57 protein-coding genes (1 of these 57 running past the window's edge) are annotated in these 57671 nt (G+C 39.3%); 13 read left to right on the top strand and 44 right to left on the bottom strand.

Annotation, left to right across the window (positions count from 1 at the left end; all coding sequences use genetic code 11):
* The 4 genes from amyS to IEW76_RS11190 all read right to left on the bottom strand — a co-directional run.
* A protein-coding gene (amyS, locus tag IEW76_RS11205; RefSeq protein ID WP_188653858.1) for an alpha-amylase crosses the window boundary here: on the bottom strand, positions 1 to 505 show its start. Its footprint begins 1031 nt before the window's first position; the window shows 505 of its 1536 coding nt (coding positions 1–505); the start codon lies at positions 503 to 505; its stop codon lies beyond the left edge, outside the window.
* Positions 506 to 670: 165 nt separating this feature from the next.
* Positions 671 to 1480, bottom strand: a complete 810-nt coding sequence (locus tag IEW76_RS11200) for a DUF2785 domain-containing protein (RefSeq protein WP_188653856.1) — start codon at positions 1478 to 1480, stop codon at positions 671 to 673.
* Between the two features lie 89 nt (positions 1481 to 1569).
* The gene (locus tag IEW76_RS11195) at positions 1570 to 2070 is read right to left on the bottom strand and encodes a P-loop nucleotide/nucleoside kinase family protein (protein ID WP_188653854.1); all 501 of its coding nucleotides are present in this window, start codon (positions 2068 to 2070) and stop codon (positions 1570 to 1572) included.
* An 88-nt stretch (positions 2071 to 2158) separates the two neighbouring features.
* Positions 2159 to 2815 carry a hypothetical protein gene (locus IEW76_RS11190; protein ID WP_188653852.1) on the bottom strand — a complete coding sequence of 219 codons (657 nt, stop codon included), beginning with the start codon at positions 2813 to 2815 and terminating at the stop codon, positions 2159 to 2161.
* A 314-nt stretch (positions 2816 to 3129) separates the two neighbouring features.
* Here IEW76_RS11190 and IEW76_RS11185 point away from each other — a divergent pair, with 314 nt between their 5' ends.
* Positions 3130 to 3843 carry a DUF4386 domain-containing protein gene (locus IEW76_RS11185; protein ID WP_188653850.1) on the top strand — a complete coding sequence of 238 codons (714 nt, stop codon included), beginning with the start codon at positions 3130 to 3132 and terminating at the stop codon, positions 3841 to 3843.
* Here the strand turns inward: IEW76_RS11185 and IEW76_RS11180 are convergent.
* Positions 3840 to 4433 (bottom strand): Crp/Fnr family transcriptional regulator, encoded by a 594-nt coding sequence (locus IEW76_RS11180; RefSeq protein ID WP_188653849.1) that lies wholly within the window; start codon positions 4431 to 4433, stop codon positions 3840 to 3842. The two genes, IEW76_RS11185 and IEW76_RS11180, sit on opposite strands and share 4 nt — an antisense overlap.
* A gap of 360 nt (positions 4434 to 4793) precedes the next feature.
* On the opposite strand from IEW76_RS11180, the gene IEW76_RS11175 reads away from it, so the two are divergent.
* A complete protein-coding gene (locus IEW76_RS11175; protein WP_188653848.1) occupies positions 4794 to 5384 on the top strand; it encodes a DUF6241 domain-containing protein in 591 nt (196 codons plus the stop codon).
* Positions 5385 to 5509: 125 nt separating this feature from the next.
* Here the strand turns inward: IEW76_RS11175 and IEW76_RS11170 are convergent, their stop codons facing one another.
* Together IEW76_RS11170 and IEW76_RS11165 are read right to left on the bottom strand one after the other, a co-directional pair.
* Positions 5510 to 7462, bottom strand: coding sequence for a beta-galactosidase (locus tag IEW76_RS11170; RefSeq protein ID WP_188653847.1), 1953 nt, complete (start codon positions 7460 to 7462; stop codon positions 5510 to 5512).
* Between the two features lie 41 nt (positions 7463 to 7503).
* A complete protein-coding gene (locus IEW76_RS11165) occupies positions 7504 to 9090 on the bottom strand; it encodes a solute:sodium symporter family transporter (protein WP_188653846.1) in 1587 nt (528 codons plus the stop codon).
* 490 nt (positions 9091 to 9580) lie between these two features.
* Between IEW76_RS11165 and IEW76_RS11160 the strand changes: the two genes are divergently transcribed.
* Positions 9581 to 10810 (top strand): ROK family transcriptional regulator, encoded by a 1230-nt coding sequence (locus IEW76_RS11160; protein WP_188653845.1) that lies wholly within the window; start codon positions 9581 to 9583, stop codon positions 10808 to 10810.
* Positions 10811 to 10952: 142 nt separating this feature from the next.
* Here the strand turns inward: IEW76_RS11160 and IEW76_RS11155 are convergent, their stop codons facing one another.
* Positions 10953 to 13211, bottom strand: coding sequence for an alpha-galactosidase (locus IEW76_RS11155; RefSeq protein WP_188653844.1), 2259 nt, complete (start codon positions 13209 to 13211; stop codon positions 10953 to 10955).
* Between the two features lie 278 nt (positions 13212 to 13489).
* Between IEW76_RS11155 and IEW76_RS11150 the strand changes: the two genes are divergently transcribed.
* Positions 13490 to 14617 (top strand): glycerate kinase, encoded by a 1128-nt coding sequence (locus IEW76_RS11150; RefSeq protein WP_188653842.1) that lies wholly within the window; start codon positions 13490 to 13492, stop codon positions 14615 to 14617.
* A 154-nt stretch (positions 14618 to 14771) separates the two neighbouring features.
* On the top strand, positions 14772 to 15107 hold the full coding sequence (locus IEW76_RS11145; protein WP_188653836.1) for a hypothetical protein: 336 nt from the start codon (positions 14772 to 14774) through the stop codon (positions 15105 to 15107).
* A gap of 233 nt (positions 15108 to 15340) precedes the next feature.
* Here IEW76_RS11145 and IEW76_RS11140 read toward each other — a convergent pair whose 3' ends face one another.
* From IEW76_RS11140 to IEW76_RS11130, 3 genes are all read right to left on the bottom strand, one after another.
* Complete coding sequence (locus IEW76_RS11140) at positions 15341 to 15859, bottom strand: protein kinase (RefSeq protein WP_229721211.1); 519 nt, start codon at positions 15857 to 15859, stop codon at positions 15341 to 15343.
* Positions 15860 to 16054: 195 nt separating this feature from the next.
* Positions 16055 to 16312 (bottom strand): YesK family protein, encoded by a 258-nt coding sequence (locus IEW76_RS11135; protein ID WP_188653832.1) that lies wholly within the window; start codon positions 16310 to 16312, stop codon positions 16055 to 16057.
* 438 nt (positions 16313 to 16750) lie between these two features.
* The gene (locus IEW76_RS11130; RefSeq protein ID WP_188653830.1) at positions 16751 to 17407 is read right to left on the bottom strand and encodes a Type 1 glutamine amidotransferase-like domain-containing protein; all 657 of its coding nucleotides are present in this window, start codon (positions 17405 to 17407) and stop codon (positions 16751 to 16753) included.
* Between the two features lie 473 nt (positions 17408 to 17880).
* Between IEW76_RS11130 and IEW76_RS11125 the strand changes: the two genes are divergently transcribed.
* Positions 17881 to 18168 (top strand): spore morphogenesis/germination protein YwcE, encoded by a 288-nt coding sequence (locus tag IEW76_RS11125; RefSeq protein WP_188653828.1) that lies wholly within the window; start codon positions 17881 to 17883, stop codon positions 18166 to 18168.
* A gap of 51 nt (positions 18169 to 18219) precedes the next feature.
* Here IEW76_RS11125 and IEW76_RS11120 read toward each other — a convergent pair whose 3' ends face one another.
* From IEW76_RS11120 to IEW76_RS11075, 10 genes are all read right to left on the bottom strand, one after another.
* Positions 18220 to 18426, bottom strand: coding sequence for a cytochrome C oxidase subunit IV family protein (locus tag IEW76_RS11120; RefSeq protein ID WP_188653826.1), 207 nt, complete (start codon positions 18424 to 18426; stop codon positions 18220 to 18222).
* Between the two features lie 20 nt (positions 18427 to 18446).
* The gene (qoxD, locus tag IEW76_RS11115; protein ID WP_188653824.1) at positions 18447 to 18821 is read right to left on the bottom strand and encodes a cytochrome aa3 quinol oxidase subunit IV; all 375 of its coding nucleotides are present in this window, start codon (positions 18819 to 18821) and stop codon (positions 18447 to 18449) included.
* A 1-nt stretch (position 18822) separates the two neighbouring features.
* Positions 18823 to 19428 carry a cytochrome aa3 quinol oxidase subunit III gene (gene qoxC / locus IEW76_RS11110; RefSeq protein ID WP_188653823.1) on the bottom strand — a complete coding sequence of 202 codons (606 nt, stop codon included), beginning with the start codon at positions 19426 to 19428 and terminating at the stop codon, positions 18823 to 18825.
* A gap of 1 nt (position 19429) precedes the next feature.
* Positions 19430 to 21373, bottom strand: coding sequence for a cytochrome aa3 quinol oxidase subunit I (qoxB, locus tag IEW76_RS11105; protein WP_188653820.1), 1944 nt, complete (start codon positions 21371 to 21373; stop codon positions 19430 to 19432).
* A gap of 24 nt (positions 21374 to 21397) precedes the next feature.
* Positions 21398 to 22345, bottom strand: coding sequence for a cytochrome aa3 quinol oxidase subunit II (gene qoxA / locus IEW76_RS11100; protein ID WP_188653818.1), 948 nt, complete (start codon positions 22343 to 22345; stop codon positions 21398 to 21400).
* Between the two features lie 444 nt (positions 22346 to 22789).
* Positions 22790 to 23260 (bottom strand): GNAT family N-acetyltransferase, encoded by a 471-nt coding sequence (locus IEW76_RS11095; protein ID WP_188653816.1) that lies wholly within the window; start codon positions 23258 to 23260, stop codon positions 22790 to 22792.
* Positions 23261 to 23570: 310 nt separating this feature from the next.
* Positions 23571 to 23954, bottom strand: coding sequence for a hypothetical protein (locus tag IEW76_RS11090; protein ID WP_188653814.1), 384 nt, complete (start codon positions 23952 to 23954; stop codon positions 23571 to 23573).
* Between the two features lie 206 nt (positions 23955 to 24160).
* Positions 24161 to 24625 carry an SRPBCC family protein gene (locus IEW76_RS11085; RefSeq protein ID WP_188653811.1) on the bottom strand — a complete coding sequence of 155 codons (465 nt, stop codon included), beginning with the start codon at positions 24623 to 24625 and terminating at the stop codon, positions 24161 to 24163.
* Positions 24622 to 25104: a MerR family transcriptional regulator gene (locus IEW76_RS11080; protein WP_229721210.1), complete on the bottom strand. Its 483-nt coding sequence runs from the start codon at positions 25102 to 25104 to the stop codon at positions 24622 to 24624. Before IEW76_RS11080 ends, IEW76_RS11085 begins: the two co-directional genes overlap by 4 nt.
* A gap of 138 nt (positions 25105 to 25242) precedes the next feature.
* Positions 25243 to 25686, bottom strand: a complete 444-nt coding sequence (locus IEW76_RS11075) for a MarR family winged helix-turn-helix transcriptional regulator (protein WP_188653809.1) — start codon at positions 25684 to 25686, stop codon at positions 25243 to 25245.
* 158 nt (positions 25687 to 25844) lie between these two features.
* On the opposite strand from IEW76_RS11075, the gene IEW76_RS11070 reads away from it, so the two are divergent.
* Positions 25845 to 26267 carry an organic hydroperoxide resistance protein gene (locus tag IEW76_RS11070; protein WP_188653807.1) on the top strand — a complete coding sequence of 141 codons (423 nt, stop codon included), beginning with the start codon at positions 25845 to 25847 and terminating at the stop codon, positions 26265 to 26267.
* A gap of 119 nt (positions 26268 to 26386) precedes the next feature.
* Here IEW76_RS11070 and IEW76_RS11065 read toward each other — a convergent pair whose 3' ends face one another.
* Together IEW76_RS11065 and nhaC are read right to left on the bottom strand one after the other, a co-directional pair.
* On the bottom strand, positions 26387 to 27241 hold the full coding sequence (locus IEW76_RS11065; protein WP_188653804.1) for an MBL fold metallo-hydrolase: 855 nt from the start codon (positions 27239 to 27241) through the stop codon (positions 26387 to 26389).
* Positions 27242 to 27257: 16 nt separating this feature from the next.
* Positions 27258 to 28676 (bottom strand): Na+/H+ antiporter NhaC, encoded by a 1419-nt coding sequence (nhaC, locus tag IEW76_RS11060; RefSeq protein ID WP_188653802.1) that lies wholly within the window; start codon positions 28674 to 28676, stop codon positions 27258 to 27260.
* Between the two features lie 555 nt (positions 28677 to 29231).
* Between nhaC and IEW76_RS11055 the strand changes: the two genes are divergently transcribed.
* The 3 genes from IEW76_RS11055 to IEW76_RS11045 all read left to right on the top strand — a co-directional run bounded on the left by IEW76_RS11055 (position 29232) and on the right by IEW76_RS11045 (position 32596).
* Positions 29232 to 30185 (top strand): calcium/sodium antiporter, encoded by a 954-nt coding sequence (locus IEW76_RS11055; RefSeq protein WP_188653800.1) that lies wholly within the window; start codon positions 29232 to 29234, stop codon positions 30183 to 30185.
* Positions 30186 to 30381: 196 nt separating this feature from the next.
* Positions 30382 to 30777, top strand: coding sequence for a VOC family protein (locus tag IEW76_RS11050; protein ID WP_188653797.1), 396 nt, complete (start codon positions 30382 to 30384; stop codon positions 30775 to 30777).
* 190 nt (positions 30778 to 30967) lie between these two features.
* Positions 30968 to 32596, top strand: coding sequence for a transglycosylase SLT domain-containing protein (locus IEW76_RS11045; protein ID WP_188653795.1), 1629 nt, complete (start codon positions 30968 to 30970; stop codon positions 32594 to 32596).
* A gap of 173 nt (positions 32597 to 32769) precedes the next feature.
* On the opposite strand, the gene IEW76_RS11040 is transcribed toward IEW76_RS11045, so the two are convergent.
* The 11 genes from IEW76_RS11040 to IEW76_RS10995 form a co-directional block, all read right to left on the bottom strand.
* The gene (locus tag IEW76_RS11040) at positions 32770 to 34911 is read right to left on the bottom strand and encodes a type IA DNA topoisomerase (RefSeq protein WP_188653793.1); all 2142 of its coding nucleotides are present in this window, start codon (positions 34909 to 34911) and stop codon (positions 32770 to 32772) included.
* 747 nt (positions 34912 to 35658) lie between these two features.
* Positions 35659 to 36930 carry a S41 family peptidase gene (locus tag IEW76_RS11035; RefSeq protein ID WP_188653790.1) on the bottom strand — a complete coding sequence of 424 codons (1272 nt, stop codon included), beginning with the start codon at positions 36928 to 36930 and terminating at the stop codon, positions 35659 to 35661.
* Between the two features lie 45 nt (positions 36931 to 36975).
* Positions 36976 to 38112: an FtsW/RodA/SpoVE family cell cycle protein gene (locus tag IEW76_RS11030; protein ID WP_188653788.1), complete on the bottom strand. Its 1137-nt coding sequence runs from the start codon at positions 38110 to 38112 to the stop codon at positions 36976 to 36978.
* Positions 38113 to 38246: 134 nt separating this feature from the next.
* Positions 38247 to 39389 (bottom strand): M20 peptidase aminoacylase family protein, encoded by a 1143-nt coding sequence (locus IEW76_RS11025; protein ID WP_188653786.1) that lies wholly within the window; start codon positions 39387 to 39389, stop codon positions 38247 to 38249.
* Between the two features lie 146 nt (positions 39390 to 39535).
* On the bottom strand, positions 39536 to 39928 hold the full coding sequence (locus IEW76_RS11020) for a DoxX family protein (protein WP_188653784.1): 393 nt from the start codon (positions 39926 to 39928) through the stop codon (positions 39536 to 39538).
* 374 nt (positions 39929 to 40302) lie between these two features.
* Positions 40303 to 41760, bottom strand: coding sequence for a UDP-N-acetylmuramoyl-L-alanyl-D-glutamate--2,6-diaminopimelate ligase (locus IEW76_RS11015; RefSeq protein ID WP_188653782.1), 1458 nt, complete (start codon positions 41758 to 41760; stop codon positions 40303 to 40305).
* Positions 41761 to 42208: 448 nt separating this feature from the next.
* Positions 42209 to 42592 carry a hypothetical protein gene (locus IEW76_RS11010; protein WP_188653780.1) on the bottom strand — a complete coding sequence of 128 codons (384 nt, stop codon included), beginning with the start codon at positions 42590 to 42592 and terminating at the stop codon, positions 42209 to 42211.
* 43 nt (positions 42593 to 42635) lie between these two features.
* Positions 42636 to 43088, bottom strand: coding sequence for an ASCH domain-containing protein (locus IEW76_RS11005; RefSeq protein WP_188653778.1), 453 nt, complete (start codon positions 43086 to 43088; stop codon positions 42636 to 42638).
* A gap of 76 nt (positions 43089 to 43164) precedes the next feature.
* Positions 43165 to 45012: a ribosomal protection-like ABC-F family protein gene (gene abc-f, locus IEW76_RS11000; protein ID WP_188653776.1), complete on the bottom strand. Its 1848-nt coding sequence runs from the start codon at positions 45010 to 45012 to the stop codon at positions 43165 to 43167.
* A gap of 164 nt (positions 45013 to 45176) precedes the next feature.
* On the bottom strand, positions 45177 to 45293 hold the full coding sequence (locus IEW76_RS21090) for an RAxF-45 family protein (RefSeq protein ID WP_369094772.1): 117 nt from the start codon (positions 45291 to 45293) through the stop codon (positions 45177 to 45179).
* A 73-nt stretch (positions 45294 to 45366) separates the two neighbouring features.
* Entirely contained in the window at positions 45367 to 46299 is a 933-nt protein-coding gene (locus tag IEW76_RS10995; protein WP_188653774.1) for a helix-turn-helix transcriptional regulator, read from the bottom strand.
* A 102-nt stretch (positions 46300 to 46401) separates the two neighbouring features.
* Between IEW76_RS10995 and IEW76_RS10990 the strand changes: the two genes are divergently transcribed.
* Entirely contained in the window at positions 46402 to 46920 is a 519-nt protein-coding gene (locus IEW76_RS10990; protein ID WP_188653772.1) for a dihydrofolate reductase family protein, read from the top strand.
* 42 nt (positions 46921 to 46962) lie between these two features.
* On the opposite strand, the gene IEW76_RS10985 is transcribed toward IEW76_RS10990, so the two are convergent.
* A complete protein-coding gene (locus IEW76_RS10985; protein WP_188653770.1) occupies positions 46963 to 47937 on the bottom strand; it encodes a glycerophosphodiester phosphodiesterase family protein in 975 nt (324 codons plus the stop codon).
* A gap of 141 nt (positions 47938 to 48078) precedes the next feature.
* Here IEW76_RS10985 and IEW76_RS10980 point away from each other — a divergent pair, with 141 nt between their 5' ends.
* Complete coding sequence (locus IEW76_RS10980; protein ID WP_188653768.1) at positions 48079 to 48756, top strand: FHA domain-containing protein; 678 nt, start codon at positions 48079 to 48081, stop codon at positions 48754 to 48756.
* An 89-nt stretch (positions 48757 to 48845) separates the two neighbouring features.
* Here IEW76_RS10980 and IEW76_RS10975 read toward each other — a convergent pair whose 3' ends face one another.
* From IEW76_RS10975 to IEW76_RS10945, 7 genes are all read right to left on the bottom strand, one after another.
* A complete protein-coding gene (locus tag IEW76_RS10975) occupies positions 48846 to 49934 on the bottom strand; it encodes an NAD(P)-binding protein (RefSeq protein WP_188653766.1) in 1089 nt (362 codons plus the stop codon).
* 81 nt (positions 49935 to 50015) lie between these two features.
* Positions 50016 to 50153 (bottom strand): DUF3953 domain-containing protein, encoded by a 138-nt coding sequence (locus IEW76_RS20865; RefSeq protein ID WP_268235063.1) that lies wholly within the window; start codon positions 50151 to 50153, stop codon positions 50016 to 50018.
* Between the two features lie 144 nt (positions 50154 to 50297).
* On the bottom strand, positions 50298 to 50597 hold the full coding sequence (locus IEW76_RS10965) for a DUF4306 domain-containing protein (protein ID WP_188653762.1): 300 nt from the start codon (positions 50595 to 50597) through the stop codon (positions 50298 to 50300).
* A gap of 479 nt (positions 50598 to 51076) precedes the next feature.
* Entirely contained in the window at positions 51077 to 52117 is a 1041-nt protein-coding gene (locus IEW76_RS10960) for an alpha/beta fold hydrolase (protein WP_188653760.1), read from the bottom strand.
* A 254-nt stretch (positions 52118 to 52371) separates the two neighbouring features.
* On the bottom strand, positions 52372 to 52809 hold the full coding sequence (locus tag IEW76_RS10955) for a hypothetical protein (protein WP_188653758.1): 438 nt from the start codon (positions 52807 to 52809) through the stop codon (positions 52372 to 52374).
* Positions 52810 to 52894: 85 nt separating this feature from the next.
* Positions 52895 to 53152 (bottom strand): hypothetical protein, encoded by a 258-nt coding sequence (locus IEW76_RS10950; protein ID WP_188653756.1) that lies wholly within the window; start codon positions 53150 to 53152, stop codon positions 52895 to 52897.
* A gap of 327 nt (positions 53153 to 53479) precedes the next feature.
* Positions 53480 to 53965, bottom strand: coding sequence for a tetratricopeptide repeat protein (locus IEW76_RS10945; RefSeq protein ID WP_188653755.1), 486 nt, complete (start codon positions 53963 to 53965; stop codon positions 53480 to 53482).
* A gap of 173 nt (positions 53966 to 54138) precedes the next feature.
* Here IEW76_RS10945 and IEW76_RS10940 point away from each other — a divergent pair, with 173 nt between their 5' ends.
* Positions 54139 to 54951 (top strand): DUF2268 domain-containing putative Zn-dependent protease, encoded by an 813-nt coding sequence (locus tag IEW76_RS10940; protein WP_229721209.1) that lies wholly within the window; start codon positions 54139 to 54141, stop codon positions 54949 to 54951.
* 341 nt (positions 54952 to 55292) lie between these two features.
* Here IEW76_RS10940 and IEW76_RS10935 read toward each other — a convergent pair whose 3' ends face one another.
* Together IEW76_RS10935 and IEW76_RS10930 are read right to left on the bottom strand one after the other, a co-directional pair.
* Complete coding sequence (locus IEW76_RS10935) at positions 55293 to 56546, bottom strand: MFS transporter (RefSeq protein ID WP_188653753.1); 1254 nt, start codon at positions 56544 to 56546, stop codon at positions 55293 to 55295.
* Between the two features lie 419 nt (positions 56547 to 56965).
* On the bottom strand, positions 56966 to 57148 hold the full coding sequence (locus tag IEW76_RS10930; RefSeq protein ID WP_188653751.1) for a hypothetical protein: 183 nt from the start codon (positions 57146 to 57148) through the stop codon (positions 56966 to 56968).
* Between the last annotated feature and the right edge of the window lie 523 nt (positions 57149 to 57671).

The following is a 57671-nucleotide window of genomic DNA, read 5'->3' as shown; positions in this document are numbered from 1 at the left end:
TAAATCCTGTCCATGCTTCAATATCATATTCCCCAGAAACCTCATTATTGCGATTACTACCATCTACCTCAACTGCTGTTACCGTTTCCGTATAATCGGCCCCGCCTTTATGGTTCATGACTACGTCCCCATAAACATCCACTCCATTTTGATGGAGGGAGTTAATGGCAGTTTGCAACTCTTCTTTCGTTCCATACTTAGTGCGGACAGTCCCCTTTTGATCAAACTCCCCGAGGTCATATAAATCATAAGCCCCATACCCAACATCTGATTGAGAAGTGCCTTTATACGCTGGAGGAATCCACACAGCCGTAATTCCCACATCACTTAAATGGGATGCATCGTTCTTTAGATCAGTCCAATGTGTGCCGTCGTTAGGTAAATACCATTCAAAATACTGCATCATTGTCCCATTCGTAGCAGCACTGACTTCACTCGAACCCATTGGTGTTGCCATCACTATAAATACCAGTAAAGAAATAAGTGCATTCTTAAAGACTTTCATGTATATCCCCTCCCCATTTATGCAAACGCTTACATATAATTTAACATAAACTTCTATACGCTGGGGAAGTCATTTAAAATCCTTCAGGTAGCAGGGGACGAGTCTCTTACCACATTGCTTGCGCGAGCCAGTGAATCCGTCCCCATGGCGAAAAAACTTAATTCTCTAAGTTTCATAAACCCTTTTATGCCATTCCTCGAGATACTGTTTAATCGTCCGCTGAAGATCAGGCATGTCCACTCTAAAAAACAAGGCTTTCATGAAATGCAATACGTTCGTTCTAATCCGGAAAGCAGAAATACTAAACGGAGCATCGTTCCATAAAGATTCAAGGCTTAGAAACGTATCCTTTACCCACTTCGTAACGGAAGAAGGAGCCACATCCCTTTTTAGTAAAGCCTCAATCACAAACGATAACCGCTCTTCCTCATCATCTGTAAATACGTCTTCTTTCCAGAACGCGTCCCGGACAGCTTGCAAAAAGAGAGTAGCATCGTTTTTTCTATATTGAGAGTGCTCCACAAGAGCCACAAGAAGGTCAGCTCCGTGAGCAATGCTATGAGCCCAACCCTTACCCTCAACGTATCCCCTCACATCCTGCTCTTTCTCCAGATACTTAACACAAGAATTCAAGACGCGTTCATATTGGCCTCGCTCCCATCCTTGTTCATGTTTAACGATTTCAACGATCACTAAAGCGGAGAAAGATCGAGTGAACACACCATCCCCCTCATTCTCACCTAGCCGGTAAAAAAGATGAGACCTGCTCATGCATGATTCTAAAATTCTATTCTTTTGATGGTTTTGTAGACGGTCTTTGTGAATCAGCTCTCCAAACGTAGGATAAATACACCCATCTCGAAGCTCAGGATCGACATCTCCGATATGTTCAAGCATCCAGGTAATCCATTCATCCCCTTCTTCAGTGGGCCATTCCTGGATGGTCATCTGTTTAAAGCGTTCTTTTGTTTTCATAGTTTCGAATCAAATCCTTTCCCCTAGAGCCAAGATTCCTTATTAAGCGTCCAACATTGGTAATCTTCTCAACCTAAGTTATTAGGTACTTATGATTCTTTTCCATTAAACTCCACAATAGTTAATCCCTCAGATGCAACTGGTGCTTCAAAGAATTTAGTAACATGATTAAACACCTCTTCCGTGTCAAAAGCTGCTCTTTCGGGTTGCTCGTTACGCCTTTGTGCAATCTGGAGTAAACATTGCTCGTTAGATAGATTAAGATAAATAAGTTGGTGGTTTGCATGAACCTCTGATGCTAAATCCAAAAACCACTTCCGCAGTTTTTGAGTATTAGCTGGAAAATCCATTACTACATCTGTACCCACACTTAATATGTTTTGGATATGCTTTTTCACCAACGGTTTGATTTGCGCTGAATATTTTAAATAATCTTCAAATGTTGCGATCTGATCAGGGTAAAGTGATGAGAGCCACTCATCCTCAGACAATAGTACCGCATTGTTATCAATCGCTAGTTGTTGTGATTTAGTAGACTTGCCTGCGCCCATTTTTCCACAGACAAAGTATAGCGTTCCTGATTGTTTCATATTTTTCTAACCTCCCGTAGTGGTTTACCTGAACCATGGGGACAGCTACCTTGTCCCATCGTTGAGACGGACTCATTCTACATATAAGTTACAAGGAGTGATGCCCAACCAACGTGGTCCCAACCGGATCACTACATTCAAATGTATCCTTGATAAAATGGACACCATTCAAACGACTATGACTTTCACTATGAACATTTATATTCCATTGCCCATTCCCAACTTTAACAAGATTGCGCTCGTCATCTTCAAGAAGTTGAAGGTTCAAAAGATCAGCCAGTAGTTGAGGATGTCCCTTGTCAAAAGCTACGCCCAACTCCATCGTATGTATAATAGTAGTCTCTTCTTCCTCCACAACTTCTCTCCTGGTTTGTAATTCAATTCTAAACTTCCAAGGGGTAGAAATAAATGTTCTTCGTTCCCCTTCGTTTATATTCAGATTTAAATTCTCAGCATTATGGATGATTTCTCTATACTCTTCTTCATCCACCAAGATACCAACATGGTCAAACCTATTCCTCTTCCCATATCCAAATGTAATGTTGGTTTGACCTTTCACCATTTCAATAATTCGGAACGTAACCTCACGATCTCTGAAATCATCCCATTCCAGAGGAGGATTAAACGATTGCATTTCCCCTTGATAATTCCCCACCCTTAAAGTGGTTGCAAACCCCAACTCTTTATAAAAGTTCTCCATTTCTTCCAGTTGGGGCGTCCACCAATGATAATGGAATAATTGCACAACTAGAACCACCTTTCCCTTTTATAATTTCACTCTAAGCTTAGAATCTAGCAGGCTGTTTTTTTGATTGTTTTGTAAATTATTTCATAGTTCAACATCCATTTAAACCATTTTATGTCATACAAATCTTGCAGGGTTGGATGCCGTTTCAAAAAAATGTACCTCATACATAAGTATAAAAAAAACTAACTCAAGAGCTTCCCCATAGTTCTTGCCCAAATATCTAAAAGTATCAATTCCTTGATTTAAGTCAATGAAACTCTCCCTCAGACAGAATACAATCATAATGAAAAACATTCCGAGGAGGATCATTTATGAACATAACAAATACTCTCCATCTAAATATGCAGCAAAAGGCCGCAATCATATCAGGGATCTCATTAATCCTAATGACACTAACTGCCATTTTTGCTCAAGGGTATGTTCACAGTTCATTAGTCATCAATGGAGATGCGGCAACGACATTAAAAAACATCCAAGCCTCTCAATTGCTGTTTCGTCTTGAGATACTTGGATGGCTCATCATTATTATTACGGATTTAGTCGTATCATGGGGTTTTTATCTATTCTTGAAGCCATTCCATACTGGTTACGCATTATTTGCTGGATGGCTTCGCCTACTTTACACCGCGATTTTGTCCATGGGAGTCTCTCATCTTGTAATAGCTAATGGTATAGTACACAATCTTGAATTGGACCTGACAGCTGATAGGTTGGCACAGCAAACTCTAGGTTCCATCACAGCTTTTGAAGCTATCTGGTCATTTGGCCTAATTATATTTGGCCTTCACCTAGTCGCAGTCGGCTTCGTAGCCATGAGTACCAAAAAGATTCCAAAGCTTATTAGTCTACTTGTAGTTGTAGCGGGATTCAGCTACTCACTCATCCATGTCATGTACGGTTTTATCCCACAGTTTGACCGTTTCACAGGGCAACTGGAATTCATGCTGATGGCGCCTATGGTAATAGGTGAATTAGGCTTTGGTGTATGGTTGTTGGTAAAAGGGAGAACATTGACGATGGACTAATCGATCATTCTAAGATGATGAGAGGACCGCTTCTTAATACGGCTTAGCGTTTCTGGCTTGATTCCAAGATAGCTTGCTAGTTGGTACTGTGGAACTCGGTCGATTAAACCTGGCTTATTCGCCATCAAATGATGATAGCGTTCTTCAGGTGTTGAAGAGACAAATGAAGAGAAATCATCCCTCATTGCACCCATATCCACTTCCATCATCTTGCGAGTCATCTCTTCTAAGACCGGATGCATGTCGTAAGATTCCTGCTCAGTAGCTAAATCACCCACCACAAGCGTACAATCTTCCAAACAGCTAAGAGAGTACTTGGAACTTTTATCTGAAGTATGCTGATTAAAGATCGTTACGCTTTGTTCTTCCGTGAAGAAATTGTACGTATGCTCATTTCCATGTTCATCTACTGCATACTGTCGAACACAGCCCTTTACTATAAAATAACATTTTTCAGGGACGTCCCCTTGATGCAAAAGGATTGTTCCTTTCTTAAAAGCAGCAACAGGAATACCTACTGTCAGCTCCTTTAATTCAGCCTCACTTAGATGGCAAAAACGTTTCATGTACTGGATAAGGACATCTTTCATGCTATCCACTCCCCTTATCATGAATTAGGTTTATGTTTTTAGTTTAGCATTAGATAGCAGGAATTGAGCATTTAATTAATGCAGATTTAGACAGTTTAACTGATGGTCTTTTTAACATGCAGGAATGCACGTACTAGCAATCGAACTTTAAGGATGAGTCCATATTTCTCACTTATCATACATAAACATCCGTATACTATCTTTCTCAAATAAAACACTCCAATTACATCCACACAATTGTAACTAATTCCCAACATAACCACTTCCTAGTCCCTTACTTCTACGATATACTAATATATGTAACTAATCGGATCGTTTTATGGAATGATACAAACAAAGTTATTAAGGAGACTTATTAACATGAAAACATTCTTAGCTAAAAATTGGTTCATCACAACGCTGGCTGCAATTGTAGTATTAGGAACAGGATTTGTCTTTTTTATGTGGTACGCTGGAGCAGAGAAATTGTTTGAAAAAGAAGCTAAGGCAGATGAAAAACAAGAAGAAGTGGAACCTGGAACAAACCTTGATGTAACCGTTTCTAAAGATAGCGAAGAAAAGGAAAATAATTTTATTGAGCTTAACGAAAAAAGAGACACACCTATTGAAGAAATCTATACAGAAGGTACATCCGAAAGTACGGTTCAAGACGCTATTCACCATATGTCTCATCAAAAAGTCATAGCTAATAAAAAATGGGGGGCTTTACCCATTACAATGGATCGTGTAAACCGTTTAATTGAAGTGGTGGAGATGAACAATTACACTCACAAGCAAGATTACTTAGAAATTCTCACCGCTTGGAAAAACAAAGACTTCGATAACATTGACGATCATCACAATATTATTTGGAATATTAAAGGTGGTACAGTTGGGAAAGCAACTGGCGTTATGTCAATTGAGGAGGAAAGAGAATTTATTGAAGATCATTTTGGTAGTGATCTAGAATAAAGGTGATGTGGAAGCAAGGGATGGTTTGTGCGGTACCTTTCGCTTCCTTATAAATCCTAGAAACACTCAATAAAAAGCCTTGAAGCTATTGTATGCTTCAAGGCTTTTATTAAAAGTAGTATACGTTATTTTTTCACGATTTGAGTCTCATAAGGCGCAAGTACTTTATTCATATATGATACTTCTTCTTCTGTATGATTCATAATAAATTGATATTCTTTTTCATCAACAACTCTAGTATACACTTCCACTCCAATTGGAGATTCCTCATAATCTATATTATGATTCTCTACTACCTTTTTAACAAGTGGTCTAAGTCCCTCTACATCAAGTCCCCCGCCAATGTAGAAAGCTTCTCCATCTCCATATGAATTCCTCGTAACTGCTGCATATTCTTTATAGAGGGAATCCGTATATCGGTAAATGGTTTCTGCACCCTCTGGTACAATCAGATCTCGCCATATATTCACATAACTCTCTTCTTGTGAAAGATCATGCTCTCCTTTTACGGAAAGGCGATGTTCTGCTGTTAATGATTCAATTTCCTCTACACGTATTCCGGTTAAATCTGCAACGGGGCCTGGTAAGGTCTGGCCAAAGTTTATGACATTATCTTTGTCCTTCAAACCTGCTCGGAAAGAAAAGATTACCGTTCCACCTTGTTTTGTGAATTCTTTCAAACGAGTAGCTAATTCTTCATTCAGCACTTGCATAACGGGTACCAAAACGACCTTGTAGTTGGAAAAATCACGATCTGCCGGTATGACATCTAGTTTAGTATTTAAATCATAAAAAGGCTGATACAGACGCATAAGCTCTTGATTAAAATGGAAGTCTTTACTTTGAGTTTGAGCACGCCAAGACCAAATATTATCATAATCATAGAGCACTGCGATTTCTGCTTCAATAGGAGATTCTAATAGCTGATCGTACTTGCTCATTTCGGTAAAGACGTCCTTTACCTCATGATACTTACGTCCATAACGGTTATCATGATCTATAACCCCGTAACAGAATTGTTCCGCACCTCTAGTCATCCCACGCCACCTAAAGTAAAGCATGTTTGAACACCCGTGAGCAAAAGCTTGATAAGACCATAGCTTTGCTTGATTAGGACGAGGTAGGTATCCAATTACGTCATGTCCTTGTGCTCCCATCAGCTCTTCTACAATCCAGAAATTTTGACCCTTCAATCCTCTATTGAAATCAAGTGTCATTGCGATTTCGCTAGGAGGTATGGGTTGTTCAAGACCTCCCCAAACTGGGTAATTATCATAGGAAACAAAGTCCATTGGTCGTAGATTCTCTTCATGGTCAAACCACTTATCAAAGAAACCACCAGAAACATTAGTCGTGATTTCTTGATGAGGACCTTTTTCTTCTCGAACAATTTCCGTCATTTGATGAGCATAGCTGTTAAGAGAGAAAGAGCGAAAACGGGCCCAATCTAATTTCAAACTTGGGTTATGGGTGGTTATTGTAGGCGTAGGAGCAGGAATTTCCGTGAAATCATTGTAAGTCTGCCCCCAGAAAATAGTCCCCCAGCGTTCATTTAACTCATGAATATCATTATATTTCTCCTTCAGGAACTTTTGGAATGCTCTTTTGCATTGTTCACAATAGCATTGATCACTTCCTTCATGACCAAATTCATTATCGACTTGCCATACTACAATAGCTTCTTCATTTCTATAATGCTTGATTAATTCGCGAGTAATACGAGCGCTATACTCCCGATATTCCTCTGAGTTAAAGCAATATTGGCGCCTCCCACCAAACTCTCTCACTGTTCCATATTCATCTTTTGAGAGAATGGAAGGATATTTATGAGCCAGCCATGCAGGAAAAGTAGCTGTAGGTGTACCAAACATAACCTTAAATTCATAGGCTTTTGCTTGCTCTATTACCTTATCAAAATAAGAGAAATCAAATTCTCCTTCTTTTGGTTCCATTACATGCCAAGCAAACTCACCGATTCGTATCATATTAGCTCCCAGACCTTTGATACCTGTTAAATCTTCTTCCATCTGGCTTGATGGCCAATGCTCTGGATAATAATCCACTCCAAAATAGCTCATTTAAAAACCTCCAACTTTAATTTATTTACAATTTGCTTATTTTATATAATCCCTACCGGTGACAGTAGTGTATAGATAATAATCATCGCTACGGTGGCGGCAATTCCAACTGGATAGACCAGCTTCCATGGTTGCATATCTACTTTGGCTTTTTCTTCTAAATGGAACTCTTCATTTCTTGGATATAGCTTGCCTATTAATAACATTAAAGTGGAGCATATAACGAATAGAATACCTAAGATATGAAGGAAATGTAACCCTGTATCCCACACTAATTGAGTCGTGGCGTAAGTAGAGATAAACACAAACAAGGATACTTTCGCTGCAATTGCTGGCACACGTTTTGTTAGGTAACCCACGATCATAATCGTGAAGATCGGTACGTTATAAAAACCGTTTACCATTTGTAGGTATTGGAAAAACCCTTGTGGTACCAAATCTATTAAGGGGGCAATACAAATAGCGAATAAAGCAATTGCCGTACCGAAATATTTACCTTTGCGAACCACTTCTTTATCTGTTGCATTTGGGTTTATATATGGCTTGTATATATTTAAAGCAATTAATGTAACGGATGAGTTTAGTGCTGAGTTAAAGGAAGAAAGGATCGCCCCAAATAATACAGCAGCAAAAAAGCCTACTAAAGGTGTTGGCAATATCTCATTAACAAGTCTTGGATAAGCATTTGTTGGTTCTAGGTCAGGACCAAACATATTGAAAGCGATAATACCAGGTAGAATAAGGAAAACCGGGCCTAATAATTTTAAGAAGGCCGCAATTAAAACTCCTTTTTGCCCTTCTTTCAAACTTTTAGCTGAAATGGCACGCTGCATTATATGTTGGGCAGTACCCCAATAAAAGAGGTTCACAAGCAACATTCCTGTAAACATCGTGCTAAACGGTACAGGACTATCAGAATCGCCAATGGAATTCATCTTCTCAGGAGAATCTTGCAAGATCGTGTTGAAACCAGCACCAATCGAACCATCTCCAAGAACGTATAACCCAATAACCGGAATCAGTAACCCACCGAGCAAAAGTCCAACGCCATTTATCGAATCGGAAACAGCAACCGCTTTCAAACCTCCAAAAATTGCGTAAATAGAACCAACAATTCCTATACCTAGTACAGTAAGGTATAAAGATGGAAGTCTACCAATCCCAAGAGTTTCTGGTATGTTGAACAAGCCATTAATGGCAACCGCTCCAGAATATAAAATCGGAGGTAATAGATTAAATATATACCCAAATAAGAATAGAATGGTTACGATCTGCTTTGTACCGAAATCATAACGCTCTTCTAGAAAATCAGGAATTGTTGTAATTCCACCTTTTAAATATTTTGGTAAAAGAAAGAATGCTACAATGACTAACGCAATGGCAGCCCCTACTTCCCAACCCATAACAGCAATGGTGGTTGAGTAACCTTGAGCGTTTAGTCCAATTAATTGTTCGGTGGATAGATTGGTTAACATTAAAGAGCCCGCAATAGTCCAAGCTCCAAGACTTCTACCACCTAAAAAATACCCATCATGTGAATTCAAATCTTCTTTTCTCGTAATGTAATAGGAAATTAGAGCAACTAAACCAGTGAAAAACAAAAAAGACACGATCGTAAACAGATTCATATAGTTCTCCCCTTTTATCTAACTTTACTTTAAATTACATAAGCATAAGACTTCTTAAATAACGCATCCCTTGCTTCCTAAAGACATTCATTGTTTTTATTCAACCGCACAATCCTCAACCCAAACTCATTCTGTCTATGTATCCTTTCGTTTTGTCTTATTTGGAGAAAATTAATGCGCTTTCAAAAAACTTAATAAATTAATTTAATTAACTTAATGCTAAGTTATCATAAGAAATAAACTCTGAAAAGTATTTTTAAAAATTTTATGACAAATTTTATCTTTTTGTTCTTTAACAAGATATAGTCTTTTATTTCTTTCCCCCTACTAATACCAACAGTCTCAAGTAGCTAAATACTCTCTCTAAAGCTATTCATTTTACAACCTTAGAATAAAAATTTTATAACATATTTTTAAATACTTCGTTAAATTAATTTACTTTCATATATGATATAGTGAAACTACAGACGGAATACCTAGGAGAGATTATATGTCTACAAAATATACACGCGGTAGCTTTCAACTTATGAAGTCAATCAACCGCTCGGTTATTCTAAATATGATTCGCTCAAAAGGACCTATTTCCCGTGCAGATATAGCTAAACAAACTAATTTAACTCCTCCCACTGTTAGTAACATCGTGAAAGAGCTGCTTGATAGTCAATTCGTTGTAGAAACGACTCAAGGTTCTTCACAAGGGGGCAGGAAGCCTACATATCTTGAAATCAACGCTAATCAATTTTTTATTATTGGTATAGATGTAGGGCGTTACCATATAAAATTTGTAATCACTAATCTTTACGGTGAATTAGTTGAACAACTGATGATTGATATCCAAGCACAACCAGAAGCTAATGACCTAATCGATAAGATGAAAGAAGGAATTCATCAGATCATGCAAAAGGGGAACAGGAATAAGGATAAGTACTTAGGAATTGGTGTGGCTATGCACGGCATAGTTGATGTAAATACAGGTGTATCCTTATTCGCCCCATCTTTCCAAACACACAATATCCCTATACAAGAAGAGCTAGCTAATGAGTTTTCCATGATGGTTCATGTAGAGAATGATGCAAAAGCTATGACACTTGGGGAATGGTGGTTAGGAAATGGAAATGACGAAGACAATATCGTAGGAATAAATGTTGGTCACGGGATCGGTGCCGGCATTATGATTAGAGGCGAATTATTTCAGGGTGCTAATTTTATAGCTGGAGAAATTGGCCATATGACCATTGATTTATCCGGACCTAAATGCAGCTGCGGAAATTATGGATGCCTTCAAACTCTTGCTGCAGGACCTGCCATCGCTCAACGTGCCATCAAAGAATTAAAAGCCGGGAATACATCAATGATTCCAGATATCGTTCACGGAGATTTAGACCGCGTAAACGGAGAAGTCGTATTTGAAGCCGCTACAAGAGGGGATAAGTTTAGTCAAGAATTATTGAAACAAACTGGAAGGTATTTAGGTATTGGGCTGACCAACCTCATTCATACCATTAACCCTAACCGAATCATTATTGGCGGAGGGGTTTCACATGCAGGTGAATTTATTTTGGATAGCCTCCAGGAGACTATTCAAGCAAGAATTATTACTGAAGCCGCTAAAGAAACTGAAATAGTTCCATCTCAATTAGGAGATAACGCCTCTGCTATTGGTGCGTGTGTTTTAATTTTACAGAACTTCTTTCACGGCGGAAAACAAGTATCACAATAATTTCTCATATTAAAACTCTGTTACTATTTAGTGTTGCACCGACTTAGAGTGATTAAAAGATCATAGCGGTTTCACAAACAAAGCCACATAAAAAGGAGAGTACTCATTTTCATAGAGTACTCTCCTTTTTTATTAGACTTCCTTACATTTTCTTCAAAACCCACAGATTAGAAGTGAAGTCCCCAGATTCTTTAATCCCACCTGCTTGCGTTCCGGAATACCCCGAGCCAAGGTCAAGCCCAGCATACATGATTTCATCACCAAATCGTTCTGCAGTTTCCTGCTCCACTTTATAGTCTTCGTGAGAGTTTATTTCATATAATTTGTATTTTGCCGTAGGTTCCAGCCCCTTTAGCTGAAGACGTTTAAACCCATCATTCGCTCTAGCTAGGATTTGGTAGTATCCTATAATAGCAGTTGATTGATCCTCAGAAACAACCATCCATGCGGTTTGATTCTTCTCCCCCTCAAATGGAGTAAGTAATCGATAAAAGTTTCCTGTTTGAATCAAATGACGGTATTGTTTGTAAAAGTCAATTTGAGCTTTCACTTCTTCCTTTTCTGCTTCACTCATTTTGGAAACATCTAATTCATATCCAAACATGCCGAAAAACGCAACTTCTGCTCGTGTTTTCAAAGAAGTAAGCCTCCGTACTTGATGATTTGGAACTTCAGAGACGTGTGCTCCAATAGAACTTAATGGATAAACAAAAGATGTTCCATACTGAATTTTTAAGCGTTCTATCGCATCTGTATCATCACTTGTCCACGTTTGTGGTGCATAATAAAGCATACCTGGATCGAACCTAGCTCCCCCGCTTGCACATGATTCAAATAAAACGCCTGGGAATTCTGATGTTAACCTTTCATAGAGGTCATAGACTCCCAGAATATAGCGGTGAGGAACTTCTTTCTGGCGGTCAGCAGAAAGGGCTTGAGAACTTATTTCTGTCATATAACGATTCATATCCCATTTCACATACTTGATTTCTGCCTCGCGTAAAAGAGTTGCCATCTGATTGTAGATATAATCTACTACTTCTTGTCGTGAAAAATCTAAAACAAATTGATTCCTCCCATGAGACATCTCCCTGCCAGGCACATAAATCAACCAATCAGGATGATCTTCATAGAGTTTACTAGCCTTAGACACCATTTCTGGCTCAAACCAAAGTCCGAAATCTAATCCAAGGGCTGTTACTTTTTCAGACAAACCTTTTATACCATTTGGAAGTTTGCTTTGATCCACAAACCAATCACCGAGGGAGGTAGTATCATCATCTCGTTTTCCAAACCACCCATCATCTAAAACAAATAGCTCTACCCCTAAGTTTTTCGCTTCTGAAGCTAGTTCTAGTATCTTTTCTTCGTCAAAGTCAAAATACGTTGCTTCCCAATTATTAATCAATATTGGTCTTGTCTTATCACGCCATTCTCCTCTTACCAAACGATTACGATACAACTGATGATAGGTTTGACTCATGCCATTCAAACCTTGATCTGAATACACGAGAACAGCTTCAGGAGATTGAAAACTTTCATATTGCTCTAATTTCCAGCTGAAATCGAAAGGTTGGATTCCAATCGATGCACGAGCCATATCATAATGATCCACTTCTACTTGAGCTAAGAAATTCCCACTATAAACAAGACTGAAGCCATAGACTTCACCCTGATCTTCTGTTGTTTGCTTCCTTTTCAATGCATAAAAAGGATTTTGCTGGCTAGAACTCGTTCCTCGAGTACTCCCAATTGATTGGATACCACTTTCTAAAGCACGTTCTTTCACGTGCCTTTCCCGTGACCAACTTCCTGATAACTGAACCATATCAAAATTAGAATCAAAGAAATCAATGGAAGCACTCAGTGCACGATCAACTTGAAAAGATTGTGAGCCTTGGTTGATAATCTTGGAAGACCTTGTAATGACTGCGTAGTTCTTAAAATTCGTATAATATAGAACCAACTCCGCTTGAAGAATAGGATCATATAATGAAATTTCAAGCGTTTCTGCTTCATTTTCATCTTCCGTATAAGTTTGAGGAAGTCCTTTCAGTTCAGGCTTCCCTTTATACACTTTGTAGGATTGATAGTTAAAATTACTAATACGACTCCCGTTTTCTTGCTCAATGTGCAACGCAGGGTAACGATAATCAGTAGTGCCATAAACAGGGTATTCTTGTTGAACTAAATCTAATGAGAAATTTAGATCCCCTTCGTACACATAAGAGGTAGTTACCTTCTCCCCCTCCTTATACATATGAGAGAAATCATCTGAATGACTTATCCGCTTCCCAAAATAAAGATGCCCTAAATGGCCATTCTTTAAGATATGAATAATATAACTTACTTCATCATTTTGTAAGTGAAATTGTTTTTTATGTTCATTTACAAGTATCATTTATGTAAAAACCCCTTTATGTAATTATTTCCTACTTCTTTATGATAAAGTGTTATCGATCTCTTAACAATCAATAAAAATCCTACTTCTTTACCAAAAACAATTTGACTTTCAATCAAATATGCAAATACACATCAGGAAGGGACACATGGCAGAGAGTAAAATTATAATAAGGTATTAATAGCCCTATGGCTCCTAACAGGTTCATTTATCTCTATTTAAATCCACTTTTGTACGTAACTAATGCCAAATAAGAAAGAACGATTGGAGGAATAGATGTGAAGATTGTTATTGCACCCGATTCATACAAAGGAAGTCTCGAATCAAGCGAAGTGGCCGGGCATGTTGCCCGTGCTTTTAAAGACGTGCATCCAGAGCTCACGGTTATCCAAAAGCCTATGGCAGATGGTGGTGAGGGGACGCTTGATGCGCTGGCGGCTGCGACGGATCATAAGCGTCAGTCCATCCGCTTAACCGGACCTCTTGGTGATCCGATCGACTCATCCTACTTAATTCTTAGGAATGATACGGTCGTAATCGAGGCGGCTAGCGTCCTTGGTCTTACTCTTGTACCAACTGACCAACGAAATCCTGAGAGGACAACCAGTTACGGACTAGGCGAAGCGATACTTGATGCACTAGATCGTGGGTATCGCACATTCCTAATTGCCCTTGGCGGAAGTTCTACCAATGACGGTGGTCAGGGTATTTTACAAGCATTAGGCCTTCACGTTCAGGACAAACAAGGAAATCCGGTTGGGTCACTTGGTAAAGACCTTTACCACATTGATTCGGTTGATAAGAGTACTCTAGACCCTCGTTTAGAAGAATGTACGTTCAAAGTTGCATGCGACGTTTCCAACCCTCTTACAGGACCAAATGGAGCAAGTCATGTTTATGGACCACAAAAAGGAGCCTCAGAAGAGCAGGTAAACCAGTTAGATGAGGCTCTAAATAAGTGGGGACGTCTTTTAAATGAAAATAACATGGACACGCCTGGTGCTGGTGCAGCCGGGGGCTTGGGTTTTGCTTTTCTAACCTTAGGTGGAGACCTTGAATCAGGAGCTAAGCTGGTGTCAGAAGCGATTGAGTTAGAGGAAGCCATTAAGGATGCAGACCTTCTTATTACAGGAGAAGGAAAATCTGACGAACAAACGCTCCATGGAAAAGCCCCTGCTTTTATTGCGGATTTAGGTTCGGAGTACGGCGTACCGACGATTCTGTTATCTGGAAGTATTGAAGGAGATCGTGATCAACTACGGAGCAAGTTTATGAGCAGCTTCTCCATTGTGCCAAGCATCGTTAGCTTAGATGATTGTATGAATTTTGCTTCAGATTACCTCTATGAGACGAGTGTTAAAATTTCTCGACTTTGGGGGCACATATTAGAGAGGAGTAAACGGTAAATAGACGGAAGCAGTACTCATTAAAAATAAATTCAAAAAAAGACAGCAACCATATTTTAATACCCTTCACTAAACAAAATTATATTCCGGAATAAAAAAAGGATATTCTCATATTTTAGAGTAACTATTACATTGAAGGGAGGGAAAAATAATTATGGGCCTTTTAGATAAAATCTTTGGTTCTTCCAATCAGAGTAATGGAGGAGATCATGAGCCTCCAGATTATTTTGAATTTAAATATGAATATGAAAATGAGTCCTATGGCGATGAGGGTATGAAAAGCTACAGAATTAATGTCACGGTCGAATTTACCTGGGATGAAACGAAAGGGGAATACGAAGTAAACTCATATGCGCGTTCTCCTGATGGATTTACAGATGTTGAAATCCCAAATTATAGTGAATTTGAAAACGATGTTAATGGGGATTTGCATAACAAAGGGATTAATCCTATTTACATTCCCGATATGGATGAGTGGAACTTTTACTAATCAAATTGAAAGTAAAAACAAAATTCTTATAAGTAATCTTTAATTTAAAATAAATTCCCTACCCCGATTCGATTGGTAGGGAATTTATTCGAGTTGAATTTGTTTTTATTCTTCAAAAAAATACACCTTCCAAACAAAGAATAGAATGCTAAGCACATACCAATTTTACTAAACTTCTCCTTTAGCTCCAATAGAAAGAAGCTCCTGGTGCACCTCCTGCGCAATAACTCTCCTCACTCCTTACCACACGAGTAACAACGTTTATCCCTGTCGTTTTCTCCATACATACGTAATTCCTTTTTGCTTTCACAAACCGTACAAAAATCGTAGTCGATCTGTGGTAAAATTCCATTCTCTGCTGAAGGCACCCATTGTTCCTCATACAATTTTTTATTCATTCCATAATCAATTAAAATAAGTTTTCCTTCATTGTTTAAACCATAGTTGCTGCTGTCTTTTAAATCAAAACTATTGAATTCCTGATCTAATAGAGTAAGAACTTCTTCGTACAAATTTGGAATTAGCTTTTCTTCTCTACTCAAATCAATTTCAAACGATTGGTTATACTTCATTTCTAATGGCTCATAATACCTTTGAATTGAGATATACTCATCTACATAATAAGTCCGAGCAAACAAGTCGTATAGTCCTTGCTCCATCATCGCATTATAAAGATCTAACTCATTTTTTGACTGAGTATAACCAATAGGATGCAAATTTACTTTGACTACATAATCGGATACTTTATACACTTTTCGTGTAGAACCTATACCTATGAAATTTTCTTCTTTACAATACCTATTCCAATTGCTTATTATTTCTCTTATCATATTCTTCACCTACCTCTACAAAACACTTCTTGAACAATCGCACTTGTTAGCTTCATAGGTGCACCTCGTTGATATAGTGCACTTATGAGACGAAACCAAAATCATAAGGGTGGATACTTATTTTCTTGTCAAAAAAGCTGAGCTCCCCATAACGATAGAAGTGATTATCGAGGCAATCAAAACCGAAAAACTTATAGCTCCTATCCCTAACCCTTCCCATCTACCCACAAGGAAACTTATCAGTAGTAAAACAAAACTTAACAGCATGAATATTGGTGATAGTATATATTGTAATTGTGATTTATTTATTTTAAATAACAAAGAGGCGCAAATTAAAATAACGGTAATGATAGCCGTCATTAACAAGTAAGACATTTGAATTCCTCCTCTGGATTGTAAATACTATTACAACTTCTGCACCCATTGTCACCATATTTAAATAAAACTCTTATAGAAAGTCCGTTCTTCTACTAAGTTGCTCGCATAGTAAAAAGTGATCACTAACAATCGCACCCGTTACTTTAATTAGTTTCTGTTTACAATCAGGATAAATATTGAATTAGTTCCTTTATTGCTTCGTAAATTGCTATACCAACAATAACCCCAAACACCATCTTAAAGAAGTTGTTAGATTCTTTTTTCACTGAGCTCCCCCCTAATTTGTTCATCTTTCCTGCTCCGTTAGTAAATACAAGATCTTGCAGAATCGCACCGGTTAGTGGAAAAAGATAAAGGAGGCGCACATTCTACACTCATTCTTGACCTTGGTTGACCGTTCTGCACACCTTTGTTTTTCGGAGCCATTTACTATAATTAGAGCGTCTCATCCAATTTCTGAATCTTTGAGTTAGAAATTAAAAATACATTTCCAATAATGTCAATGTTGTCTCCCTTCACACGTATAGCACAATCTTTGTTCGACGCATAAACATCAATTTCTTCCGATAGTAGAGAAAGTTCACTTTGAAAAAGTGCAATATTATTTTCAAGATCAAAATGAGACAGGACTGAAAAATGATCAAGACCGATTCCACTGTAAACAGAGCTCTTTTCCACTTCAAATCCAAAAGTTTTTGAGCATAACCATTTAGCGGACATGTTAATTGCACCAGCGCTTGCTCCCATCACAACTGCCCTGCTGCTTTTTATTAAATCTGATAATCCATATTCCATCAAAAACCTATTTTGTTCCAATATGTTTCCACCCAACAAAAAAATGACTGAAGCATTTCGAATCTTCGCTTGGGCTTCTTCCTTATGTACGCGATCATTAATTAAATGGTATTCATCAAAAATAATGCCAGCCTGGTCAAGCCAGGAGCGTTCAGTAGCACCATCATCTTCATAAACAGATGGATTCGAGCTAATCATAGCAATCGACTTTCGATCAGTTATATCCTCCTGTAACAGCCCGCCCAAAGTCTCTGGAAAGAAATTGTTAAACCAACCTAAATAATAGTGAGTTTTCATAAGTACCCCCGCTCAAAGCATTTATTCGTTGCGTCACTCATTCTGTTTACTTATCACGAACAAAATACACTCAATATAGCCTCATTGTTTAGCACAAGTTAAACAACGCTCTTCGATTAGTTCGCTCCTTTTATTTAATACCAATTATTTCAAAACACCTTAAATCTTACAATAACTTTTTCATAAGAAAAACGCGATGTCTGATTACCGCGTTCATTAGGAACTTAAATCTAGTTCCCACAAGGCTACTTCATTGTCCCTTCGCATTACTAGTGAAGAAACATATTAGCTAGGACTAACAAGATTAAACATTAAAAGAGTCTAAAAAACTCGTTTAAACAAGCCTAAAAAAGGAAATTCTAAAATTGTCAGCCCAATTATGAACATTTTGTGTCCAAAGTATGAATTTTCTGTTACAATATAGTCAAAGAAAACGTTTACATTAATGAAACATGAATAAGGAGATGATTTTCATGGGTGCGACCGTAATGTTCTTGCTCTTGGCGACAATAGCTCCATTTCTATTCTTACAAACGAAAAAGATGGCATTTGCTGTAGCGCAATCAATCCTACTGATCGGCATGTGGTTGTACTTCTTCCAAGTGACGATGTACACAGATCCAGGATTATTCTCCATCACAGGTGCCATGTTCTACCTCGGTTTAATCGGCGCCCACGTGGCTTGGGTGATGTTCATGGTAGCGACCGTAAAAGCAAGCCCTGGATACAAAAAAAGCTTAACGAAAGATCAGCTCAGGTAAATAAAAAAGAAACGCGCCTTCCCTGAAATCAGGAAAGACGCGTTTCTTTTTTTAGTCCCGTGGTTGCAATTTGTACAGTTGGATCATCGCCTGTACAAAGCTTAAGCCAGTCAGAATATATAAGACAATTTTAAGGTCATAGGAGGAATAAAGCGCTCCGCCTAATGAAAAAGCCGTCAACAGTATACAAAGTATAAACCCGATCAAATCTTTCCACGGCCATCCGGCCTCCATTGGCATGTTTTGCTTTTGTTCCATCCTGATAACCCCCATTTGTTTTAGTGACCGCTATGGTCTTCTGAATGCTGCTCTTCTTGTTGTTCCATGTCGCCCATATCTCCATGATCACCATGGTCATGCCCAAAGGACATTACGAAAAGGGAGCCTGCTACAAGAATTCCAGCAAGTGCAAAACCATGGAACATCATGTTCCAAGGTACATGCCCATTTCCGCTTGAAGCTTCCGTAACGTGCATGAACATGAACAATTGAACGCCCGCTTGTAACAAGGCAAGAATCATGATTCCGATAATCACCCATGTGACAGGCAAGTCAGATTGAATCGCTGCCCATGCGGCGACTAGCGTCATGACAAGTGACAAGATAAAGCCAATGACGTGATTCATTGGTACGCGTTTTTTCGATTCAGCCATATTAAATCACCATCCCTATCAGATAGACACTCGTAAAGATGAAAATCCAAATGACATCAAGGAAGTGCCAGTATAAGCTGATAATAAAGAATTTACGGCTAGTCACGTTCGTAAGTCCGCGCTGCTTGATTTGGATTAAAAGCAGGATCGCCCAGCCAATACCAAGCGTCACGTGCAGTCCGTGTGTTCCGGCAAGGACAAAGAATGCCGACCAGAAAGCACTAGACTGAAGCGTTGCTCCTTCATGCGCATAGTGAACGAACTCGTAAATCTCAAATCCAAGGAATCCAAGACCAAGAGCTAACGTAATGACCATCCAGAAGATCAGCCCTTTGACTGATCCCCTTCTCATTTCGTGAATCGCAAGTCCACACGTGAAACTACTCGTTAAAAGCAGGAAAGTCATAATAAGAACGATGCCCGGCTCAAACAATTCGCTTGGCAGTGGTGCATCAGCTGTACGTCCGAACAATACGGCATACGTTGCGAAAAGGGTCGCGAAAAGGACAACTTCCGCTCCAAGGAAAATCCAGAAGCCCATAATGCTCATTTGACCTTCTTGGGTGCGATATTCTAAAGGACCTGTTTTCAGTTCTTCCGCAGCCATATTATAACCCCCTCGCTTTTTTCTCTGTCTCTTTAATTTCTTCAACCGATACATAGTAACCATCGTCATAATCGAAGGAACGACGGATCATCATAACTACTCCACCGATCAAGCCAAAGACAGCGAGATACATCCATTCAAAGATAAGACCGAAGCTTGCAAGCCCGAGTAAAGCCATAAAGATGAACGGCTGTCCTGTGTAACTAGGCATGTGGATCGGCTTCACTTCGTCTTCTTCAAACGTCGTTTTGCCTTCTTCTTTCATACGGACATATGGATCGATTTCATCAACATATGGAACCGTTGCGAAGTTGTAGTAAGGTACTGGTGTCGTCGTCGCCCATTCAAGCGTACGACCGTTTCCGTTCCAAGAGTCGCCTGTTGTTTCACGCTCACTGTAACGGAAGCTGTAGTAAACGTTGTAAACGAACACTACGAAACCAAGAGCCATTCCGACAGCACCGACAGTTGAAATGACGTTCAATGGAAGCCACTCTGCGACGTTCGTGATAAATAAACGACGCGGCATTCCGTCGAGGCCTAGGAAATATTGTGGGAAGAAACACACATGGAAGCCGAAGAAGAACAACCAGAATGCCCATCTACCCAAACGCTCGTTCATCTTGTGACCAAACATTTTCGGATACCAGAATACAAGACCTGCGAAGCAGGCGAATACAGTACCTGCAATCAGCACGTAGTGGAAGTGTGCGATTAGGAAGTACGAGTTGTGGAACTGATAGTCCGCTGCTGCCATACCGAGCATAACACCTGTCACACCACCAAGGATGAAACTTGGGATGAAGGCAAGTGACCAAAGCATTGGTACTGTGAACTCGATTTTCGATTTATATAACGTCGCGAGCCAGTTGAATATCTTCACTCCTGTCGGTACGGCGATTAACATCGTCGAAACAGAGAAGACGGAGTTAACGAATGCGCCAGCACCCATCGTGAAGAAGTGGTGGACCCATACTAAGAAACTAAGCAATGCAATAACGATCATCGACCAAACCATCACATTGTAGCCAAACAGACGTTTTTTCGCGAATGTGGCAATGACTTCGGAGAAAATACCGAAGGCTGGAAGAATAACAATGTACACTTCCGGGTGTCCCCACATCCAGAACAGGTTCGCCCACATCATCGGCAGGCCTTCCCCTGTAAGCGTAAAGAATTGTGCACCGAAAATACGGTCAATAGTAAGTAGTGCAAGAGCTACTGTTAAAATCGGGAATGCGAACACGATGATGAAACATGTAACCAAAGTCGACCATGTGAAGATCGGCATATGGAACAGCTTCATGCCTGGGGCACGCATTTTCAAAATCGTCACCATCAAGTTAATCCCTGTAGCAAGGGTACCGATCCCTGATAGCTGCAGTCCCATAAGATAGAAGTTTTGTCCTGGTCCTGGGCTCATGGCCGCACCGGAAAGTGGTGTATAACTCGTCCACCCGGCATCCGGAGATCCTCCGATTACGAAGGAAATGTTGAAAAGCGCCATTCCGAAGAAGAAGGACCAGAAACTTAAGGCGTTCAGATATGGGAACGCGAAGTCACGCGCTCCAATTTGTAAAGGAACGATAATGTTCATGAGTCCGATCAAGAACGGCATCGCCATGAAAATAATCATGATCGTTCCGTGCGTTGTGAATATTTCGTTATAGTGCTGGGAGTTCAAGAATCCCAAATCAGGAAATGCTAGCTGCACCCTCATCATCATGGCGTCTACGCCACCACGGAATAACATGAGAAGGGCACTTAAAATATACATGACACCGATTTTCTTGTGGTCAACCGATGTTAACCATTCACGCCACAGCCATTTCCATTTCTTGAAATACGTCAGAACGAAAAGGATGGCGAGCCCACCTAATGCCATGGATACCATGGCACCATAGATGATCGGTTCACCGGTGACTAGAATATCTGTTATGTGCATGTCTTCACCTGCTTTCTTTACGTACTATTGGAAGCTTTCTTGTTCTTCAATTTCGTATAAATGAAGCTTCTCTTTGAATTGTTCACGGTATTTTTCGACGACATAGCCCATACCCTCTCTCGTATGGTGCTTCACGTAATCCAAGTGTGTATTGGAATAGGACTGTACGTCGGTAAGCCCAGGTGCTAGCAGTTCATCATAACGTTCTGCTGTAAGCTCTGGAGCTTCATTGCTGATTTCCTCTGCCCATGCATTAAATTCTTCTTCGCTTTCGGCATATACCTTGAACGTTTGAGCAGCGAAACCTTCACCATTGAAGTTAGAGTTACGTCCATCGTATACCCCTTCTTCATCGGCTTCTAGATACAATGTAGTCATCATACCCGCCATGTTGTACTTTTGACCGCCAAGTGCTGGTATCCATAAGGCTGACATCGAATCTGCCGATGACAAACGGAATTCTATTGGACGATCAGCCGGGATGTGTAAGTAGTTCACGGTTTCAATATCCTGTTCCGGATAACTGAAGAACCATTTCCAATCCGCTGTTGTTGCATAAACGACTAGTGGTTCCTTCTCCTCTTCCCCTGCAGCAGGTACTGGAGGTTTTTCCAAGTCGAATAATGTTGTTACGGTCGGGATGGATAAAAGAATGACAATTATGACCGGAATAATCGTCCAAATGATCTCGATGGTTGTATTACCATGCAAATTCGGGTCATAGTCACTTTCTTTTCGTCCCGGGCGGTTCTCACGGTACTTGATGATCATGTAAGTAAATAAAGCAAACACGACAACAATGATTCCAAGCATGAACCAAAGGGAGTATACAATCAGGTCATATTGACTTTGAGCGACTGGCCCTTTTGGATTGAGCACAGTCATTTCCAACTGCCCACACCCGCTTAAGAAAAAAATCAAGCTGAGCGGCAGCAAACCTAACCATCTATTACGGAGATGTTTAGCTTTCATGAATCTTAACCCTCCTATCAATCTGTTAAATTATAAGTATAAAACTCTGAAACTAGGAGCTGTTATACGTATCAGGGCTTGACTGATTATATCAGATTTTGACGAAATAGGAATGCTTGTTCACAACTTTGTCATATATCGTTCACGAATTTTTAATAAATATATGAAATGCTATACGCTTTCAAGGAAGTCGCTAACAAATTAACGAAAAATTGGATGTGAAAAGCCCTAGCCCAGATGTTCAGGCTTTCCCCCCTCTTAAATGGAACGAAACATTTCCCTGCCAGTAGCATTATATGTAACTTCTAATTATCAGATAAAAGCAAAAACCTGTTTCACTATTAAAGTGAAACAGGTTCCTTAAATAAATGAAACAGCTAAATAGATAACAATTCTCCCTTTTTTCAAGATTCCTTAATTTACTGATGCGACTTGCGATGTTCTCTAACAAACCTTTTTATAAAAAATGAGGGTTGCGTTATCGCTTACCTTTTTGCTAACTCCTGTCTTTTTATAGCCCATTTTTTCATATATGTAACAGTTTCTTTCTTCCTCCAAGATAGTAGCTAACTCCCAAGTAATCGCTTGAGGAAATCGTTCCTCTATTAAAGTTATAGCCTTCTGTGAGAGCCCTTTTCCTTGATAAGAAGGTAAAATAAACATTGGGCTTATCCAAAACTGTACGTCTTCTTTCCAGTGGACGCAGATAGCACCTATAAGTTGATCATCGGCAATAATTTTACAAAAACTACCATTAGGACTATTTATCCTACTAATTACTCTCTCAACAGTTTCATTAGCTGGGTTCGTTTCATAGTCTTTATACTTAATGAATAGTGGCTTAAAAGCCTTCACCTGTATATCAAAAATTAATGGCGCATCGTTAACTGTTGCTTCTTCTAACCTTACCTCCATAACCTCACCCACCTATTGGATCTTTCCCTATCTACTTCCATATCAAGTTTTCTATTCGTTTGATTCTAGCTCAGTACTGTTTAGTTTTAGTGAAATATTTATATAAACGCACTAACCCTAAAGCCAATAGAACGATCATAGCTACTCCATAAAAAAGCGACTTAAAAGTGTAACTAAGCGAGTCCATACTACTTACCATCGCAGAACCTAAAACAAAAAATAATACCACTACCAAAAATGATCGGTCTTTCATAAACCCCCCCCTGCTTGTTACTTTACTAAGATATGGCTAATCTTATTGATAAACGTATTAGCCTTCTACCATTTTCACATACAAGATCTTTTCGTCTTCCACAATCGCGATATAAGCTTGTGTATCTGTTTTAAATACCTTTGTTCCTACTGGTAATTTGTTTGCTGTTCCATTTGTAAATTGAGAGGCCTGCTCTGATTGTTTTGTTATTTCACCAATTTGTTCACCAAGTTCATATTCCAATTCTTTTACCCAGTCCACATCCTGTGCATTTGAAAATACATACCCACTAAGTAGAAAAATATCAGTATCACTTTCTAGATAATCTTTTGGGGTTGGGTTATTGCTCTTCGTAGATAAATGAACAGTAGTCCCATCATTACATCCTACTAATAAAACAAACATGATAATCAGTGAAAGTATGAGTTTTGAGCTATTCATTTATGAAGCCTCCTTTTAAAAACAGTCGGCATAACTCCAAAAAAGTTTCTTATCACACCCATTTTAACATAATATTACAATCACGAACGAAACAAAGGGACAGGTTCACTGTCCCTTTAAGTCACGAAATAGTATAGCAACAATCTATTCATCGCCCCGCCACCAAAAGTAACTTGTATACTATTAATGATCTCATCATATCGGAATTATGATGACTTATTTTCGACCAAAGCTTCTTTCTCTACTCTATCCATGAAATCAACGACTACTTTTTGGTTGTTTTTTTGCCCGCCTAATTTAAGTAGCGTTTTTCCTAAAAAGTTCAACCCTACGTTTTGTCCTTTATAAATAAATCTTGTTTCATTCTCACTTTGCTTTATTAATGTGAAAGAGGCTTCTATTTCAAATGCTTTCGCTAATGTAAAACCAATTTTGTTATGTTTCTCCAGAGGGGTGTTTTCATACTCCAAGTCTTCGACAATATAAGTTTCAACACGCTTTCCTTCTTTATACTTTTGTTGATACGTGGTACCAACTACCCCTTCTTTTCTTTCTAGCACTTTGTTCTCAATTACATTCGGCATAATACGATGTAGGTTTTCGATTTCGAACAACCTCCAGATCACTTCAATGTTTACTGGGATGATTCGTTCTTCATGCCACTTAATCATTTCTCTTCATCTCCCTTTTCCATTTCAAAGAACTCGTCCATCTCCTTAATCGTTGTTTGCAGGCGGTGGACCTCTTGTAATAAGTTTCTTCTTTTTTCTTTAATTAAATCTTCTAAGTGTTCAAAGGATTCATCATTCACAACGGTTAACATTTCTTGAATAGAGAAATCGAACTTTCTTAAGTAGACTAACAACCTCGCAACCAAGTATGAGCCATTGTCATAATATCTGTAGTTATTCCGTGGATCAATATAGACTGGTTCTAAGAGCTTGATCTGAGCGTAATAACGTAAGGTTTCTTTACTCAAACCAGTCATTCTGCAAAATTCACCAACCCTGTACATGTCTCCCACCTCACTAAAATCATAAAGGATGTAGTGCACCACATAGTCAACCTCAACCTTTGAATTATTATAAAAATACATCGAACTGTCTGTTAAACGAACTAAACGATCGTTAGCATACATATATTCTTTCATATAATCGCCAAAAAAGAGGTTTATTTTAGACCATTCACCCGCGATATCTGTTTAAATAGAAAAAGGAGCACCCTGATTAGGTGCTCCTTTTCATGGACCATGGGGACAGGTCCCTCGTCCCTTCGATATCCGAAACATTTATGACTCATTCTTCTGATGAACGCTATTCAATACCTTCATCATTGAGGCTTTAAACTGCTTCAGCTCCTCAGCATCCATATTCAGCTGATCAAGCAATTGATACGGAATCGAATCAGCCGTTTGTTCAGCCTCTTTTCCTTGTTCTGTTAAGCATACAACTACACTACGTTCATCGTGTTTTGATCTCTCACGGAATAGAAGCCCCGCTGTTTCCATTCGCTTCAACATCGGGGTAAGCGTGCCAGAATCTAAATAAAGACGATGTCCCATTTCTTTTACTGTAATGCAGTCTTCTTCCCACAACACAAGAAGTGCTAAGTATTGGGGATACGTCACGTTTAGCTCCTCTAAGAGGGGTTTATACAATTTCGTTACTTCTCGAGCTGTTGCATAAATCGAGAAACAGATTTGATTTTCTAATTTTAAATGATCTTCAGCCATGCAGATCTCTCCTTCTACCACTTAGTGTAGCGAATCTCCATCTCGCCGACAACAAAACAAAACGAACGCTTTATTTTTGACAACCCATATAAGTTGTTGTAAATTTAATTGCGCACAATCAAATCATGCAAAATGTAAATGAAAAGGGAGATGGAATCATGGAAAAAGCTCTATACACAGCACAGGCAACAGCACAAGGTGGACGTAAAGGAACGGTAACCTCTAGTGATGGAACGATTGATTTCGAGCTATCTATGCCTAAATCACTTGGCGGACAAGAAAAAGAAGGAGCAACAAACCCAGAACAACTATTTGCAGCTGGTTATTCCGCTTGCTTCGATAGCGCTCTTCAACTTGTGGCTTCAAAAGCCAAGAAATCGATTGAATCTGCGATTACTGCGAATGTGAGTATCGGCAAAGAAGGAGATGGCTTCGGTTTAGCTGTTCAATTAGATGTTGAGGTCAAGGGAGTTTCCCAAGAAGAAGCAGAAGAACTAACTCACCAGGCTCATCAAGTTTGCCCTTACTCCCGTGCAACGCGTGACAACATTGAAGTAACACTGAATACGACAGCTAAATAAATTTAAAAAAGAGCTCAGAATTCATTCTGAGCTCTTTCACTAAACTAGTTTTTATGATTCCACTTTGATCATCTGGTATTTGAAAAGCATGATAGAAAGTGTGAGAACCTCACTTCTCCCTATAATTGAATCCTCATTCCTTCCTCTGCAATCTTAAACCCTCTTTGACTAACCGTCTTACAGGCATCCGTACCAGGATCAAGAACAGGATTACTGTGGTTTAAATGTGTAAAATAAACCGTTAGCTCCTTCTTGTCTACTAGTGGCTGAAGGCGGCCCATCGTCTCTTCCATGAAAGGATGCGGGATGGATTTCGGTTCACGTCCGAGCCCTTTCACCTCCTCTTCTGAATAAAAAGTGGCATCAAGCAAGCAATAATCCACCTCTTTTGCCACAGAGAGAAGGTCTTCCTCCCAATCTTCCCACCTATCAATGTCTGGGATGTATAGAAGAGAGCTCTCCCTCCCTTTAATAACAAATCCAAATGTCTCAGAGTATTCAGTTCGATGAGGGACGAGTAAAGGGATTATTGAGTAATCCCCCTGGTAATGGATCTTTCCATGCTGTAGTGCTTCAATTGAAATGTTCTTGTTCTCTACCAGCGTGCTCCATGGTAGGTGATGGTGAAGAAACTCCCCTAGTTCAGCACCCGCATACACTGGCAATTCGTGCGTATTCATCGCTTCTTTTCCAAGGAAAATCAGTCCCGGGTAATGTCCAATGTGAGCATGTGTAAGCCAGATAGACTGAGGCTTAGGATGTAATGCTGTTTCCAACTGCTCCATCTGTAATTTAATATCTGGCGTGGCATCCACAAGGGTCCATTCCTTTGTTTGCTCGTCCACAATACCGAGGCAAGCTGCATTACGACGCCGTCTAGGAGATAATTTTGCTTGTTGGCAGTTCGTACAGAAACAACCGGGCTGGGGCACTCCCCCATCCTGAGCTGTACCAAGGACTTGTACAATTGTCATGATGTAACGACCTCTCTTATACCGTTTTAGGGTATTCCAAATTCTCTTTCTCTGAAGGCAAAGCAGGTTCTTCTTTCGTAATGGTAAAACCAGTGTATCCATAAATAACGTTAATCAGTAGCACAAAGTATGCAAAGAAGATGAATGGAATAAACGAATAAGGGCTAATATCCATTAAACCACTTGCAAAAACAGCCGGTACACCCCACGGAACAAGGGTTACCCCTACTGTGCCCGCAGCTTCTACGTTACGAGATAAATTGGTTTCTGAAATCCCTCTTTCTCGGTACACACTGAGAAATGCTTTCGATGGAAGTATGATCGCTAAATACATTGCTCCACTAACGAAACTTACAAAGAAAGTGGATAGTAGAGTAGTTGAAATTAAAGAACCTGTACTCTTCACCTTCTCGATTAGTCGATGAATTAAGACATCGAACACTTGTATCCCTTCCATAATCCCTCCAAGAGAAGTGGCGAAGGTGACAAGGGCTACAGTAGAGAGCATCGAATCAATTCCTCCCTTAGAAAGAAGGTTATCAAGCGTTTCATTTCCAGTTTCAGACACGAACCCACTCGTCATGGATTGCATAACCTCTGAAACCGTGTTTCCTTGAACGATGATCGCAACAAGTCCCCCCAAGGCACTGACAACTACTAAAGCAGGGATCGCCGGGATACGACGGATCATTAAAATAATCGTGATAACCGGTAGTAACAGGAGCAATGGATGGATAACAAATACGTTATCCAACCCATTTAGAATGGTCTCAATTTGAGTCTTATTAAAATCACCAGTTGTTGTATTTAATCCAAGGATCCAAAAAGCAATGACGGTCAGAATAAAAGCAGGAATCGTATCCCACATCATGTGTTTCACATGATCAAACAAGTTAACATCAACCATGGCCGGGGCGATGTTCGTTGTATCAGATAACGGTGAAAGCTTGTCTCCAAAGAAAGCACCTGAAATAATGGCGCCTGCAATATGAGCAGGTGCAAATCCTAAACTTGTCCCGATCGCCATGAAGGCCAAGCCTATCGTAGCAATAGACGTAAAGGAACTTCCAAGTGTAATCGCAACAATTCCTGATGTGATCACAACAGTTGGTAAGAAAAAGTTAGGTTGGATCAGTTCAAGTCCATAGTAAATTAACGTTGGAATGGTTCCACTAAGGATCCACGTCCCCACAATGGTTCCAATAATAAGTAATATAAAAATAGCGGGTAATGCTTTTGAAACACCGTTTGTTAAGAAGTGTTGCAGTTCATTCCATCTATATCCAAGACGTTTCCCAACAAGGGCTGATGTCACAATTCCGATGATAAAGGGAATGTACATCCCTACCTTCCAGAAGAATATCGAACAAGCGGCTGCTCCGATTAAAGCAATCAATGGAAGCAGTGCTTGCCATATACGGGGTTCTCGTCTCATAATCTATCATCCTCTCAAATCACCATTTTACTTTAGCGCTTTTATGCTTTTATGCTTTTAACCAGTAAAGCGTAGTAGCTATTATTCTACATGTACGATTTAGAAATTGTCAACGGTAAGATCTGAGGCAAAACGATTACAAATAAATGGAACGTCTACTCTACATATTCTACGTCCATAAAAGCTATGACTGAACCACCTGATCACCCATGAATAAAGGAATTTCACCCGAATAGTATGGTTATAAAGATGACAAAAGTAAAATTTAAAAAAGAGAACTAACTCCTTTTCGAAAAAAATCGATCCTAAATTCTTAATAATAATCAAGTATCATCAGTAAAGATTTTTATATGCGAGATTAAGATTTGTTAATTAAAAATCACAACTTATTAATCCGATATTTAGGTTGCCCCTTTAAATATGATGGACCCTTCTATGTTTTCACTGTACAAAAAGCTGAACTAACAAACCTTTTTAAATACAGCTAAAGAGGGAAATGGGTAAATGAGTAAATTGGTAAATAAGTAAAAATGAAAAGGAGTTTGAGGGAAATCTATGGCGTATGTCTTATTGCTTGTTGGGTTTGGTTTATTAATTAAAGGAGCCGACTTATTCGTGGATGGTTCTTCAAACATTGCCAGACTTCTACGTGTACCACCTATACTGATCGGGTTAACGATTGTAGCTTTTGGCACAAGCTCTCCTGAGGCAACCGTTAGTATTATTGCCGCATTACACGGAAATGCGGAAGTCTCACTTGGGAATGTTGTAGGGAGTAATATCTTTAATGTTACGTTAGTTGTAGGAATCGCAGCCTTTCTATATCCATTAATGGTAGAGAGTGAAACAACTAAAAAAGAAATTCCATTTATATTACTGGCTAGTGGGGCTTTACTCGTGCTCGTAAGCGATACGAGATTACAAGGGTTTAGCGATAACTTCTTAACGCGCGGTGACGGAATCATCTTCTTATTATTCCTATCTATATTTATGTACTATGTCATTGAAGTAGGTATGAAAAGTCGAAATACGTCGGCACAAGAGCCAATCCCAACAGATATAAAGTGGGGGAAAAACATCCTTTTAACGCTATTAGGTCTAGGAGCTATTATCTTTGGCGGAGACCTGGTAGTAGACAATGGGACAGAGATTGCATATACGCTAGGAATGAGTGATACGTTAGTCGGTTTAACGATCATTGCGATTGGTACTTCTCTTCCTGAACTGGTGACCTCTATATCTGCAGCATTGAAGAAAGAAAGTGGAATTGCATTAGGGAATGTCGTGGGGAGTAACATTTTCAACATCCTATTTGTTCTTGGGTCTTCAGCTGTCATAACACCTTTACCTGTGAATGGGAAAATATTCGTTGATGTAATGATTATGATTGCATTAAGTTTGTTGTTGTTCCTGTTCTCTAGGACTAATTACAAAATTGGAAAAATAGAAGGTTTTATCCTTCTAACTATGTATATCATTTATCTTGTTTACATTATTTTGAGAAATTAAGATTCTTATCGGTCATGAACACAACTTTAAAACTACTGCTATACCAAGCTATCTATCCTAAGTATTTCATGGTCTTACCAAAACACCTCCTAATGATTGTTCATCTCATTCATTAAGAAGAAGGAAAATCTTACAAAGTTGCAGAAATTATAGTAAGGATCTGTTCACCAAACTATAGGGTATTCAGGAGGGAAATATGGGTAGAATCATACATTTCGAAATTCACGTAGATGACATGGATCGTGCTAAACATTTTTATGGTGAAGTTTTTGGTTGGACGTTTGAAGACTGGAGCGAATACGCGGGGATGCCTTATTTTGGAGCAGTTACCGGCGACGCTGATAAACTTGGAATTAACGGGGCTTTGATGAAACGTCAAGATCCACCCCCAGCACCTAATCAGCCTATAAATGGCTACGCATGTACCATTGAAGTAGGAGATTATGATTCGATTGATGCAAAAATTCTTGAAAATGGTGGCGTCGTAGCGCTGCCAAAGCATGCCCTGCCCGGGATGGCTTGGCAAGGGTATTACAAAGATACAGAAGGAAATACCTTTGGCATTCATCAAACAGATGAAAATGCAAAATAGAATCGTTCATGACAAGAAAAAGGCACTTTCATAGTGCCTTTTTCTTTTTGTGTAGGTTCATGTAAGGATTTAGTCTATCAGAATGGAACCAGTTCTTCCCCTTCTACTTGTAATCCCCAGTTTACTAGAATTATAATTAAATAGAGGAAATATATTGAAAATACTTAATTACTGGAAAGGAGTACATAAGATGAAATGGTTAAAGAGCCTCCTTCTTGCTGTTTTACTTTTCACTTTTGGGATGACAACACAAGTGAATGCAGCAGAAGGGACATATGAAGAGCTATCATGGGAGAAGAAGCATGAATTACTTACGAATGCTGCACTAAAGTACGATATTCCCCCTGAGATTCTTAAGGCAATCGCTATGGCTGAAAACAAAATGAACCAATTCGATGAGAACGGCCACCCTCTTGTTAGTGATGATGGTGGAATTGGCATGATGCAAATTACGAACACGGACTTTGACTTTGATAAACAAAAGTTAAAGACAGATACAGCCTATAATATTGAGGCTGGAGCGAAGGTTTTAAATCGTAAATGGGATGATATGAAGGCAGGAATTCTCCCCGAGATTAATGGTGCAGATAACCGCCAAATTATTGAACAGTGGTACTACCCAATCATGGCCTATAACGGGGTGGCAAACCGGAATAATCCAGACAATGAAGATCGTGTAAAACCGACTTACCAACAGCAAGTCTTTTCGATCATTGAAGAAAGAAGCTTGATTCAGATCGCTGATACCCCTGACAAATTCATATTTGGATTAGATGATAATGGAAAGCTCCATTTTAAAGAGATGGCGTATACTTGGGATGAAGCTGACTCACACTCCACCCAAATGTTTCAAGAAGGCGACAAAGTCTACGCTATAAATGATGGAGATTCTTATTACGGGAACTTTAGAGATCAAAAGGAGATGTCAAATGACCCATCAAGGCGTATTCCCTACTATACAGAGCTTGAAATTACAGGTGGCCCTTACTTTTTAAACAGCACGCAAGACAATCACTTTATTACCTATCAAGTAGAGGGTGTAAACTTTAGAGGCTATATGGCTTCTTCCAATCTTCGGTCAATTGAAACCTTACCAAGTGGCTTTACTGAAGAAAATCCTAAAAGTGATGTAGCTATTGATAAAACATGGGAAATCGAAATGAATACAACCATTGATCCTTCTACTGTTCATCCTCGAAATGTGTATATGGTTCGCGAGGACGGTATGGGTATTCGTGCTGATGTTAGTGTAAATAGAGAATTCATCACGGTTCAACCTCAACAAGATTATATGCCAGGCCAAACGTACACCCTTTACATTAAAGACTTAGCGTCTACGCGTGGTAAAGAGATGGAAAGTAAGGTTTCGATGACATTTCAAGTAGAAGAGCCCTACCAGAACTCTATGGAGAAAGAAAATGTCGTTCTAGAAGCGTCTATGAATAAGAAATCCTTTTCTGAAGGAGATCAAATTCGGGTAACAGGGGCTATCGAGAATCAAGCTGAGGAGCCATTTGTTTATTACGGATCTTCTACACTTTCTCATTCTGCCAACCTGCATTTCTCTATTCAACAAGATGGGGAGCCCGTTTATTTTAAAGGAAAAGGAGATCTCCCTCCTCGATATGTAAAAGATGATTGGATCGAGCTTCAATTGAAAGCAGGGGCTAAGAAAACGTCTTTTGCTACGTTCGATCTTAGTATCAAAAACTTCATGCAAGAAGGCACTCCTAGTTATGATGCACCTAAAGGTGAATATACCCTTTTGGCTCGATACGGAACTGAATTCTTGCTAGAGATGCCGTTTGTCATTGAGTAGACACTTAGCTTATGCTCTCAATCTTGGTTATCAAGTCCAAAACAAAAAATAGCACACGAAACAGCCGTCCAATTATTCGTAAAAATTGGACGGCTTATTTTTTATTCATATAAACATTGCATTTATCATTAAAAACATAATTCGCCGCTACCTCCAAAAGTAGCTGCAAGTAGTTAAGCCTTCTTCTCAAAATCAAACTTAATCTTATACTCTTGATCCAACTTCAGGGCTGTACTAAAAGGCTTCTTCCCCTTAAACCCTTTCAACACCTTCGTCTGCTTCTTCTCACAAAGTGTTTTAATCATATTTTGTGTCAACGTCTTTCCTGCTAGCTTTTTCGGGAAGGATACTTTACACCCTTCCTTATAGGCAGAACACCCATAAAACTTATACCGATCCACAATGGATCCTGTTGGACAAGCTGGGCACTTGGCAATTGGGGTGTTGTATTTCTTTTTGTTCCCTTCGCCCGTGTCACGCACTTGTACTTTTTCGATAGAGGCAGGAGTTTCTTCTATTAGCTTATGAATGAACTGATTCGTTTGTTTAATAAACGTTTGTTTGGATCCTTGGCCGTTACCGATTTTCTTTAGGTAAGATTCCCATTTAGCGGTCATGGCAGGACTAGACAGAAGCGTTCCTTCAATGGCTTCACACAGGGTAATCCCCTTCTCGGTCACGTATACAACGTTCTTCTTCACTTCGATATACTTCTGAGCTTTAATCGTTTCAATGATGCCAGAACGAGTTGCTTCTGTACCGAGGCCTTCGACTTCCTTCAGAATCTCGACGTCTTCCTCGTTTTCAATAAGCTTCCCGCACGTTTTCATCATATTAATCAATTGACCTTCTGTATAAGGCTTTGGTGGTTGCGTCATGCTTTCTTTAATATGAACACGTGCACCTACTTCTTCCCCGTTTTTCACTTCTGGTAATAAAGCATCTTTGTCTTGATTTGATTTAGCGGGCTTTGGAAAGAGTTCCTTCCATCCCCGCTTCACTTCCGTTCGGCCGGTTGATTTGAACGCTAGACCTTTTACATCCGTCATGATCGTCGTTTCTTCATACACATAGTCTTCATGGAACATGGCAAGTGTATTGAGCATAATTTCACTGTAGATGTTCTTCTCTTCTCTGCTTAGTCCATTGATTTTGTTTTGGGTTGGGACTGTTTTAGTCGGGATGATGGCATAGTGCTCCTGAACTTTGCTGCTGTCGACGTAGCGTTTGCTTGGTCTTGTTGAGGCAGGGGTGAACGATACGTTCATCGCTTCCTGATAACGTCCTAGATTCTTCACCAAGTATGAAAATTCGTTATCTGTGATGTAATTGCAGTCTGTACGCGGATAGGTAACGAGACGCTTCTCATACAGCTTTTGCATCGTTTTAAGCACCTGTGACGGGCTATACTTCCAGCGCTTGTTGGCGACACTTTGTAACGTCGACAGAGAGTGAAGCTTCGGAGATTTCTGGTGCTTCGTCTTCTTATCAACGCTTTGAACGGTTCCGTGAATGTCTTCCCTCTCTTTCAGACCGTGTTGATCCATAAGCGCTTGGACTTTAGCTTTGTCTTTCTCTTTAATCTTGGCTAAGCCTTTATAGCTCCCCTTCTCCGCTTGGAAGAGTCCTTCAATTTGGTAGAAAGGTTCAGAGACAAAGTTCTCAATCTCTTTTTGCCTTTGATAGATTAAATACACGGTAGGAGACTGTACTCGTCCAATTGAAAGATAACCTGAAAAGCCCTTCTTTTGAAGTAAAACGGTAAACAGGCGACTTGCATTGATCCCCACCATCCAGTCGCTAATCTGACGGGCTTTTGCTTCATCAAAGAGAAGCAGGTCCTTTTCATTCGTTTGAAGCTGATTGAACCCTTTACGTACTTCGTCTTTCTCTAAAGAATTGATCCATAGCCGCTTAACCGGTTTCCCCTTTACACCAGTCAGGCGAAGGATACTGTAGAAAATATTAGAACCCTCACGGTCGACGTCGGCTCCGTTTATGATAACGTCCGCTTTCTGGAATAGTGACTTTACAACCTTAAACTGCTCCCACTTCCCGCTTGAGACTTTCTCATAAAATTGATCCGGGACGATGGGCAATTGATCGAGCTTCCACTTCTTCCATTCAGGCTTATAATCATGAGGTTCTTTCAATTCAACGAGGTGACCGATTCCCCATGTAATCGTAGCACCTTCTGGAAAAGTGCTGTCTGGTTTTAGTTCGATATATGTTTTCGTTTTTTCTTTAATTTGAAATGCGTCAGCGTAGGCTTTCGCTTGAGATGGTTTCTCGGCTAAGATGACCACTCGCGTCATGGTCTCCACTCCTTTCAACGAAACACAACTGTACTATGAGATGATAGAGAAGGCAAGGGGAAGGATAGAAAGTTGGGGAATAAAGAGAAGAAGGAAGCAACGTTTAGATTGCTTCCACGATCCATTTTACCATCTTCCCGATTAATCGGGGAAGATATAAGAGTACCTCAAAGAAGACATCGAGATACAAAAGAGGAGAATCCCTGTGTTCTTTCCTTTTCTTACGGCTCAACGAATCGTCACCTCCACCAGTATTTTACCATGATTAGGAAGAATTGTTTAAGAAAAGTGTTGAGTAAAGAATGTTTCCGTTTGCTTTTGTAGAGGGTAAGGTGGTTCGGGAAATCACTCGCTTTCCGCGGCGAGCTAGGGAGCCTCCTCAATCGCTTCGCGCTTTCCGGGGTCTCCCCGAGGCTCTCACTGCCGCAGGAGTCTCGCAATTTCCCGAACCACCTTTTCAATATATAGAGGAACGGAAACACGCCAGATATGTAATTTACTGCTCTTAAGCTAGTGGCCGTAGCAAGCTAGGTGTCCTTCCCCACTTATACTTAACAGACATAAAGGTTACATCCATATTAATTTGTATAAGCTTAAAGTCTATCCCCTAAGTAGTGATAGATAAGCTCTAGACATTCATTCATATATAGTGTCATTGTTCAAAGCGGAGCTTTTCAAATCATTTTAGTGCTTTAGTAGATACACCTTTACCTCACCACTAAGAATATAATTTAGCAAATCTCCCTATTATTTAACTTCATCCTTTTCTTCTCCCAAATAAGCCAACGCCTCTTCAACATCCACATCCCTCTTGATATGCTCCGGCGTCCATGGAATATGAAGATCAGGTTTAATTCCTACCCCATTCATTCCTTTTCCTTCATCTACTCTTAAGAGTTTTGTAGTAGGGATCATAAGTTGAAACTGGTCTCCCCACGAAGCCTCAATTAGATTGGCATAGTCATTCACTCCAAGAGTACTTCTCCCTATTGTGGTGACAATCTTCGAATGCTTCGATACTTCTACAATGGATTCAGCTGAACTAATCGTCGAAATATCGGTTAACAGAACGACTCGCCTTGGATACTCGTATCCTTCTACTACAAGCTTTTCTTCTAGTTCTGAAAGGTCAAAGCGAACTAGCCCTCCCCCTTGATGCTTTCTCCACTCACTTTCAATTAAAGACAAGATTTCAAGCGTTTGAGGGTCTTCCGTTTCCTTGCGATAAGATTCAAAGTCTTTGAATAATCGCCCCGCATTCGCCTCGGTACAGTTATACAACATGAAATTATCTTCATAAGGCTCAATAATGGTACGTCCTTCAGGGAATAAATAAGGCGCCAACCCATAAAAGGCCGAGTCATTACCACCTATGTTGTCTCGAAGATCTATTATTAAATTCGGGTATGTATCCAAGCGTTCTTTATTCTCACTTATTAAAGCAGTAATGGGCTCTGGGGTAACAAAGTCAGTTAGTTTCATGAGGAGAGTATCTTCATTTAGCACTTGTAAGGAATGAACAGGCGTATATGCTTCCTTTTTATGGCGCTTCATCTCCACACTGTGTATCGTTCCATACTCGTCTTCTACTTCTATCGTTTGGTACTTCTCTAATACACCTTTCCATAATTCTCGTTCTTCCCCCTTTTCACGAAGTTCCAATGAATGAGATTGGACGAGTTCTGGAATCGGAATCTGGTTCACAGAGATAATGGCTTGTCCTTTTGAAAGACGATTTTCCCCTTTCAGTTCCGTCACATATAAGCGATCTTCATACCGCCTAACCCGAAAGCCTCGGTCCCAGGAGTTCACTCCTTTAACTACAAAAAAGAAGTGGTGATCGTTGAAAGCTAGTAAGTAATCTTGAACAAGTTCCCCAAATTCCTCTGGCGTCAGGTTTGATTCTTTTAACACCTTTCTAAATGGCTCTGGATTATCCCACCCCCGTTTATCCTTCCACCCAGCATAATCGTGGTGGGCAATCTCTACAATTTCGTCGAAAATACGTAAATAGTCCATCCAATCCCCCCTTTTTCATTTTTTAATAAGGCTGCCATGCCCTTATTAATCTGAAAACATAAACTTCTTCGTCTTAAGCGACACATTCAGCACAAGCCCAAGACCAATCATCATAGCTAGAACAGAACTTCCTCCATAACTTAGTAATGGTAATGGAATCCCTGTAATTGGTAGAAGTCCTATAACCATGCCGACGTTTTGAAATACGTGAAAGGAGAGCCAGCCGATAACGCCGACACAAATCAGGGATTCGAAAAGGTGATCTGCATTGTAGATTGAAATTTTCACCATACGGAAGATGATCACAAAATATAGCATAACGAGGATACTTCCGCCGATATACCCATATCTTCCTGCAACGAGGGAGAAGATGAAGTCTGTTTCCACCTCAGGCACGGGCACCCCTTCTTCATTCCCAAACAGCATTCCAGCGCCAACCGTAAGAAGGGATTGCTGGAGCTGATAACCAATATCCTGCGCATTGCCTGCTGGGTCGAGCCAAGAATAGATCCGGTTCAATTGATATTCATCGAGAACAAGTAATAGAAGTTCTGCTTTGTAAAAGAAGACGCCTACAAGCCCTGCTACTGCAAACACTGCAGTGGATACGATCGGCATAATGATTTTCCAGCTGATCCCTGAGACAAAGACGAGGCTAGCTGCTATGACAAGCATAACAAGCGAAGTCCCGAAGTCATTTTGCAATAACGTTAATCCAACCGGCAATGCTGCTACAAGGCCTAGCTTCAGAAGCAGAAATAAATCACCAGGGACAAGTCCAACGGCGCGTTTCTCAGCATGTTTAGCGATCGTAGCTGCAAGCATGAGAATGAGGAACACTTTCATAAACTCTGATGGTTGAATAGAGATCTTTTCTTGAATGACAAACCATGACTTTGCTCCGTTACGCATAGGAGCAATCGACTCTGGTGCCACAATGACACCTATTAGTAAAAGAATACCAAAACCGTAGAAATAAGGAGTAACTTTACGAATTTGATAGAAGTCCCCGAGGCAAATCACCCCGACAACGACTAAACTCAATCCAAACCAAACAAGCTGCTTCATAAAGAATGAACTCCCGAGCCCTGTTTGGAGTAGTGTGATACAGCTTATTGCCATTAATGAAAGGATGGCCAGCAATAAATAGCCATCAAAATAATTCTGTGTTTCTTCGTTCACGTTAAACCGCCACCAATATGTAAAATCTATCTGACTTACACTCTACACGATGGTTATTTTTACCACAAGCGAAAAATGAGAGAAACTAGAAAAAGGATCTGCCCTTCAACTCAGAAGAGCAGATCCTTTTAAACTTAGTTAGAGAACTCTTTATTGAATCCATATACATTTAACACAGCACGCGTTAGGATCCTCGTCCCATCAATCATTCGGTCTTGATTGAATGTCATATACGGGTGATGCAAACCAGGGTTCAGGTCGCACCCTAGCCCAAGCATGGTCGCTTTTAGTTCAGGCTTCTTAATGGTATAGAAGTGGAAATCGTCCCCTCCGGGAGTTACGGTCGGTTCCAACGTATAGTCAGCGCCTAACTCTGATACGACTGCCCCTCTCATCACTTCAATCGCCTCTTCATTCGTCATGGCGGCTGCAATTTGATTGATTGCGCCAACTTTAATGGTCGTACCATACTGAAATTCAATCGACTTAAAGATATGCTCTACTTGCTCTTCTAATTCAGCCATAACGGGATTCGTTTGCGCTCTTAGATCGAGTGAAAGAGAAGCCTTACCAGGAATGATGTTTGTATTCGGACCGCCAGCATGGAATTTCGTTACTTTTGCAGAATGAGGGACGCCTGGGTTCATACGAATCTGATTGATTGCGTTCACCAGTTGCGTACCTACATTCACTGCATTATGAGTCAGATGAGGCCTTGCCCCGTGAGCATCCTCTCCATCGATCTCAATTTCCATCAGCTTCGTGGCACCGTGACCAATCATTGGTGTCGCATAGCCATCGTCCACTTCTGCTTGAGGCCTCAAATGCACCCCAAATAAATAATCAACATCTTCGACCACACCAAGCTCGACCATTTTGAGCGCACCGGCAGCTTTCTCTTCAGCGGGTTGAAAGATGAATTTGACCGCTACTTGATCTTTCAAATCTTCAAGACTATGTATAAGATATAAAACTCCAAGCACCATGGCCATATGAGAATCATGACCGCAGGAGTGATTTGCACATTGTGTCCCGTTTACTTCCTGCCAAAGCGCATCAATATCTGCTCTTAAGGCTACAACAGGTACGGTTCCGTCAAAATTTCCATACTTCCCTACGACACCAGGACAGGCGTCAAAGGTTTCTGTTTCACACCCGTAGCTCTGAAGAATCTCCTCGATATAGTTGGTCGTCTTATATTCCTGCCAGCTTATTTCTCCATTCTCATGTAAGTAATTATAGGCTTGTCTAATTTTATCGTCGATTTGCTGTAACATGCTGCATCCCCTCTCGTTGTGCTCAATTGATTATAGAACTTGAACAGTAGTATAAAGGACAACAAGATGTCTGTAAAATATGAAAAGTAAAACAATTCAGCGCGACTTCAAAAATATGAACCTTCATAAATTCTTATTTCCAATTCTTATTTCAGGCCACTTTTATTATTGATCAGGTGTGAAACAGACAGTTTATCACTCCCCGTTACCGCCAATATAATGGACAACCCAAGTAATGCAAGAGGAAATTCAAACCCTCCGATCAATCCCGCAGGAAGCTTAACAAGTACAATCGCTCCAACCATCGTGAGTCCGAGTAAGATCGCAGATGGCACTACAAAGAGTCCAACTAATAGAGAGAGCCCACCTACTGCTTCAATAACTGCTGTAACATAAGCTAACCATTCTGGCTGACCTAATTTACTAAACACCTGAACCGTATTCTCCATATGACCAAGCTTTTGAAATCCATGAGCCATCATAATCACACCAAGGATTACTCTTCCGACGAAGAGACCCCATCCTATTTTCTTATCCATACAAAGCACCTCACTTATCCTTGCCTAGCTATCGTTTGTCTTACATTCTTTGATCACTTTCCGTTATGAAAATTAAACGTATATTGCAGGATATGAATTCTAATTAAATTGTATGGGATAAGCATGAGGAATAGACTCAACATGACTAATTCAAAAGGAACTATGAAAATTATGTAGAATTATGGAATTAGGAAATGGTTTTTTAGTGAATCTGTTAGAAAAAATGATTCGTAAAGGAAAGTACAGCGAAGATCGTAGAGGTGGCTAACGATGAAGCAATTTCTTTCAAGATATTCTCACTGGTTAAAAAATATTTACTTTTTATTAAAAAAACAGTTCGCGGTATTCAATTCCCCGAACTGTTTTCATTCGTACTAATCCTTTGCTTTAGTAAGATAAATGGCTGCCTCTTCATCATTGGTAACGGGATAATGGTGATGTTGCTGGTACTTCTCATGACCTTTACCTGTGATTACAATCCAATCCCCCATTTCAGCCATTTTTACAGCTTCCTCAATTGCCAATGTACGATCAGTGATCACAACTCCCTTATCATTCCCATACCTTTCTTGATAGCTGATTAATGTATTTTTCATTTCATCCGGAGAAACGGAATTCAGGTCATCGAAGGTAAGAATATATCGATCGCTCATTTCAGATGAGATCGATACCATACCTCTTCTCTTACCCGGGTCCCTATCTCCTCTAAATCCAAAGATATGGATAAGCTTGCCCTCACTGTTTTCTCTTACAGTATTCAAGCAATTTATCAGGGCATGAGGGGTATGGGCATAATCTACAACAAGCGTAGCCCCATTACTTAATTCAGTAAGAGCAAACCTCCCCTCAATTCCCTGAAAGTGCTGAATCGCGGAAATAGCACCTTTCGTATCTACTCCGATTTGTTTTGCAGTTCCATATGCCATAGCTATGTTATACATGTTATGTAACCCGTATAAAGAAGGCCTGATTGAGATATTTTCATTATTTTCCTTTAACAGTAAGCTCGGCGGGTTAGTTGTATAGCTTGCCAGTTTCACATCGTTTTTTTCATTCTCCCCAATGGCTAGCGTTGGAATATTTTCATCCTCAAGCTGCCTTGCTAATTGCTCACCCCACAAGTCATCCGTGTTAATGATCGCTTTTCCTTCGTCTTTCAACATCTCAAAAAGTTTCTTCTTGGCCAGGAAGTATTCTTCCATAGAACCATGATAATCCAAATGATCTTGAGAAAGATTGGTAAACAAGGCATAATCGAAACAAATTCCTTCAACTCTATACTGTGTTAAAGCATGAGACGACACTTCGATTACCACCACGTCATCTTTACTTCGGGCTAAAAGTCTGTTTATTTCTAATAAGTTTGGAGTGGTATTAACCGTTGGATAACTCTTACCATTAATGATGTTTTTATTGCTACCAAAAAGCGCACAAGAAAAACCATTACCTTCTAATACTTGTCTTAAAAGATAGCTTGTACTAGTCTTTCCGTTTGTACCTGTGACGCCGATCATAATTTTTCCATTCGTAGGAAAGTTATAAAAATGATTACTTATTATGCTTAAAGCATTTCGACTGTTATCTACTTGAAAATAAGGAACGGATAAATCGGTGATCTTCTTTTCACCTATAACTCCACATGCCCCATTTTCGATTGCCTTACTAATAAAACGATGACCATCTTGCTGGTATCCTTTGATGGCAATAAACAGAAAACCTTCCTGAATATCTTGTGAGTTACAGGAAATTCCTTTTATTAATGTTTTGGGACGTACACTATTACTTTCAGATCCCACAGTTTTTAGGATGTTGTCTAATTCGTGAAGTTCCATGTGCGCTCTCCTTTTATAAACCTTCTTAAAAAATTCTTCTACTTCATTTTTACCAAAACATCGAAAAACTCTAAAAAAGAGTAAAATGTCCTGAATGCCCCCCTATGGTTATCTGCATAGGAGCCTAACTTACACAATTCCCTCTTAAGATACTACTTTAAACAAACATTAGCAAAATGAGATCAGAATAATAGCCACGATAGGAAAATACACTGTCCCTTTTTCTAATACACATAATCCTCTCCCCCATAAATGGAACAGTTGCAAGAAACAACCTTCTATCACACTCTTTCTTATAATATACATCATAATTTGGAATATACTACGGGACATAGGGACAGGTTCATTGTCCCGCGGGGGATGTTGAATCCTCAAGAATTAGTAACCATAAAAAAGAAAAACGAGCACACATGGAATACGCCATTGTGTGCTCGGAGGAAAAATTCACTCACTCAACGTTCTCTTTCAAAAAGGATCTCAACTTATCTAATACTGTCTGGTCACTATCAAAAGTAAACTTTAAAGAGTGATCATCACACGAACCACCGATTTGCCCATTCACAATCAGGTGCCCAAATCTTGTCATAGTCATCATGATATGAGCATCAGAATCTTGATCACTAATTTCAACGCTTCCTCTTAACTCTTTTAGAACCGACTCTGTTTTTGTTAGAACTTCTATTAAATCAACATTTGATATACAGAAATTCGATGCTCCTTTAAACCCTTGAGATTCAACTATAAACCTCATGGTATGATAACCGTCTACTTTGTATAGATATTTGACACAAAGTTTAGTGTTCTCTGCAGCAACCAATGTAACTTCATTCATATTCTTATCTCCGCTCTTGAATGTTTTATCGTATGATCTTCATTTAGCTATATAACAATTTAAGCCTCTCACATACTACGGGTATCATATGATCAAACTCTTGATTTACTTCCTCTAACTCCTTTTTGAAAAAAGACTCATGTTCCTCACGCCAGAACTTCAACGTCCGGTCCCCTTCCCCTTCTAAATAAGCATGCTCCTCGGTCACTTCATTAAAAAGGACAACTTCAACGGAAGTCGTTTCAGCAATCGCTACTGCTCTACCTTCTCCATCAAGAATAATATTGTGAAGACCAGCATATGGTAATGGTTCTGTTTCTTCATACGCTAAATAATTCGAAGCTGTGGCTGTTTTGGTTCCATCTAAGACCAATGCAGCCAGTTCATCTGCCATCTCCTTTGAATCACCAAACGCCCATGCCTCATAGTCCTCCGGTGCTTGTGGGTTTTCCTTCTTAAAGTTATCCCACATTTGTTGAATTGAATTATGACTCATTTTGTTCTACCTCTTCCTATATTGTTTTGCTCGATTGATTCAAGCTAACCTTATATTGCAGACCTTTCGGAAAGACTCAGCCCCCCAACCATTCCGCATATTTCTCTTCTATTTTCTTTTCAAGGACCTGTTTTTCTTGCTGAAGTTCCATTAGTACTTCCAAGTCCTTTTCAGTATTCATCTTTTCTGTTAAGGAGGTAAGCTCTATTTCTAACGTTTCAATCATCCCTTCATAATCAGGCATTTCCGGCTGCTTCTCCTGAACTTTCATTTGCTTCCTATGTTCCTTCTCAGGCTCTTTCACTCCCTTATTCTCCTCATGCTTCACACGAGCCTCATCAAATGGCCGGTTGTATCGGTACAGCTTTCCGTCCTCTAAAAATGCACATTCGCTAAAGCATCGGTTAAGGAAGTAACGATCATGGGATACAGCAAGAACCGTTCCATTAAAATGCTGAAGGGCTTCTTCTAATACTTCCTGAGATTCAATATCCAAGTGGTTAGTCGGCTCATCTAATACAAGCAGGTTGACTCCCTGATGCATAAAGATGGCGAGCTTCACACGCATTTGCTCTCCTCCGCTTAGCTGACCGATCTTTCGGAAAACAGCATATCCAAAGAACATAAATCCTGCTAAGATATGACGGGCTTGCCCTTCTGTCACAGAGATTTGTTCCCTGAAGTAGTCAATCATACGTAAGTTCCCATCTACTTCCTTCAAAGGATGTTGAGGGAGGTAACCAAGGCGAACCCCAGCCCCAGATTTGATACAGCCCTCTTCTGGCGTCTCTTGTTCCATCAGTAACCGAAGAAGCGTCGTTTTGCCGCTTCCGTTTCGTCCAACAATGGCAAGACGGTCCTGAAAACGGAGATGAAGGCTAGCTCCTGCTAACACATTCCGGTTTCCATACCGCTTCCATACCTCTTCAGCAATGAGTACATCATTCCCGCTCCGTTCATTGGCTTCAAGGCTTAATCCCATCTTCTTCGCATCAAGTAAAGGCTTCTCTTTCTTCTCCATCTTCTCAAGGGCCTTCTCCATGCTTTTGGCTTTTCTGAACAGCTTCTCACTTGGTGGGTTGGCTTCATTCGCCCACTGCCGCAATCGCTTAATAGCTTCTTTCATTTTCTTAATCTTCTTCTGCTGCTCCTGATAGGCTTTAAACTCCGCTAGCAGGAACTCTTCTTTCTGATTTACAAATGATGAGAAGTTCCCTTCATACTGAAGCAGCTCTCCTTGTTCTAAATCCATAATCCTCGTCACGGTATGATCTAAAAAGGTTCTATCGTGTGAAATGATCCATACCGCTCCTGTGTAACCTTGAATAAATCCTTCCAGCCACTCGATGGCTTCGAGATCAAGATGGTTTGTTGGCTCATCCAGAAGAAGCACATCCGGTTCTTGTAATAAGAGACGCGCTAACCCTACCTTTGTCTGCTCACCGCCACTTAAATGTTCAAAAGAAGCATCCAATAATCCTTCAACCCCGAGCCCATGCGCTACTTTCTCAATCGTTGCTTGAAGCTCATATCCTCCTAAGCGAGCATATTGATCTTGAAGAGTGCCGTATTCCTCCATGGCTTTTTCTAATTGTTCAGGCTGCTGCATCAACGTCTCCAGTTCGATCATTCTTCTCTCTAAAGCAAGAACTTCCGTAAAGCTTTCTTTCAAATATTCCTGAACGCTTCCATTATTAAAGTCAGGCAACTGTTCCAGATAGCCGATGGTTGCCTGTTTCCTCACAAAACGCTCTCCCTCATCTGCTTGCTCTAATCCTGAAATCAGTTTAAAGAGCGTAGACTTTCCCGTTCCGTTCCGACCCACCAGGCCTACTTTATCCCCTTCATGGATCTCAAAGTTGATCTCTTCAAATAATAAATCTCCGCTTACGATTTTCTTTATATCTTTCATCGTCACTAACATATTGTTTTCCTCCGATTCTGGTTAATGTTAAACGCAAAAAGCCCTTGAGAATGGTTTCTCAAGGGTCACGCCCGTACTCCGTATATACAAAAAGAAACCACACTTGTCGTGTGGTTTCTAGGTCCGATCTATAGGTTGAATGAAGGGATTCCCACACGCTGTGCTCATATTAAGTTGCTAAAAAAGGACATACGTGTCCCGTCTGCAACAAAATCATGAGTTTGCGCACGATGAATATATAATAATTGACTATCAATCGTGCTCTTCGCAGCGTGTACCATCTCTTCATTCACCTCCTAGCTAATTCGTTATGCTTATCTTAGCACACTCGAAATTTTCAATCAATTCTAATTTTTACTCATAGTGATTTAATAGTTCTCTTGCATGGGAAGTAATTCGTTCGATTAATGAGTGAGGCTCTTTTACTTTTGCATCCTTCCCTAAACGATAGAAGAAGGGTGCAGAGTAGATCAACTCCTGCTCATCACCTTCCATTTCTAGAATCCACGTTCCTTCATCAACTCTTTTAAGGTTATCCTGAAATAAAGGATGACCGCTGCATTGTCTGGCTCCTTCATTGGTTAAAAAAGCGCACAACTTAGTCATATTATGCGTGGGAGTGTAAGCAAAGAAATCATTTAGATTCATGTCTATTTCTTCATCTTTTCCTGCTGATTCTAGCTTTAGAATCCGGTCTGCACGGAGTAGAATAATTTTTTCTTTTTCATAAGCGTAAACAGGCACATACCACAGACCATCTTGCGCGAAGATCCCCATTGGAAATACGACGTATGTTTTATCCCTATCTTTTGAACCATACGTTACCTGAATACGCTCCTTCTTCAAGCTGAACTCGAGAAGATCTTGGAGGAATGGGCTTCTTACATTACGGGCCGGTGAATAAAAACGGACATGATTCTCGATTGCATCAACTTTCTTCTTCGCTTCAGGATTTAACTGATGATAAAGCTTATGTAAGGAAGTCTTAACCTCCGCTTGGAATGGGAGATCATTCATATGAACTAAAGACTGAAAGGCGAAGAATAGGGAAAGGGATTCATCTTTCGTAAAAAGAACCGGAAATGCCCAATTGTTTTGTAAGACTCGGTACCCTCCTCCTCTCCCTTGCTCAGAATAAAGGGGAAGCCCCATCACACTTAAGTCATCGAGATACCGACGTACAGTACGGGTAGAAAGACCAAATTCATTGGACACCTCTTGTACAGTAAATGCTCTCTTCTTATTGATATACATCATAATCTCGAATAAACGAGAGGATTTAGACATGTTGCCACTCCTTTTCTAAAATAGGACAAAACCTGTCACCGTTTCTTGCTATAGTATGTCTTGTAAGAGAGTAGACTTTACATGAGAAAGGATGAAAAATCAATGTCACGAAACGTCATATTATACATTGCTACAAGTTTTGACGGATACATTGCTGATCAAAATGGGGGTGTGGATTGGTTGCATCAATTTGAAGGGGGAAGTGATTTCGGCTATTACGAATTTATGGAAACAATTGATACAATCTTAATGGGAAGAAAAACATATGAGCATGTTTTACAACTAGCAGATGAATTCCCCTATGCGGACAAGACCAATTATGTCTTCTCCTCCACACTAACTGGGGAGAATAAGCATGTTCAATTTACCAAAGAAGCTCCTGAAGCATTCATAGAAAGAGTAAAGAAACAAAGTGGTAAGGATATCTGGATTGTGGGAGGTGCTTCCCTCTTAAAAGATTTTATAGCTCGAGATCTCATTGATGAATTTAAGATCTTTACGATGCCCATAATCCTTGGTGATGGGGTTCCACTTTTCGAGAAGCCATTAGAGGAAAAGAAACTTTCATTGAAAGAAGTGAAACAACACGGGGATGTAGTTGAGTTAACCTATCATAAGTAATAGTAAAAGCGCAGTGTAGGTTGTTCACTGCGCTTTACAAATTCATTCTTTAATCAACGGAGCTAAAACATCAACACGGTTAGTCCACACATATCCATCATAGCCTTCAGGAATTCGTTTAACATCTCCTTTATCATCGAATCCTTCTGACCATTTACCCTCCCCGGCTACAAGAACCACTCTTGTATTTACAGCTTCCATGCGATCTTGAAATTTATTAGGGAATCCCCACAGCCACGGAGCTACGTTTTCAGGGATGTGGACTTGAGTATCTTTACAAGATGAAGGAACATATCCCGTCCACCCCATTCCCATATATGACTTTAAACAGCTTTTCAATGTTTCCATAGACATAACCCGTAAATTCGGAAGCTCTTCTTGTAGGACCTGTATTGGCTTATTCCCGCCATAAGCTGACAGTTGCTCCATGTTAATACCGGGTATGTTCGATAAATAGTCTGCTAGCTTCTTTCCTTCTTCTGGATCATTGCTCTTAATGTTAATCAGGAATGGTTTATTTCGGAAATGGGTCAAAACTTCCTTAAGTGTAGGCATTAACCCTACTCCTTTACCACGAAATGGGTAGGTTTCTCCCCCATCTGCCGTATACCCGTATCCTATATCTAAATTCTTTAATTCTTCCATAGTGTGTTCTCTTGTGACCCCTGCCCCATCTGTTCTACATTCAAGTGTCCAATCATGAAATACAGCAAACTCACCATCGGTAGTAGGATGAACATCTAACTCGACGATATCGGCCTCATGTTCAAAGGCAGCTTCCATTGAAGGAATCGTATTCCCTATGTAAGAATGTTCTGGTTCGAAAATCCGCTTAGCTGTACATGTTTCTCCTGTAATTCCGTCCATCGGATAGGTTTGAGCCATCCCAACATGAGCAAGGAGCTTAGGCTTAGCCTGGTCGTTCTTCTGGAACCAATTGCTGTTATTCAAAAAGATAAAAAGGATCAGTAATAATAATAGAATACCTATACTTTTCATAATTTTTTTCAATTTCATTTCTTCCTCCGTATTCTAAATGGATGTTGGTCTATGGTAAACTCACATTTAGAATAGTGAATGATACTTAACCAATCAATGGATGATTAATGATAATTCAATGATAAATGATGATATTAATTGCTTATACGGGAGTCTGTTATGAACACATTAGCCTCAATTATGATTGAGAATGGTCTACCTTTCGATAAAGGAACCATTTTCCCTTTGAACCAAACTCAAACCATAGTAGGAAGAGAAGTACACGATTGGAAGCCTGATCTTTCCTTGCCTAATATGTATGTATCTCGGAGACATCTTGCTATTTACATTAAAGAGGGAATCTACTATGTAATGGATTTAGGAAGTAAACATGGGACTTCGTTAAATGATGTCCCCCTTACACCAAACCAAGAATATAAATTAAAAGACGCCGATCAGATCTCAATTGCTGATCACCATATTAAAATGGTTTTCCTATCCTCAAGCATGGACCAAACCGCTGATTTAGGGCCCAGCATAACTTCAACCGACTCTGATTACCCTTATACTCTCAACGGAATCAATCAGGAATTACACATTCATAACCAAACTCTATTATTCTCTGAGAAAGAGTATACCTGCTTACAACTCCTACTGATGAACGAAGATCAGTTCGTAGACCTTTCTCGCATTAAAAAAGAAGTCTGGCCTGAGAGGATAAACGAGGATCAATCCATACCTGATGTAAGTAATGAGGAGATTAATGCGCTGATCTACAGAATTCGCAAGAAGACAAAAGACTTATTGACGATTAGCAATGTAAGGAGAAAGGGATTTGTTTTATCCCTGTCATCTTAAGTGATTGGAAAAACGCTTGGGTAATCATACACTCAAGCGTCTTTGTTTATATTGTCCTTTTTCCACACACATTCGTTAAATAGACCTTTTTATTTCGATATAAAAGGCTTCAACATGTGGCTTAATCCTTTTAAAACACCCATGTTGGGCTGGGTGACGACTTTCCTTATCATCGAATTGTGAAGAGACTTCGTCACTAAATCGAGTTGGTGATTGCTTAAGCGTTCAATCCCTCTTCGGAGCACTAGAGAATCATCATAATCCTTCAAGAGCGGCTTACAAAGTGTTTCATAGTCCCCAAGTCCACAGATATCCTGAGCGGCATAAATTCCAGTAAGAAGAGATCCCGTCTGCCCAAAACCCAAGAATGGAGTGATGGCTCCGAAACAGTTCCCAACAAAGAACGTGTTACCGATTCTTGGATAACGGCATTTCCCTATCATGTAATCGTCGATTGTAAATTCTTTTTCAATCATAATTTCCTGATTCAGGGTACAAGAGGCTTCTTTCACCATTTTGTCCCAGAACTCATCTCTTTTTAGTAACCACTCCTCTTTATATTGTGGATAGACAATCACGAGAGTGGCTTGCGTATTGGAATGAGGAATCAGGTAGCCCATACCTTTTGGAGCAAAATCGTTATTGAACCATGTATGTACCTCATTACGAACAAAATCGCCTTTAACAATAGCACCGGCAAAAGCTGAAGGGAATGCTACATCATACGGCTGGATTTGTTGGGTATCCCTTGGGTCGCCTGTGGCTACTACCACATGAGTATATTCTTTTGAGATGTTTTCGTAATTCGCATGGCTGTCATAATAAATTTTACTATGCTCTAACTGTTGAGCTAATTGCTTCTCGTAGGATTCCTTATACTTGCCGCGCATATTGGAAAAACCTATTTTTCCTTCTACATAAGCAGACTCTTTTTCCGAATGAACATAGATCTTCTGAACATGACTAGCCGGCTTTAAATGGATATCATAGGTTTCTGAGAAGAATTTAACAGCGTCCTTAATGGGTGCGTGAAGAATAGGCGTCATCAATTCCGCAATGTCATACTTTAAACCTAATTCCTTCCGTTGTTCAAATATATCAGCAGTATGCCCGTGTTTTTCCAAGGTCAATGCACAAGAAAGACCAGCAAGCCCTGCCCCGATAATCGCTATTTTCACAAAGTCGCCCCCTTTTTCCATAGTGTTTGTAAGGAGGCTTATTTTATTCTTGCAGCGTGAAGAGGCAATCACTAGCTTGCTTTAATTGAATAAGAAACTTTGAATGGATACCAATAAAATAAGTATACATGAAACTATACTTAGCCAACCGTTACCTTTTTTACCTCTTTGAAAATCCCTTAATCCAATCACCAACATCACTAGACCCAGAAACACCATCATATATGGATGAAACCTAAAATCTTCAGTTATCAACCCATATCCTGCAAGTGAGATCACTATTATGGAGAAAATAATTTGCAAAGGCTTTAACATCTTTGATAACCCCTTTTACCAATTCCTGTTCTTTACCAATCGCACCCGCTAGCTAAAGGATTTCCTTCTCCGTATTTTAACGAGTAATACATAAACTAAGAAACCCGCTATATAAAGTCCGGTCAATATAGAGACATAAATAATTGGGTTGGTCTTTAAGGCAATTAAAAACACATCAATCGGATAAATATCGCTACAATACTGCACATCTTGAGGTGTAAAGATGAATTGTGGCTTGCAATCTGATTGTGGCAAATAAACGATTTTACTTGATAGGATCATCGAATAAATATAGGACACGATAAAAATAGGTATACAAATCCACCACAACCCCCACCATTTGCTCACACAAATCCCTCCCTATAAAATCCTCCTATTTAAACGATGCTGCCTGTTAACGTGTAAACCACTGCTCTGGTTCAATAATCGCTACCCGGTTCGTAAATAACTAAGCCTCAACATTTTTTGTTTTAAATCAGCCTTTCAGGGTTCAAAGCATAAAGTTCAATAAAGCCACAGTTAGGACATACAAAACAAGGAGAAACCTCACTCAAAGTTTTTGAATTTGCTTTAAAAGCGGAGTTGTAAACCCTTATAGTATGACTGTCTACCTTAGCTTTTACCATTACAGATTCACATTTAATACATGTCTGTTCCACAACTCCCATCCCTTCATTTTTTCATGTTTAACTGGCCGTCACCTTAACAAGAAAGGAGTTACCTTATTGTTAAAGAAAAGCCTAAAGACTTTCTAAATCTTAACCTGGCCTCCCTTACTTTAAGTACAATCGTTCACAATGCTTAATTATAGAGTTTACTCAGAATTTTTATTGAGCAAACGTGCTGTTTATCCATTCTTGAAACTTTCTTTTCTCCTCCATATGGGGATAATGAGCAGACTGTTCAAACCTTAAAAAAGTTTTATCTTTCGCTTCAATTGTGTCAAAGTATTCTTTAGCAGCCTTAGAAGAAGTCTGGTAATCATAATCGCCCATGATAAAGTAAAACGGGATCTCTAGTTTATTAATCACCGAGGGCAGTGGACTCTCAAATACCCCCGGAATTAGTGCTTCTTGAGAAGTAGAAATTCCCCTTCGATAACGAATAACGTCCAATAAATTGTACTCACTACTCCACATCTTGCTAAACAAACCTGTATCAGGGTTCTCCATTTGCCTCGTTGCTCCGCCATACTTCATTACATAACTTCGGGGTGTTACTTGATCGCCGTTATAGATTGGGACCTTCTGATCTATAAGCGATTCAACCACCTTCTGGTCCCCAGCTTCTTTTGCTTCACGCAAAACAAAATTCCAACTTTCCACTTCGCTTCTGACGAGGTCACTCATTTGTCCAATTCCAACATAAGCCGTAAATTTCCCTGGAGCTTTAGCCGCTGCTTGCATAGCTATATATGTACCATAAGAGTGGGCAACCAGAATGACCTTCTCTTGATTTAGACGATTTGAAACATAGTCGGTTAATGCTAGTAAGTCCTTCACTAGTAACGAAGATGTTAAGTTCGAATAATCTTCAAAAAAATGATACGACTTCCCCGTCGCTCTCTGATCATAATTAACAACAGTGAATTTATCTTCCAAATCTTTTTGATAGCTGTCGGCATACGTAATTTCCGACGACCCTGGACCGCCATGTACAAAGATAAGAACAGGATTACCTCTGTCCCGCCCACGAATCATTATTTCATGTCCAGTCCCATTAATTTCGACTTGCTCTAAAGTACTAATACTGTTCTCCTCTTCTATATGGGTAGTCCATGTAGGGAAGAAAAGTGCTACAAGAATTACCAGAGTGAAGATTCCCCCAAACCACTTTACGATCTTGAATATGGTTTTTCTGCTTTTCATATGTAATATCCTTTCTAATTCATCTCCATAAATGAAACTTCCTTTCACTAAATTGGTATAATCTAGTGTTCTATATCAAAAACTGAAACCTCCTTAACTTGCACCCGTTACGTGAAAAAGAAAATACAACAATAAACTCCCAACAATAGCCAATAAATACATACCTATAAGGATCATCAGAAGTGCCAACTCTATTATTGAAAGGAGCGAGACCTTGTTCAGCAATCGCAGCTGTCAGTAGAAGAGTATTCATTTTACTGTTCATTTTCCCTAATAAAATTTTTGATCCAATCGATATCAATTGGGTCATTTACAATGTGATAGTATTGATGTTCATTAAAGAAATGAACCCGCTTTTCATAAATGGTAGCTTCTATCGGTATCTGTTTACCTTTTGAATAGATTGAAACCATAAAACCTTCTTCTTTTGACACATCACTATCCCACTCATGGTCACCCATCCTTTTGATACGATAGTTGCTCAGGAAGTCATTAAACTCTTCTGCGTGTACCTTTTGATCCGTTCTCCATTCAAATCGCTCTATACCTTTATTAAACAACAAAGATTCGAAGTTGGATAAATCATAGCTAAGTACATCATCTAACCCTTTTTCTCTATAATCATTAAACTGCTTAACGATAAAAAAGATTATTATTACAACACTTATAATTAAAAGCCATTTATTTCTCATACTCTTGCTCCCTACCTCTTCTTCAACTCTTCTGCGCTGTTAGTTCAATAGGAACACCTATTAAAACACAAATCAAAAACATAGCTTACTGCTTTTCCGAAAAAGTCATCATTATATAATGGGTTAGGATAAGAGTAACAAGCCCTACGCCGAAAAGTATCCCTCCACAAACTATAAAGCTATTTATATAGCTTTCTACCCTACTATGAAATAAAGCAGGATCCGATCCATCCTTGCCAGCCATTAATGTGCCAAAGTTAGTACTAAAGAATAAAAGTAAAAACCCTAACACAGATGTGGTAAGGCCGATAGTTACAAAACGATAATAATTATCCTTTGTCATAAAACCCCTCCGTTTCGTTCTGGTTTTCTGATATTCATTACTTAAATTGTTCAGGTAAAGAAATGACTACTCTTGCACAACAACCTCAACTTTTAGCAACACATTTGTTATTCAATCATTACAATCAGTTTCCTGATACTACTTATTTTTTATATTTGTATATATCACAAACGATATTAATACAAAAAAGACAATACCTACTCCTGACATTAGGCTTATCAAACCATTACTTTAGCAACACTCCTTATTTCATTAATCAGTTTTGTTAGAACTTGAATCGATTATTTATTTTTTCAATCGACTAATTAAGTTAGACCATCCTAAAAACTAAACCCAAATTTCATCAAGTTTATTCGAATAGAAATTAATTGCTTTTTTATAACCTAGAATTTTATCGTCACTGGTTGTATCTATTAAGCACTTTAGTAACAACTCCATCGCTTCATTGTGCTCATTCAAATTATATAAAGTCATCGAATAAAAGGTTTGAATGGCTCTATTGTTTGGAAATAATTCAATTCCCTTTTGAAATGTCCTCTTTGACCTCTCATATTCTCCTAATGTTCTATATGTACTTCCTAATCCTAATAAAGCACCTTCCAGTACACTTTTAGACAGCCCTAATTTAATAGCATGTTCGTATAAGGGTACTGCTTCTGATTCTTCTCCTAATAAATCAAAACTCCAAGCGCATTGATAGTTGATTGTGGCATCTTCAGGTTTCTCTTGTAACAGTTCCATAAGTAATGTGTTAGATTCTTTATGATTTCCACTCTTCCGTAATTCAATAGCCTTTGCTAAACCTTTTTCCAATCTTCTCACCTTCAATACTTTATCTATTTATTCCAATGTCTCTTCCTCGTTTACACAATTAGAACTTCTGAACTCATTTTAACATTAAATCCCAATATTTATTGAAAATTCTGTAATTATGTTATCTTTATTTTCTTCTTGTGTTAGGATTTAGTGAAATAGGAGGGATCATCTTGAATGAAATTAACCAGCTAACCCCAGAAAAACTATGGTGGAATAAAGATACAATAAAGGAATTTTTAGCATACAAATTAAGACCTCTAATTGATAGCAATAGCTGGATGAAAGAATGGAAGTACATTGCTCAACGTTTTAAATTGCTTCAATTTCAGTATTTTAGTCAAGAAGAAGCTTTGGCTTTTCAATGGGATACAAGGAGAGTTGAAGATACCATATTGCAAGTACGACAACATATAACGTTAGATAACGTGAAAGTAACAATCGTTCCTGCTTTACCTTTTCCTTGGTTTAAAAACTTTGATAGAAGCATCTGGACAAATGGCTTTACGAATAGTGCCAATAGCATTCAAATAGCGATCCCACCTAATCCCGACGAACAATTCTTAAGGTATTTGATTGCTCACGAATTACACCACGCATCTCCTAACAACCCGATATACGAGTTAACATTAGAAACCTTCACTTTAGGTGACTGGTACAAAATGGAGGGGGCGGCGGAGTACTTCAGTCTAAACTTGTATGAAGATAAAAGGTGGTGGAAAAAGGATTTTTCTAGAGAACTAGAATCGGAGTATTGGGAAAAAGCAAAGCAAGAGATTAACACAACCGACGACACAATTAAAAGTCAATTGTGCTTCGGGGATTCAAATAAAGGAATCCCTCAAATGTTCGGATATTCATTTGCTCATAAGATGATCAAAAGCTATGTAAAAAACAATCCAATAGGTAATTACAATGACCTTTACTTTATTGATGTTTTGGATATTATTGATGCATATGAGAACGATGCTAGCGTTTCTTACTAAGCGTGAATGAAATAATAAAAAGGCTTGGAATGATCTCCAAGCCTTTTTGAGTGGTGCTATTTTTGTTTCTGATCATACTGTTATTTGATATAAAAACTAAACTAAGGGTCAATTTTCCTCCCCGGAAACTTAACTAATCTTCTTGAGAAACAATGATGGAAGAAGCGACGCTCTTGTTCAGCAATCGCACTCGTTAGCCTTAAAACAGAACTAATTATTCTAAAACTATCCAATCTTCATATGTATTAGCTTCTATACCTAAATTTCCGGTACTTAATCAATCAAACGCTTTTAATACAAGTGGAAGTGCATTGTTTAAACAGTAAATATCTATTTGAACGCTACCCTTTTAATGATATAGGCTCTACTTGATTCATAGGAACACTTCTCTTCTTAAGAGAGTAAATATAAATGGCAGGGATCATTAAAACCAACGCGCCTACAGCTAACGCTGCATTTGTTGTAGCAAAAGCGGGGATGGCTCCAGATAAGAACGAACCCAGCATAGCGAAAATCCCTCCTAACACGTAAGTGGAACTTCTCACCCTTGAAAGGGCTCCATCGGGTGTGATTCCTTGGTGAACAGAGGCTTGCACAACAAACGCCATAGATAAAACTCCATCAAATAAGATCATACCGAAACATGATAACCAGTAATTATAGCTGATGCTTAGTAACAAAGTTCCCGCCCCTGAGATCGCAAGAAGAACAGCTAATGTTGGGATCCAACTCAGCTGATTCATCCACTTTAACAAGAGAACACCTGCTATATTACCGATTCCTGCACACGCTAGAAGAAAACCTATTGAATCAGGGTCAAGATTGAGGGTATTCTTCCCATGAATAATTACAGTTAGCACGACAAAAGAGGTGGAAAAACTTAGTACACATATCGTCACTGTACTAATAAATTGGAATTCATTATCTACCAAGTACTTGAATCCTTCTTTAGATTTCTCCGCAAATGACCTCATCTTCTCACGGACATGGTTCTCTTTTGAAGGAGAGGCACCAACATCTTCTGTAAACTTTACCCTCCACATCCAGATCATCGAGAGTAAAATAAATAGACTACAAATCGCCATAGTCATAGAAGCCCCATACCTAGCAATAAGGATTCCACCTACAAGGGGACCAATGAGGGTCGCAATAGCATCTGCTGCCTCCAAGCTTGTATGAGCATTTACGAGTTTATCTCTACCGGACACAGATGGGATCATAGCATTAAAAGCCGTTCTGCTTGCAAGTCCACTCACACCTGCTAAGAATAATAACGAAGCGATGAGCAGACTATTTATTTGATTAGAAAATAGCAGTAATGACAGAAAGAAAACAATAATAAAGGAAAAGAGTTTTGAAAATACCGCAATAGTCCGCTTATTCTTACCTTCAATCCAAGTTCCCATTGGCACTGCTAGCAGAATGGAACCTAGTTGCTGAGAAAGAGCTACTAAACCTGTAATGAACGGAGATTTAGTTAAACTTAAAACAATGAGCGGAATGGCTAGCTCCTTAAATCGCCCTCCTAATATACTACTTAAATTTGATGACCACATTTTCATGAAATTGCGGTTCACCAAATAGTATGAAAACATATATAACACCTCTTTTGACTTGAAAAGAATGTGGTAAAAAGCTAAGTTTCTTAAAAGGAAAACTAGCTTCTCTATTACAATTGGGGTCTACAGGAAATTAATTAAGCAATTACACATATTATCCCTTCATCTCCTGCATGATTCTCTTCACCCTTAAACTACATAAAATAGGTTGCCTTAATCCCTTTTCAATACCTAACGAATAGATAGATCAACCTTTCATTTTCATTAATAAAAGGATTAATAACACAATTAAAGTTAAGATTATGAATACCACTGAAAGAGAAACAATTGGAACATAACTCAAAAGACCACCTCTTTTCTTGCCATCATTATTAATCTATTAATTCAGGTGCTACTTCAATTTTTATAATGATCACCTATAGAACCCAATTCTTTAAGACTGAAGTTCATTATAATTATTTCTTGGTCGAATATTTATTTTCTACAATTTTAGATACACCCGTAAGAATCAATCCTGTAGTCGCCAAAATATAAGAAGAGATATTACTAACATTTAATTCATTATCCATAATAGCTAGAGCTAGACCACCTACTACAAACATTAAGAACCCTACCCAGAATAATTTTCTATGTATCATACTACACCCCATTATTGGACTTATCTTTTATCTCATCTGATATAAACTCCCTTCCACGTCCATTTACGCTATCATCTCAACTTCGTTTCTAACTTGCGATTATCCAGAATTGATGTAACTTTCCTGCTACGTTATAAAAAACGGCTGTTCTTATTAAACAAACAATCGCACCCTTTACTTTAATAAGAGATTCATGAAAAATAAATGTTTACACCTACTAGGGCTATTATCGAAAAGATATACAATGACGAAGCAATTCTTCGGTTGCTTCGTGGAACTTCTTTGTTTTTTAGAACTCTCAGTTGTTTAATAGTCAACAAAATAAACACAAAAATTGAGACTATAAGCAATTCATTCATTTTCTTCACCTCTAAATGGTATTTAACAAACCTGCCTCGTTCGTAATATAAGGTTAACCAGTTTTTACTGGTTGATCATTTTTTATATGGATCTATTATAACAGTAGCCGGGGTAGAACGTCTCTGCCCGTGGGGCTTGACCCCGTAAACTAAACCGTTCACCC

The sequence above is a fragment of the Pontibacillus salipaludis genome (assembly GCF_014642405.1).
Classification (GTDB): Bacteria; Bacillota; Bacilli; order Bacillales; family BH030062; genus Pontibacillus; species Pontibacillus salipaludis.
This window is presented reverse-complemented; position numbering and strand designations above follow the sequence as displayed.

What these genes read in the sequence shown, in the direction of transcription:
- IEW76_RS11200 (WP_188653856.1), bottom strand. Translation starts at nt 1,480, where the DNA reads ATGAAAACAAAAGAACGCTTTAAACAGATGACCATCCAGGAATGGCCC.
- IEW76_RS11195 (WP_188653854.1), bottom strand. Translation starts at nt 2,070, where the DNA reads ATGAAACAATCAGGAACGCTATACTTTGTCTGTGGAAAAATGGGCGCA.
- IEW76_RS11185 (WP_188653850.1), top strand. Translation starts at nt 3,130, where the DNA reads ATGAACATAACAAATACTCTCCATCTAAATATGCAGCAAAAGGCCGCA.
- IEW76_RS11180 (WP_188653849.1), bottom strand. Translation starts at nt 4,433, where the DNA reads ATGAAAGATGTCCTTATCCAGTACATGAAACGTTTTTGCCATCTAAGT.
- IEW76_RS11175 (WP_188653848.1), top strand. Translation starts at nt 4,794, where the DNA reads ATGAAAACATTCTTAGCTAAAAATTGGTTCATCACAACGCTGGCTGCA.
- IEW76_RS11170 (WP_188653847.1), bottom strand. Translation starts at nt 7,462, where the DNA reads ATGAGCTATTTTGGAGTGGATTATTATCCAGAGCATTGGCCATCAAGC.
- IEW76_RS11165 (WP_188653846.1), bottom strand. Translation starts at nt 9,090, where the DNA reads ATGAATCTGTTTACGATCGTGTCTTTTTTGTTTTTCACTGGTTTAGTT.
- IEW76_RS11160 (WP_188653845.1), top strand. Translation starts at nt 9,581, where the DNA reads ATGTCTACAAAATATACACGCGGTAGCTTTCAACTTATGAAGTCAATC.
- IEW76_RS11155 (WP_188653844.1), bottom strand. Translation starts at nt 13,211, where the DNA reads ATGATACTTGTAAATGAACATAAAAAACAATTTCACTTACAAAATGAT.
- IEW76_RS11145 (WP_188653836.1), top strand. Translation starts at nt 14,772, where the DNA reads ATGGGCCTTTTAGATAAAATCTTTGGTTCTTCCAATCAGAGTAATGGA.
- IEW76_RS11135 (WP_188653832.1), bottom strand. Translation starts at nt 16,312, where the DNA reads ATGTCTTACTTGTTAATGACGGCTATCATTACCGTTATTTTAATTTGC.
- IEW76_RS11130 (WP_188653830.1), bottom strand. Translation starts at nt 17,407, where the DNA reads ATGAAAACTCACTATTATTTAGGTTGGTTTAACAATTTCTTTCCAGAG.
- IEW76_RS11125 (WP_188653828.1), top strand. Translation starts at nt 17,881, where the DNA reads ATGGGTGCGACCGTAATGTTCTTGCTCTTGGCGACAATAGCTCCATTT.
- IEW76_RS11120 (WP_188653826.1), bottom strand. Translation starts at nt 18,426, where the DNA reads ATGGAACAAAAGCAAAACATGCCAATGGAGGCCGGATGGCCGTGGAAA.
- qoxD (WP_188653824.1), bottom strand. Translation starts at nt 18,821, where the DNA reads ATGGCTGAATCGAAAAAACGCGTACCAATGAATCACGTCATTGGCTTT.
- qoxC (WP_188653823.1), bottom strand. Translation starts at nt 19,428, where the DNA reads ATGGCTGCGGAAGAACTGAAAACAGGTCCTTTAGAATATCGCACCCAA.
- qoxB (WP_188653820.1), bottom strand. Translation starts at nt 21,373, where the DNA reads ATGCACATAACAGATATTCTAGTCACCGGTGAACCGATCATCTATGGT.
- qoxA (WP_188653818.1), bottom strand. Translation starts at nt 22,345, where the DNA reads ATGAAAGCTAAACATCTCCGTAATAGATGGTTAGGTTTGCTGCCGCTC.
- IEW76_RS11095 (WP_188653816.1), bottom strand. Translation starts at nt 23,260, where the DNA reads ATGGAGGTAAGGTTAGAAGAAGCAACAGTTAACGATGCGCCATTAATT.
- IEW76_RS11090 (WP_188653814.1), bottom strand. Translation starts at nt 23,954, where the DNA reads ATGAATAGCTCAAAACTCATACTTTCACTGATTATCATGTTTGTTTTA.
- IEW76_RS11085 (WP_188653811.1), bottom strand. Translation starts at nt 24,625, where the DNA reads ATGATTAAGTGGCATGAAGAACGAATCATCCCAGTAAACATTGAAGTG.
- IEW76_RS11080 (WP_229721210.1), bottom strand. Translation starts at nt 25,104, where the DNA reads ATGAAAGAATATATGTATGCTAACGATCGTTTAGTTCGTTTAACAGAC.
- IEW76_RS11075 (WP_188653809.1), bottom strand. Translation starts at nt 25,686, where the DNA reads ATGGCTGAAGATCATTTAAAATTAGAAAATCAAATCTGTTTCTCGATT.
- IEW76_RS11070 (WP_188653807.1), top strand. Translation starts at nt 25,845, where the DNA reads ATGGAAAAAGCTCTATACACAGCACAGGCAACAGCACAAGGTGGACGT.
- IEW76_RS11065 (WP_188653804.1), bottom strand. Translation starts at nt 27,241, where the DNA reads ATGACAATTGTACAAGTCCTTGGTACAGCTCAGGATGGGGGAGTGCCC.
- nhaC (WP_188653802.1), bottom strand. Translation starts at nt 28,676, where the DNA reads ATGAGACGAGAACCCCGTATATGGCAAGCACTGCTTCCATTGATTGCT.
- IEW76_RS11055 (WP_188653800.1), top strand. Translation starts at nt 29,232, where the DNA reads ATGGCGTATGTCTTATTGCTTGTTGGGTTTGGTTTATTAATTAAAGGA.
- IEW76_RS11050 (WP_188653797.1), top strand. Translation starts at nt 30,382, where the DNA reads ATGGGTAGAATCATACATTTCGAAATTCACGTAGATGACATGGATCGT.
- IEW76_RS11045 (WP_188653795.1), top strand. Translation starts at nt 30,968, where the DNA reads ATGAAATGGTTAAAGAGCCTCCTTCTTGCTGTTTTACTTTTCACTTTT.
- IEW76_RS11040 (WP_188653793.1), bottom strand. Translation starts at nt 34,911, where the DNA reads ATGACGCGAGTGGTCATCTTAGCCGAGAAACCATCTCAAGCGAAAGCC.
- IEW76_RS11035 (WP_188653790.1), bottom strand. Translation starts at nt 36,930, where the DNA reads ATGGACTATTTACGTATTTTCGACGAAATTGTAGAGATTGCCCACCAC.
- IEW76_RS11025 (WP_188653786.1), bottom strand. Translation starts at nt 39,389, where the DNA reads ATGTTACAGCAAATCGACGATAAAATTAGACAAGCCTATAATTACTTA.
- IEW76_RS11020 (WP_188653784.1), bottom strand. Translation starts at nt 39,928, where the DNA reads ATGGATAAGAAAATAGGATGGGGTCTCTTCGTCGGAAGAGTAATCCTT.
- IEW76_RS11015 (WP_188653782.1), bottom strand. Translation starts at nt 41,760, where the DNA reads ATGGAACTTCACGAATTAGACAACATCCTAAAAACTGTGGGATCTGAA.
- IEW76_RS11010 (WP_188653780.1), bottom strand. Translation starts at nt 42,592, where the DNA reads ATGAATGAAGTTACATTGGTTGCTGCAGAGAACACTAAACTTTGTGTC.
- IEW76_RS11005 (WP_188653778.1), bottom strand. Translation starts at nt 43,088, where the DNA reads ATGAGTCATAATTCAATTCAACAAATGTGGGATAACTTTAAGAAGGAA.
- abc-f (WP_188653776.1), bottom strand. Translation starts at nt 45,012, where the DNA reads ATGTTAGTGACGATGAAAGATATAAAGAAAATCGTAAGCGGAGATTTA.
- IEW76_RS21090 (WP_369094772.1), bottom strand. Translation starts at nt 45,293, where the DNA reads ATGGTACACGCTGCGAAGAGCACGATTGATAGTCAATTATTATATATT.
- IEW76_RS10995 (WP_188653774.1), bottom strand. Translation starts at nt 46,299, where the DNA reads ATGTCTAAATCCTCTCGTTTATTCGAGATTATGATGTATATCAATAAG.
- IEW76_RS10990 (WP_188653772.1), top strand. Translation starts at nt 46,402, where the DNA reads ATGTCACGAAACGTCATATTATACATTGCTACAAGTTTTGACGGATAC.
- IEW76_RS10985 (WP_188653770.1), bottom strand. Translation starts at nt 47,937, where the DNA reads ATGAAATTGAAAAAAATTATGAAAAGTATAGGTATTCTATTATTATTA.
- IEW76_RS10980 (WP_188653768.1), top strand. Translation starts at nt 48,079, where the DNA reads ATGAACACATTAGCCTCAATTATGATTGAGAATGGTCTACCTTTCGAT.
- IEW76_RS20865 (WP_268235063.1), bottom strand. Translation starts at nt 50,153, where the DNA reads ATGGTGTTTCTGGGTCTAGTGATGTTGGTGATTGGATTAAGGGATTTT.
- IEW76_RS10960 (WP_188653760.1), bottom strand. Translation starts at nt 52,117, where the DNA reads ATGAAAAGCAGAAAAACCATATTCAAGATCGTAAAGTGGTTTGGGGGA.
- IEW76_RS10955 (WP_188653758.1), bottom strand. Translation starts at nt 52,809, where the DNA reads ATGAGAAATAAATGGCTTTTAATTATAAGTGTTGTAATAATAATCTTT.
- IEW76_RS10950 (WP_188653756.1), bottom strand. Translation starts at nt 53,152, where the DNA reads ATGACAAAGGATAATTATTATCGTTTTGTAACTATCGGCCTTACCACA.
- IEW76_RS10935 (WP_188653753.1), bottom strand. Translation starts at nt 56,546, where the DNA reads ATGTTTTCATACTATTTGGTGAACCGCAATTTCATGAAAATGTGGTCA.
- IEW76_RS10930 (WP_188653751.1), bottom strand. Translation starts at nt 57,148, where the DNA reads ATGATACATAGAAAATTATTCTGGGTAGGGTTCTTAATGTTTGTAGTA.